The following is a 57,671-nucleotide window of genomic DNA, read 5'->3' as shown; positions in this document are numbered from 1 at the left end:
TCACTTATCTCAAAATAACACTTATCTCAAAGCATCACTTATCTCAAAGCATCACTTATCTCAAAAGCATCACTTATCTCAAAAGTATCACTTATCTCAAAATAACCTTATCTTAAAGTCCTTATCTTAAAGTCCTTATCTTAACGTTATCTCTCTCCATCACCATCTTCATTCTTTCCCCTTCTCCTCATCACGCTTCAAGGTATCAACATACGACCCGGTAGAGGGGCTGTCGAATTCGCCAAGCGGAGCATGAATCCAGCGGTGGAAATAGCCTTGGTCGTACAGCGCCTTGAGTAGGATCATCAGAATCGGAGATAAAATGACGCCGGCAACGCCGAAAAGCGATAGCGAAATGATCATGAAGGCAAGCATCGTGAAAGCAGATACACCTAAGGAATCGCCAGTAATCTTTGGTTCAAGAATTTGACGGGTAAGCACGACGAAAAGAAACAGGGCGGATAACCAGATCGCTAATGTGATTTTGCCGACGATGATCAAATAAATAATCCATGGTATGAAGATCGTGCCAACGCCGAGCAGCGGCAGGATGTCGAAGATGGCAGATACGACGGCTATGACGAAAGCATTTTCTACTCTTAGCAAAATAAGCGCGATCAGGATGACGATAAAGGTGATGCTGATCATTTTTGCCTGCGCTTTAATGTAGAGCGCAATGCCTTTGAATACATTGTTGCGAAGGAAGAAGAAGGCTGTTTTAAACGTATTTGGCGTTTTGTCCTCCGCGGTTTGCTTCCATGTCGTAATTTCGATGCTTAAGAAATAAGCTAGTATAATACCGACTATAAAATTAAAGACAAAGGTGGAGATAGACGAGACGTAGACGATTAGGTTTTTAAATACGTTTTGTCCAAATTTCGCAAAAGTGGATGAAGCCCCCTCGATTAAATCTTTGGAGCGCTGCACCAAATCAAGATCATCGGGTATCGTGCCTAGTCGTTTCTGTGCTTCTTCGGTAATATTGGCAATTTGAGTAACGAGAATTTCTTGATATTTCGGGATGTTCGAATACAGTTCCTGACCTTGCTTCGTGATCAGATAAGCGGCACCTGAGAAGGCACCCAGTATAACGAGCGTAAACAGCAAAATGGAAATGCCGGATGCGATTGATTTTTTCATGCCAAGCTTGTTTAATCGCCTTGCCAGCGGCTCGATACATAAAAAGATAAGAAAAGAAAAAAATATTGGAGTTGCGATGCGGTACAAGTAACTGAAGGAATACATTATTAAATAGACGGTTAAAGCAATGAGTGCGATGTCGAAAGCGGTTCGCCAATACTTTTTGTAAAAGGGCAGCATAATAATACTCCTTCTTTTTCCATATTCATATTTCCATAAAGATTGTACTATAGTTTTTAAAAAGCTGCCTATTTTTTATTGCGATATGCTACAATTAAAGCTACTGTTGTTGTTTTGTACCGCTATCCATTCGTCGACTAAATCATGTAACGGTGGGGAAAACAAAATGGAAAATTTGCTGTTATGGGGATTATACGTCGCAACCTTCTATGCGTTTCTTCCAGGACTTATTAGCCGTACATTTGGCTTTCGCGTTTTTAAGAAGGGCTGTGTAGAAAAGGAAATTTCCCTTACGTTTGATGATGGGCCAGATCCGGTTTATACGCCGAAGCTGCTCGATCTTCTCGCCCGCTATGATGCGAAGGCGACCTTCTTTATTGTTGGTTCGCATGCTGAAGGACAGGAAGATTTGCTGCGCCGGATGAAGGAAGAGGGCCATAACCTAGGCATTCATAATTACGTTCATAAATCGAATTGGCTGATGCGGCCTCGAACGGTCAAACGTCAAATCGAGCGTACCATTGACCTCATTGAAGATGCAACGGGTGTGCGTTCGGCTTATTATCGGCCGCCTTGGGGAATCGTAAACGTATTTGATTATGCGAATTTAGGTTATTTGCAAATTATTTTATGGTCGGCTATGTTCGGTGATTGGCGGATTCGGCTTGGTTCGGATAAGCTGAAGAAGCGGATGCTGAAGAAGCTAAGACCCGGTGAAGTTATGCTCCTGCATGATTGCGGCATGACGCTTGGAGCAGATAAAGATGCTCCCCAAAATATGCTTATCGCCCTTGAAGCCTATTTAGAGGAAGGCACAAGGCGCGGCTATCGATTTGTAGGAATAGAGGAAATGATGAAGCTGACTGACGAAGCGAGAACGGTAAGCTCCTCCATTTGGAAAAAAGCGCTGATATCGCTTTGGCTGCTGTGGGAGAGGGCGTTTCACGTTATTTTCCGTCTCAAAACGGTGGGCGATGTTAAGGATGCCGCTTTTCATTATCGCGTGACAACTTACCATGGTGAAAACATTGAGCTGGCAGAAGGCGGACGCGTGGAGAAGGGCGACCGCATTGCCGAATTGCATTTTGACAACAAAAAGCTTTCTTCAATCGCAGCGACCTCCAAATCGCCGGTAGCTACAGGTATCCGGATGCTTCGCGAAGTGGAGCAGGCGCTTCCGCTGCTTGCCAATCAGCTGGCGGAAGATCACGAGGCGAATGACATTAAAGCAGTCTATGGCGTGACGATGATCCATCGCGGGGCTGATCGGCTCGGTTTTGAAATATTCCAGCTTCCAGAGGGCTGGTTCGCCAAATCAACACGCATTTATTTGCGCATTCTGATTAGAGTGCTTACGAATACGGAGAAATCAGCAAAGGGCAAGAAAAGAAGAGAAACGATTTCACCTCGCATGCTGCTGATGCCGGTCAATACGATCAGGCGTTATACGACGGTACAGTTGAACAAGATGCAAGAGGAAGCAGAGCGACTAAGCGATGCTGTAGAGAGAAGAATAAGCGCGGCAGCCGACGAAGCTGCGCAGCTAGGTACGAAAACAACAGCTATCTAAATTAGTGATGAAAAAAACAGCCATTCAAGGGATTATCCTTGAATGGCTGTTCTGCTATATGGAGGTTAATAGCCGTAATTACATTTTCATTACGCCGCCAGTGCTGGCGGAAGTAACGAGGTGAGCGTAGCGCGCTAGGTAGCCGCGTTTGATCTTAAGCTCGAAACCTTTCCATTCGGAACGGCGTTTCGCGAACTCTTCGTCGCTGATTAGAAGATCCATCGTACGGTTGTTCATATCGATCTCGATGATGTCGCCGTCTTGTACGAATGCGATAGGTCCGCCTTCAGCTGCTTCTGGTGAAGCGTGGCCGATGCTTATGCCGCGAGATGCGCCAGAGAAGCGTCCGTCAGTTACAAGTGCAACCTTCGCGCCTAAACCCATACCTACGATTTGCGAGGTAGGAGCTAGCATTTCCGGCATGCCAGGGCCGCCGCGCGGTCCTTCGTAACGGATGACTACGACATGGCCTTCTTTGATTTTGCCATTCGCGATGCCGTGAAGCGCATCATCCTGTGAATCAAAGCAAATTGCCGGGCCTTTGTGATAGCCGCCAACCGATTTGTCGACTGCACCTGTCTTGATGATTGCGCCGTTAGGAGCAAGGTTGCCGAACAATACCGCAAGGCCGCCACGCTCTGTATGAGGGTTGTCGATCGTGCGAATAACATCTGTATCTTGAATTTCGCAGCCGATTACGTTCTCGCGAAGCGTCTTGCCCGTAACCGTCAAGCAGTCGCCATGCAAAGCGCCTTCCTTCTTGAAGAGCTCGTTAAGAACAGCGCTTACGCCGCCTGCATTGTGAACATCTTCAATGTGGTAATCCGATGCCGGAGCGATCTTAGCAAGATGCGGTACGCGCTCAGCCACTTCGTTGATGCGCTCGATCGGATACTCGATGCCAGCTTCATGCGCAATAGCCAGTGTGTGAAGCACGGTATTCGTCGATCCGCCCATCGCCATATCAAGCGCGAATGCGTTGTCGATCGTATCTTTTGTAACGATATCGCGCGGCTTGATGCCAAGCTCAATAATTTTCATCAATTGGCGAGCTGCGTCTTTAACGAACTCTTTACGCTCTGGGGCTACAGCTAGGATCGTGCCGTTACCAGGCAATGCAAGTCCAAGACCTTCCGCCAAGCAGTTCATGGAGTTAGCTGTAAACATACCCGAACATGAGCCGCAAGTAGGACAGCCAAATTGTTCAAGCTCCATCAATTGATCGTCGTTGATTTTGCCCGCTTGGTGAGCGCCAACGCCTTCAAATACGCTCGAGAGCGAGATGGAACGGCCATCGGAGGTTTTGCCCGCTTTCATAGGTCCGCCGCTTACAAGCATAGTCGGGATGTTGACGCGAAGCGCGCCCATGATCATGCCTGGCGTAATTTTGTCGCAGTTTGGAATACAGACCATACCGTCGAACCAGTGCGCATTTACGACAGTTTCGATCGAATCCGCAATGATCTCACGGCTGGCAAGGGAGTATCGCATGCCGATGTGACCCATAGCAATACCGTCATCCACGCCGATCGTATTAAATTCGAACGGAACGCCGCCAGCTTCGCGGATTGCTTCCTTAACCAGCTTGCCGAACTCCTGTAGATGAACGTGACCAGGAATAATATCAATATACGAGTTGCAAACCGCGATAAACGGCTTGTCGAAATCTTCTTCTTTAACGCCTGCGGCGCGAAGCAAGCTCCGGTGCGGTGCGCGGTCGAATCCTTTTTTGATCATGTCAGAACGCATTCTTTTGGCCGCCATGTAAGTGCCCCCTATATGCTTATTAAAATATCAATACTCTCGATTTTATCACAATGGACAAGCGTTGGCTATAACGGGAGCAGGCAAGGGCTTATCTGCCAAACGTTAAAAAAACATTAAGAAACACTTAAACATTGTGAATTTGCGCCAACCGTCGGGACATGTCGAAGGATATTCATGTATAGTAGGCTCATCGGACACAATGAGAATAACAGTATAGAGATCGAGGAGGACATCGATGATGGAAAGAAGAGTATTAATTGTAGATGACGAGCGGGAAATTGCTGATCTCATTGAAATATATTTAAAGAACGAGGGCTTTGCGACGGAGAAGGCATATGACGGTGAGCAGGCTCTGCTTGCATATGAGAAAAATCCGTTTGATTTGGTCATTTTGGACATTATGATGCCGAACATGGATGGGCTGGAGGCGACAAGGCGTTTGAGGCGGGACCAATCGGTTCCTATTCTGATGCTTAGTGCGAAAGCGGAGGATATGGATAAAATAATGGGACTGATGACTGGTGCTGACGATTACATGATCAAGCCCTTTAATCCGCTTGAGCTTATCGCACGTGTCCGCTCCTTGCTTCGCCGATCCTATCAGTATAGCGGTAAAGCGGAAGGCAGCGGCACTTCCCGTTCGGAAAAGGAGCTGCGTCTTGGACCGCTTCGCATCGATAAGCTGAGCCATACCGCTGAGGTTGAAGGAAGATCGCTTCATTTGACCTCCACTGAGTTTGGCATTTTGTTTTTGCTGGCGGGACAGCCGGGCAGAGTGTTTAGCGCGGAGGATATATTCCAGCAGGTATGGAAAGAAAAATATTTTGATTCCAATAATACGGTGATGGTTCATATCAGCAAGCTCAGGGATAAGCTCGAGAAGGAACTGGGCGATAAAATGATCGTTACGGTGTGGGGGGTAGGCTATAAAATTGAAGGATAATCTCGCTAGAAAAATAGTTGGACGCTCGCTGCTCCATTTGTTCGGAAGCGTATTGCTTTCGATTATTACGATTTACATCTTAATGAATATCAGTATGTGGCTTGCGGACAATGTAAGTCTAGTACGCGATATCGTTCGTATTGTTTTATCTATATTTGACAGCAGTTATGTTTTTATTGGAACAGGCTTTCTCTTGTTTTTTTTCTATTTCATTCTTTTACAGTGGAGCTTGTTTCAATATCTTAGCCAATTGAATAGGACGGTTAAACGGATTGCCGATGGGACGTTTGACTTGGATTATAAAATAGAAGTTCGCAAACGCAGCATTTTTGGTCCTATGGCAGCTAACGTAAACAGCTTAACTGATCGCCTTCATCATGCGCTTGAAGAGGAGCGAAAGGCCGAGCAGACAAAAAATGAATTAATAACGAATGTCTCTCATGACCTTCGCACGCCCCTTACGTCCGTGCTTGGTTATTTGGGGCTCATAGAACAGGATCGCTATAGAGATGAAGTAGAGCTGCGCCATTATGTTCAAATTGCTTATGATAAATCAAAGCGTTTGAATGTATTGATAAATGATTTGTTTGAATATACGAGAATGCGGTACGATTCGGCAGAGCTCAAGGTGAGAAATTTCAATTTAATCGAAATGCTGGGACAAATGCTGGTACAATTCCATTTGCCTCTTCAGGAAGCGGGTATGGCGAGCAAGCTGGATGCGAAGGAGACGTTCGTCATGGTCAAAGGGGACGCCGCAAAGCTTGTTCGCGTATTTGAAAATTTGATCGCTAATGCAATGAACTACGGCAAAGAAGGCAAACGTCTGTTAGTAACGGTTCATACGGAGGAAAAGGATGCTGTCGTTGAGGTTATCAATTACGGCGAACCGATTCCGACCTCCGATCTGCCGTATATTTTTGATCGTTTCTACCGGGTGGACAAATCGCGCACGCAGTGGTCTGGTGGATCGGGGCTTGGTCTTGCGATAGCAAAAAGCATCATTCAAAAGCATGGCGGCACAATCTCGGTAACGAGCGACATCGAACAAACTGCTTTTCGGGTAACCTTGCCTATCATTAAATAATATTTAAGGTTTTCTTATGATTCGGTTACGGTCTCCTTAAGCTCCAGCTTCTATACTTTGTCGTATGGAAGTGAAAGCGGAAGGGGATCGTTTGCGATGTACGAAAGATCATTTGGGAGAAAGTACAATTCGTGGTTTGACAAGCTTGATCGGTCATATCCAAAGCAAGTTAGGTATCCAGGCAGGATAATAGACGAACATGAATGGCAGGCTAATACTTAGAGCTTATCGAATTTAGTTGATTATTCCTACCCGTTTAATTGTGTAAACATGATGTTAAATCTAGGAGAAGCACAGGGCGCTTTTTCTGGATTTTTATATTTTATGTCATAATATATGACGTAAGAAGATTTACTTACTATTATTTGCTGTCTATAATGAAATGATTACGGGTAGAGAGGTGACAACATGCAGTTGACTGAACGTGAAAAAGAAAAGCTGCTCATTACAATCGCTGCGGATTTGGCGAGACGACGGATGAACCGCGGCGTGAAGCTTAATTATCCAGAAAGTGTTGCGCTCATCACCTCTGAAATTATGGAAGGCGCGCGCGACGGGATGACGGTTGCGCAATTAATGGAATTCGGAACGCAAATATTGAAGCCGGAGCAGGTCATGCCCGGCATTCCGGAAATGATACATGAGGTACAGGTAGAAGCGACTTTCCCAGATGGGACGAAGCTCGTCACCATCCATTACCCGATTTCGGGTTAAGATGACAAACGGCAATAAGGGCAGCATATCGATTAGGGTCCCATTCATGTTAGAGCGAGAACTTAGGAGAGAGGAGCGTTTGGCAGGATGATACCAGGACAATATCGCACAGCCGCTGGTGAAATTGAGTTAAACGCAGGACGCCTAACGAAGCAGTTAATTGTAGTCAATACAGGAGACAGACCTGTTCAAGTAGGCTCTCATTTTCATTTTTTTGAAGTCAACCGTGCGCTGAAGTTTGATCGCGAGGCAGCGTTTGGCATGCGGCTTCACATTGCCGCTGGTACAGCGGTGCGATTCGAGCCAGGCGAGGAGAAGCCTGTGACTGTTGTAGAGCTTGGCGGCGCGAAGCTATCCTATGGATTGAACGGCTTAAGCCAAGGGAAAGCCGAGTCAGGCGCTATGCCTGATGCAGTGCGAGTCCGACTCGCGGCTTGGGAGGGTGAAGGCGGATGACGAAGATGGATCGACGAAGCTATGCGGCTATGTTCGGACCTACTGCCGGAGATGCAATTCGCCTAGCCGATACGGAGCTATGGGCACAGATCGAGCATGACTATACCGTTTACGGTGACGAATGCAAGTTCGGCGGCGGCAAGGTCATTCGTGACGGCATGGGGCAATCAAGCGGTGCCATGCGTGATGAGGGCGTGCTGGATACGCTTATTACGAATGCGGTTATTATCGATCATTCCGGCATTGTGAAAGCGGATATCGGCATTAAAGATGGATTTATTGTCGGCATCGGGAAGGCGGGCAATCCAGACATTATGGATGGCGTTCATCCGAACATGATCGTTGGCGCGAGCACAGAGGTCATCGCAGGAGAAGGCAAAATCGTAACGGCAGGGGCCATTGATGCGCATATTCATTTTATTTGCCCACAGCAAATCGAGACGGCGCTATCCTCCGGTGTAACCACGATGATCGGCGGAGGTACCGGTCCTGCAACGGGTACGAATGCCACGACGGTTACACCGGGTGCATGGCATATGAGACGGATGCTGGAGGCGGCTGAGCATTTTCCGATGAATATCGGTTTTACAGGCAAAGGAAATGCTTCATTCACTGCTCCGCTCATCGAGCAAATCGAAGCGGGTGCGATTGGGCTGAAGCTGCATGAGGATTGGGGCACGACGCCAGCGGCCATCGATGCCTGCTTGCAGGCGGCGGATCAGTACGACATTCAGGTCGCGATCCATACCGATACGTTGAATGAAGCGGGCTTTGTAGAGGATACGCTCGCCGCGATCGGCGGGAGAACGATTCATACTTATCATACAGAAGGTGCGGGCGGCGGCCATGCGCCTGACATTATCATTGCGGCAGGCGAGCTTAACGTGCTACCTTCTTCGACGAACCCGACGCGTCCTTTTACGATCAACACGATCGAAGAGCATCTGGATATGCTGATGGTTTGCCATCATTTGGACAGCAGCATACCGGAGGATGTTGCATTCGCCGATTCGCGGATTAGGCCGGAGACGATTGCCGCAGAGGATATTTTGCATGATATGGGCGTGTTCAGCATGATCAGCTCCGATTCGCAGGCGATGGGCCGCGTCGGGGAGGTCATTATTCGGACATGGCAAACCGCTGATAAAATGAAAAAGCAACGGGGACCGTTAACGCCGGACAACGAGCAGCATGATAATTTCCGCATTAAGCGCTACATTGCAAAATATACGATTAATCCGGCGATCACTCATGGCATCTCCCATTTGGTCGGCTCGCTGGAAGCGGGCAAGTACGCTGATCTCGTCATTTGGAATCCGATGTTTTTTGGAGTTAAGCCGGATCTAGTCTTAAAGGGCGGCAGCATCGCGTTTGCCCAAATGGGCGACCCGAACGCCTCGATCCCGACGCCGCAGCCGGTATTTGGCCGTCCCATGTTCGCTTCCTTCGGGAAGCTGGTGTACAGCAGCTCGATTACGTTCGTCTCTCAGGCAGCGTATGACCGCGGCATCGCCAAGGAGCTGGGGCTTCAGAAACGGATTGAGCCGGTGAAGGGCTGCCGCACGGTAACGAAGAAGGATATGGTCCATAACGATGCAACGCCAAAACTAGAGGTAGATGCAGAAACGTATCATGTGCTTGTGGATGGCGAGCATGTAACCTGCGAGCCGGCAGAGGTGCTGCCGATGGCGCAGCGTTATTTCTTATTTTAGCGGATGATTAGTGCCTCAGAGGATGGGAGGGGCAAACGATAATGAAGGATCATGTTAGATGGCTCGCTTTGCAGCAGCTGCTCGATTCGGCTTTGCCGATCGGAGGCTTCTCGCATTCGTTTGGCCTCGAGACGATGGTGCAGGACGGCAGGATAAACAACTCCGGCCAGCTTTATGCTTATGCGTCCGCTATGCTTATGCAAAGCTGGGCAAGCGCCGATGCGATGATCATCAAGGCGGTTTACCGGGATGCGCCGCAAGCGAATTGGGAGCGTCTATGGTCGGTTGAACGGATGGTTCATTTGCAAAGAGTGGCATCGGAAACCCGCAGCGGCGTGGAGAAAATGGGGCGGCGGCTGCTGCAGCTTGCTTCAGCCATACATCCGCAGCTGGACTTTTCGCCACTGACGGAGGCGATGCGCGCCGGCAAATGCTTCGCCTCCCATCCGCTTGCGCATGGCTATGCCTGCTGGCAGCTGGGCGTATCGGAAGAACAGGCAATACAGGGCTACTTTTATACATGCATCGTAACCTGTATCAACAGCGCTCTGCGGCTAATGTCAATGGGACAGACAGAGGGGCAATCGTTAATTGCAAGGCTGACTCCCTTGACGGAGGAAGCGTTGGAGATTGCGAGGGAGCTTGCGCCGGAGGAGGCGTATTCCAATATGCCGATGGCGGAGCTCTCGATGATGCGTCATGAACGTTTGTATTCGCGATTATTTATGTCTTAACTATATAAATTGGAGGAATGACAAATGTGCCAAGGACAAGGACATACGCATCAGGAATGGGAAAGCAAAGCGATCGATAGCTCAAGACCGATTCGAATCGGTATTGGCGGACCGGTAGGCTCCGGAAAGACAGCGCTTGTTGAACGCCTCACGCGCGAGCTTCACACGAAATTCAGCGTGGCAGTTATTACGAACGATATTTATACGAAGGAAGATGCTCGTATTCTGTTCAACACAGGCGTTCTGCCTGAAGAGCGCATTATCGGCGTAGAGACGGGCGGCTGCCCGCATACGGCGATTCGCGAGGATGCTTCGATGAATTTTGAAGCTATTGAGGAGCTGGAGCAGCGGTTTGACCATTTGGATCTGATCTTTATCGAGAGCGGCGGCGATAACCTGGCGGCTGCCTTCAGCCCGGAGCTTGTTGATCGCTTTATCTATATCATCGACGTTGCCCAAGGGGAGAAAATTCCGCGCAAGGGCGGTCCCGGCATTATGCGCTCGGATTTGCTCGTTATTAATAAGATCGATCTGGCGCCTTACGTAGGCGCAAGCCTTGAAGTGATGGAGGCGGATACGCTGAAGATGCGCGGCGACCGTCCATTCGTATTCTCGAATCTGTTCGGCGGAGACGGCGTGGATGAGATCGTAAGCTGGCTGACCCATGAGATTGCACATGCGCGCGGTACAGAGCATTCGCATGTCATCCAGTTAACGAGCATTCCTGCTGAGCACCGTCACTCCGCGTCCTAATGGAACGGGCGCAAGCTGCCGAAACGACAAGGCTGCATGAGTGTTCTTCGGAGATTAGAACATCCGTGCTGCGCGCTTCCTTTGCAAGTTCGCGGGGGCAAACGATCATCGAGAAAAAATACCACACCGCGCCAATGAAAATAGCGAAAGCTTTTCCACTGGAAGGGCAGCTTGGCGTTATCGTCATGGACGTATCGCCCGGCCTGCTGGACGGCGACAGATATGAAATGGAATGGACGGCTAAGACTGCTGCCCATGTCATGATTACGAACCAATCGTATACGAAGGTACATCCGAGCACACCGAGCAGAGGCTCCTCCATGATGCAGACGTTTACCCTTGATGAGGGTGCAGTTGTTGAGCATATGCCTGAGCCGGTTATGCTGTATAAGGACGCTGCGTTTCGGAATGAGTCGATCGTTCGCTTGAAGGAGGGCTCGGTGTGGATGCAAGCCGATGTGCTTTGTCCCGGCCGAACTCTCCGCGGCGAGCGCTTCGATTATCGTTCATACCATAATTCGCTTACGCTACATTACGGAGGGGAGCTCATTTTCTCGCAGCGTCAGCGGATCGAGCCGGTAAGGCAAGCGATCTCGGCTCCTGGCTGCTGGGATGAGATGACCCACATGGCTACCTTCTATTTGTTCTCTGATCTTGTGAACAAAGCACATCTGGAGCAGCTGCAGGAGAAGCTGGATAGCTTCGAGGCACCAGTTGGCCGCAAGGTGCTTGCAGGAGCGTCGATGACGCATCGGTTCGGGGTAGCGGTATCCGCCGCATCTACGGCTGCTTGGCCGCTGCAGCAGCTTATGCAGGAGCTTTGGCAGACGGCTCGCAAAGGGCTGCTGGGCAAGCCTCCGCTTCGTTTTTTGCAGGGATAAGGAAGGGGACTTAGCAAAATTAGGTCTGTCAACTTCAGTTGGCGGGCTTTTTTTTATTGCTGCAAGCCATCAAAAACAAATATTTAGCAACAGTATTAGTTAATCTTATAATTGAACGTTATAATATAGAGAGCTGAGATATTAGAAATCGGAGACAGGTTGGTGATCGATTGGAAGCTTCAAGTGCGGAAAGGCTGGATTTAATGAGACGTCTGGACGAATCCTTTCGTCAGGTGCGTCGACAAATTAATGCAGAATGGAACACCTATAACGTACACGGGTTAGGCATGTCACATGGCAGGATGCTTACGATTTTATCGCAATCAGGCCCGCAAAAGGCATCGGCCTTGGCGGAGCAGCTGCTTATTACAAGCGGAGGCGTTACCGGGATTGCCGATCGGCTGATTGAGCTGGGCTATGTGAAGCGGGAGCGGGGCGAGAAGGATCGGCGCGTGGTCATGCTGGATATTACAGAATCTGGTCTGGAAATCGTCAAGCTTATTGAAACGGTTCGGCTCAAGATCATGCATAGGCTGTTTGATGGGATGTCGATAGCGAATATGGAGCAGGGTTTACATATCTTTGAACATATGAGCAAAAATATGGAATCTGATGTTGCGAATTCATGACTAATTACATAATTTGTTTTTTAATCCGTGTAAAATCTAGTGTAAAATAAACTAGAAATTTGTCGAATGGAAATAGGTTGACAAATTCCGATAAAACAACTAGGATTAGAGGGGAATAATACATTTACGTTTAGGGGAGATTTCGATGAAGAAGGCACTTGCTTTAGCGGTATCGTTATTTCTAATGGTTGCGATTGTGGCAGCTTGCGGATCTAATAAAAACGATGGAGGAAACGCAGCGAATAACAGCGCAGCGACAAATAATGCAGCTGGCGATAAAGCTGAAAAGAAAAAAATCGCGCTCGTGCTTCCAGAGAAAATTGGCGTTAACAAGTTTTTCGTATTGATGGATGAAGGCTTTAAAAAAGCAGGCGATGAATTCGGTGCTGAAGTAAAAACGATCGAATCTACTGACCCAGCCGCTTTTGAACAAAATCTTCGCGCAACGGTTGCTGAAGACTATGACCTTATCATCACGGCAACGTTCCAAGCAGAGGATGCTCTTAAAAAAGTAGCCGCTGAAAATCCGGACAAGCCTTTTGCAATCATTGATACAGTTGTTGATCTCCCGAACGTTCGCAGCGTTAACTTCCGCGAGCATGAAGCTTCCTACCTGATGGGAGCACTTGCTGGCCTTGCAACTAAAACAAACATCGTTGGCGCTGTTGTCGCAATGGACGCGCCACTGCTTAGCAAATATACTTCCGGCTTCGAGCAAGGCTTGAAAAGCACGAATCCTGATGCGCAATTCCTTGTCAACTATGTAGGCAGCTTCAATGATCCGGTTAAAGGCAAGGAGCTTGCATTGCTTCAACAATCCAAAGGCGCAGACTACATCGCAGGTATGGCGGCTGTCGGCGACAACGGCGTATTCGAAGCAGCGAAGGAGAAAGGATTCTTCACATCCGGCCAAGATACAGACCGTACCGATGAAGATCCAGAGCATATCGTTCTATCGCAATTGAAGGGTACCGACGCCGTAGCTTATGAAACGGTAAAAACGTTCGTAGAAGGAAACTTCGCATACGGCGTTGCCGATTACGGCTTGAAAGAAGACGGCGTAGGCCTTACATTCGTTACGAGAGAAAGCAAATCAGCTCTTAGCCCGTTCATCGGCCAAGAGAACGTTGATAAAGTAAAAGCTATCGCTGAAGATATTAAATCTGGTAAAATCGTAGTTGTAAATCCGCTAGCCCAATAGGTTGACATGCCGGCTGCCTATGCAGCCGGCTTGCTTGTTGATTGGAAGCTTCCTCCATTTTGGAGGAAGTGGTTTTTTTTGTTTATACGGCTATGAAAGGAGAGGGCGTTTGGATGTTGCTGCAAATGGAAAGCATAACCAAGTCATATGGTAGCGTAACCGCAAATAGCGGTGTGCAGTTTTCGCTGCAAAGAGGAGAAATTCATGCCTTGGTCGGTGAGAATGGTGCAGGAAAAACGACGCTGATGCGCATTTTATACGGCATGGAAAGCCCGACTAGCGGCGAGATTCGTCTGGATGGCAAGCCGGTTTCCTTTGCAAGCCCCGCTGATGCGATCAATCATAAAATTGGCATGGTACACCAGCATTTTATGTTGTTCCCGACGTTTACGATCGCAGAAAATATTGTGATCGGACGTGAACCCTCCAAGGGAGTCGGCTTCGATCGGAAAGCTGCAGCCGCGGAAACCGAAAGGCTTGGGAAGCTTTACGGAATGCCTGTCGATCCGTGGAGGAAGGTTGCGGATTGCTCCTTGGGCATGCAGCAGCGCGTTGAAATTTTAAAGGTGCTCTATCAGGGAGCAGAAGTTATTATATTGGACGAGCCGACAGGCGTTTTAACGCCGCTTGAGGTGAAAGAGCTGCTGATCGCGATCAAAGGTTTAGCCGCGCAAGGAAAGAGCTTCGTATTAATCAGCCATAAGCTGCAGGAAATTATGGAAGTTGCGGACCGGGTAACGGTGCTGCGAGACGGCAAGGTCACAGGGACGCTTGACGCCAAGGACACGAGTGCGGAAGATCTGTCGCGGCTTATGGTTGGCCGAGACTTAGTACATATATCGCGTAATGAGGCTGACAGCGGTAAGCCTGTGCTGGAAGTATCAAACGTGTCGATGAAGGGTACGAAGACGAAGCCGCTGCTGAGCGACGTCAGCCTTCATGTCAATGAAGGAGAAATCGTTGGCATCGCCGGCATCTCAGGCAACGGCCAATCGGAGCTTATACAAACGATTTCAGGTCTATTGAAGCCGGATGACGGAACGATCAAGCTGCTTGGACAAGACGTGACGGGTGCGCCGGTTGGGGCTATTCGCGAGCGCGGACTTGCCCATATTCCCGAGGACCGCTATCAATGGGGCGTTGCGAAGGATGCGACAGTTGCCGAGAACGGATTAATGGGACATACAGGCAGGCATCAGAAATATGGCGTCTTGAACGGTACGAGCATAAGGCAAATGATCAGCGAATGGGTGACAAGATTCGGAATCAAGACAGGCTCTCTGTCTACGAAGGCTCAGTTTTTGTCAGGCGGGAATCTGCAGAAGCTTATCGTTGCCCGTGAGCTTGCACAGAAAACTCCGTTTCTAATAGCGGCAGAACCGACGCGGGGCGTCGATGTTGGCGCGATGGAAATTATTCATGGCGAGCTTCTAAAGAAGCGGGATGAGCGAGGGGCGATATTGCTCATTTCCTCGGAGTTGACGGAAATACTGAAACTGTCGGATCGCATCTTGATCATGTTCGAGGGGAAAATCGTTGGCGAGCTGGATGCAGACACGGCAACAGAGGAGCAAATTAGTTTGTTAATGGCGGGAGGAAGAGCAGTTGGATAAGCTGTTACAATATGGACGTTCGCTGCTGCAGCCGCTGCTCGCTGTTATCGTTGGCCTTGCAGCAGGCGCGATCGCCATCGCAATCGTCGGAGGCTCCGTCATGGAGACGTATGCGGAAATGTGGAAGGGCGCCTTCGGTAGCTTTTACTTTTTTACGAATACGTTAAGCCGGGCTACGCCTATTATTTTGATCGGACTTGGCGTAGCCCTTGCCTTTCGTGCTGGATTTTTTAATATGGGCTCGGAAGGGCAGATGGTGCTTGGGGCGCTAAGTGCCGCTGTAACTGCTATTTATTTGCCTGGGCCTGGATGGTTTAAGCTTGTAGCTGCTATTATTGCCGGTATTATTTCCGGGGGAATATGGTCGGCCTTTGCTGGCTGGCTGGATGCGAGATTTCGCATGAATTTGCTTATCACAACATTATTGCTCAATTATATTGCTACGTTATTCGCGGGCTACATCGTATCGTATCCGCTCAAGGACCGGACTGGCTCTGCGGCAATGGCGCAAACGGTTATGCTTGACCAGAGCGTGTGGCTGCCAAAGCTGTTTAAAGGGATGAGCCTTCATGCGGGCTTTATTATTGCCGCAGCCTGTGCGGTGCTGCTCTTTCTGTTTATGCGTTACACGGTTAAGGGCTATGAAATTAGAATGCTGGGCGGCAATCCACTATTCGCAAGCTATGGGGGCGTGCAGCGCGGCAAAATGATGCTGCTGAGCATGTTCGTCAGCGGCGGCTTTGCCGGACTTGCCGGCTCTGTCGAAGTACTTGGCACGCAATATCGTTATTTAGATGGCGCATTAACATCACCGGGATACGCTTGGTCAGGCATCATGGCAACACTGCTTGCCGGGTCACATCCGCTTGGTACGGCGTTCGCGGCTATATTGCTTGCCGCGCTGCAAACAGGCGGCATGGGCATGGAGCGCAACACTGAAGTGCCGCTAGAGGTGTCCAGCATCATTCAAGCGGTGCTCATTTTGTTCGTATCGGCCAAAATCACTTATTCGTTCATTAAACGCAAGAAGGCGAGGTCATAGTATGGATTTTTTATTGGATGTCTCGCTATATGCCTCGACGCTTCGCATGGTCACGCCTATTCTTCTAGCAGCACTTGGCGGCGCTATATGCGCTCGAGTCGGATTGTTTAACGTTGGCTTAGAGGGCTTGGTGCTGATTGGAGCATTCTCTGCAATCGTGGGCAACCACTTTACGGGCAATGTTTTTGCCGCGGTGCTGTTTGCGATATTATGCTCGCTCGTATTTTCAATATTGTTTGGCTATATGAGCATCCATCTCAAGGCCAATGTCATCGTTGTCGGTATTGCGCTCAATTTTCTGGCGCTAGGACTGACGACCTTCTCGCTGCGTGCGATCTTTGATGTTAAAGGGGCATATTACAATAAGGATATGATAGGGCTTCCGAAATGGGATATTCCGGTGCTCAAGGATATTCCTTGGCTCGGAGATGTATTTTCTGGCCATTCGCCGCTCGTCTATTTATCTATTGTGCTCGTTATTGCGCTGCAGTGGTTTTTGTTCAAAACGGTCACTGGCTTCCGGTTGCTGGCAGCAGGCGAGAATCCGACTGCGGCAAAGAGCCTTGGTATTAAAGTATCTCGTCTCCAATATGGTGCAGTACTAATGTGCGGCGTGTTATGCGGACTTGCCGGAGCTCAGCTGTCGCTTGGCAATGTAACGATGTTTACTGAGGGGATGACCTCGGGAAGAGGCTTCATCGCTCTCGTTGCAACGATGCTCGGCCAGTCCAATCCGCTTGGCGTTGCGGCATCAAGCTTGTTGTTTGGCTTTATGGACGCGCTTAGCATTAGGCTGCAGGGCTTTGCCTTGCCGACTCATTTTACGATGATGCTGCCTTACATCGTGACGATTGCCGCTATGCTCTTCTTTAAAGATAAAGGCTATATGCAGGAAGCTCGCAAATCGAATGAAAGCTCACGCTAATTTGATATTGAATATGGAGGTAATCACGATGCACAAAAAAGCAGATCGTCTGAAAAAAGTAACTGCGATTAGACAAGCGGAGGTTGCTCCTGAGCTTGCCGATCGTGTACCGCCAGGCCAGACGCTAACGGAACGGTTTCCTATTTTGCATGAGGGGGACGTGCCTCGCTACGATATTAGCAAATGGTCGCTTCGGGTGTTTGGTGAAGTCGAGGAGGAGCGCTCATTCAGCTTCGAGGAGCTTCTCGCACTGCCTCAAACCAAAATCTCTTGCGACATTCACTGCGTTACGCGCTGGTCGAAGCTGGACACAGAGTGGGAAGGGATTAAGTTCAAGGACCTTTTGCCTCTGCTTGGCGCAAAGGCGGATGCGAAATATGTGATGATTCACGCGGACGAGGATTATGATACCAATCTGCCGCTTGAAGATTTGCTTCACGAGAACATATTGCTCGCGCATCGCTACGATGGGGAGCCATTGACCGACAAGCATGGCTGGCCGATGCGCCTGCTCGTTCCGCATTTATATTTCTGGAAGAGCGCGAAGTGGATTACGGGCATTGAATTTATGAAAGAGGATCGCGAAGGGTTCTGGGAGCGCAACGGCTTTCACAATTACGCGGATCCGTTTAAGGAACAGCGCTTCAGCAGCGACGAAAACTCGATGCCTGAGGACGAATGGATGAAGAAGGAGTTTGATTAATAAGATGCTGCCAATACTACAAGTCAATCCAGAAGATTTGCCGGCTATTGCAATCGTATGCGGCGATCCGCGCCGTGCGGAGACGATTTCACAGAAGCTTGCAAATGTAAAAGAGCTCGCATTCGCCCGTGAATACCGGACGTTCGTGGGCGAGTACGAAGGCGTGCAGCTTGCGGTAGTGAGCCACGGAGTAGGCTCGCCGGGAGCGGCTGTCTGCTTTGAGGAGCTCATTCGCGGCGGCGTGAAGACGCTCATTCGCGTAGGAACCGCTGGCTCTTATTCGGCAGATCATCCCGCGGGAAGCCTCGTCGTCAGTACAGCGGCTGTCCGTGCGGAAGGACTTACGCATCAGCTCGTTCCTGCCGGCTTCCCGGCCGTTGCGGACAGCGAGGTTACGGCGGCGCTGTACGAAGCGGCGCTTGAGAGCGAAGGCATCGTGAAGAAGGGCATTACGGTAACGCTTGATGTGTTCTTCAATGGTGTTGTGGAAATTCCACACCGTCAATATAAGCAAGCTGGCGTCCTTGCCGTAGAGATGGAAATTGCCGCATTGTATGTTATAGCTTCGCTGCGCGGAGCGCGTGCAGGCGCGATTTTGGCGCTCGATGGATATGCAGATTCCGATTTGGCGGGCGAGTACGATCCGCATACCGACGTAGTGGCGAAGGCCGTTGAGCGGGAAATCAATACGGCGCTGAAAGCTATTGTTAAGCTTGCATCTGTGTAACTATTATTTGTTGCTGAGCTAGGAGGGGAACTTCTCGTGGTCGGAACGCTGTTCAAAAGAGAGTGGTTGGATGGGGATTTGCATCCGCATGTGTTCGCTTATTATTTTAAGCAGTGGGCAGATTATTCTATGTCCTTTCACACGCATGATTCGATTGAAATTATGTATGTCATTTCCGGGTCTTGCGGCATCGAGGTTGAAGCGACGGAGGCTGCCGCTGCCTGCGAGATGACACTTAAAAAGGGCGAATTTATCATTCTAGATGCAAATGTTCCCCATCGCCTTATCGTTGACGAGCGCGGGCCGTGCCGGATGCTAAACGTCGAATTTGATTTTAGGGAGCGCCTGGCGGCGTTCCCTTCTATGCGTCAGCTTGCTTTGGAGGACGAATTTGTGGCCAAATTGATCACAGAGCCGTCCTCTTATTTGTTGCTGCGTGATCCAAGCGAGGTTTATCAGGTGCTTAAGAGCTTGGTACTCGAGCTTGACAGCCGCGGCAAAAACATTAATTTGAAGGCGGAGCTGTTGTTTGCGCAGCTGATCTTGGCGATTGCACGCTTGCACGGCGAGTCTGGAACACAGGGGATCAACACCGTAGAGCTCTATATGAAGCAAACCATTGCTTACATGCATCACAACTATGATAGAGACATTCAAGTAAAGGACATTGCAGCGGCAGTCAGCCTGCATCCAGGCTATTTGCACCTAATATTCAGCGCGCACTACGGCAAGACATTAACCGGCTATTTGACCGAGCTGCGGATGGAGAAGGCTAAAATGCTGCTGCGCGAGACGGATGTTGCGATTGCGGACATCTGTGATTATGTAGGCGTCGGGAGCCGACAATATTTTCACGCGATGTTCAAAAAATATTCGGGGATGACACCGATTGCTTACAGGAACGCGGTGGATACGCAAATTTTGGATAGCAGAGGTTTGAAGCCGGAATCATAAAAGTGACGATTTCTGACAGCAGGACCGGGATGCCGCGAACAAAAATGCTGGTGAATCGGACAAAGGGAAGGAGCGCGTCTAGCGCGCATATTTCAGCTCTGTCGCTTCGAGCCTTGTGCCGGGCGGGCTCCAAGCAGGCGGACCAAACTTTTTGAGATAACCCAGTGTATTTATGTAGCTGTCAACCGTTTGCTCATCGTTCATTTTTTTGAAAATTTCCCAGCAGGCAATCACGTCATTCAGCGCGCGGTGGCCGCCAATTAACGGAATGCCATAGCGATCCGACATGTCCTTGAGCGTATGCGGATAGACATGTCTGGTACGGCTAATCGTCAGCGTATCGATAAAGCTGTTCGAAAATGATCTGCCTGCTATTCGAAGCAAGGAATGGTGCAGGAAGCCGAGATCGAAGGCGGCGTTATGAGCAATCAAGATGTTGTCGCCCAGCATGCGGTTCAATATACGGAATGCGGTATCCTCGTCCATTCCGGTAGCAGTCATATCGTCGGTGATGCCGGTCAGCTCCGTTATTTTCGCGGAAAGCTTGCCGTCATATCGGACTAGCGTGCTGAACTCACTGGCGATTTCGCCATTGACGCAGCGAATAGCTGCCATTTCTATAACCCGGTCCTTCTTCGGATCGAGGCCGCTCGTTTCAAAATCAATAACAGTATAAGAATAATTAGTCATAGTAGATTCACCACTTTTTTTTGTAATAAGGTACTATAAGGTATTATCGTTTCAGAAATAATTCGACAAAAAAGATAAATAACCTTTTATTGCGCAAACGAAACAACCCATTACCAGAGCTTATTAAGCCGGTAATGGGTTGTTTGTGTTTTAGCGGGAACATCTGAACCTTTTAGTGGTTGTTGCCGGATCCGTTGCTTTTTTTATCAGAAGCTTTTGTAGTCGTGTTTTTGGTCGCGTGACCTTGCTGCTTCGCCATGGCAGGTTCCCCCCTCTCGAAGTAATGGATGTATTTTGTGACTAGAGGGGAGCTGTCTATTCAAGGATAGGCAAAATTTAAATCTTTTATTTGAAAGTGTTCGAAAGATCATATTTAAATAGAGGAGTTCGTATTTTAATATATAAAATTTAACAGAAACTTCCCCCTAAACATCAAAAAGTCCCCCTGTTCAATCATGTTACTTATCCCTCAAAATATTTAATATACCCATAAATGTAAACGCAATCATTGTAAATTCAACTCGGGGGTGAATGTTGATTTGCTGCTTCGGTTTTGTATGAGACTGCAGTATTTAAACGTTGAAGATGACGGAATGTTTTTCAAATTTGAGAGGAGAGATTGATGAATGAATAAGAAGAAAACGATGAAGAAAGCTTCTACACTTGTGATGCTGACGGCGATGCTTCTTTCGATGGCTGGCCTGCTTATGCCGGCTGTCTCGACGGTTGTTTCCGCAGCGGAAGGGGCGGCGAATAATTCGTATAAAGTAATCGGGTATTTTCCAGCATGGGGAGCTTATGGGCGCGGTTATAATGTGACGGATATCGATGCTTCCAAACTGACTCATATCAATTATGCTTTTGCCGATATTTGCTGGAATGGCTCTCATGGAAATTCTGATCCAACTAGTCCTAATCCGACTACTTGGGCTTGTCAGGATGAAGCGGGAGCGATCAATGTTCCGAATGGAACGATTGTACTTGGAGACCCATGGATCGATGCGCAAAAGGCTTTTGCAGGAGATACATGGGATAAGCCGGTAAAAGGAAATATAGGCCAGCTTATCAAGCTCAAGCAAGCGAACCCGCATCTAAGAACGATTATTTCCATCGGGGGCTGGTCATGGTCGAATCGTTTCTCGGACGTCGCCGCAAGCTCCGCAACTCGGGTAGTGTTTGCGAAGTCCGCCGTCGACTTTATTCGTCATTATCAATTCGATGGCGTTGATCTTGATTGGGAGTATCCGGTAGGAGGTGGCTTGGCTGGCAACAGCGCAAGGCCGCAAGACAAGAGCAACTATACGCTGCTCCTGCAGGAGGTCCGCAAGCAGCTGGATGCGGCTGAGCTCGTTGACGGCAAGACCTATGAACTAACGATCGCTTCAGGTGCATCGCCGTCTTATGTAAGCAATACAGAGCTTGCAAAAATAGCAGCTGCGGTCGATTGGATTAACATCATGACTTATGATTTCAATGGCGGCTGGAGCACCAAGAGCGCGCATAACGCGCCGCTATATACCGATTCTGCAGCTGTGCAAGCCGGCATTCCTAACGCGAGTACTTTTAATGCCGCGATGGGCGTGCAGGGACATTTGGATGCTGGCGTCCCAGCGAGCAAGCTTGTTATGGGCGTTCCTTTCTATGGACGCGGCTGGAGCGGCTGCGCGGCAGGTCCAAACGGCGATGGCCAATACCAGGCTTGCGCCGGTTCACCGCCAGCAGGAACATGGGAAGCTGGCGTTTTCGATTATGGTGATTTGGCGGCCAAATATATTAACAAAAACGGATTTGTGCGTTATTGGAATAACGTTGCGAAAGTGCCTTACTTATACAACGCTTCCTCCAAAGTTTTTATCAGCTATGATGACTATGAATCGTTAGGCTACAAAATCGATTATTTAAAAACAAAAGGTTTGGCGGGCGGCATGTTCTGGGAGCTTTCCTCCGATTGTCGCGTTAGCAGCAACTATAGCTGCAGCGGAAGTAAGCTGTTAGATAAACTTGTAGGAGATTTAAATAACGGAGGCACACCAGGCGGCGGAAATCCAAACGACCCTGCTGACACGTCTGCTCCTTCCACTCCTGCTAATTTGACATCGACTGCAAAAACGACAACAAGCGTGACGCTTAGCTGGTCGGCAGCTACGGACAATAAAGGCGTGACTGGGTATCAGGTGTATAACGGCACAACACTCGCTGCGACCGTTGCCGGCACATCAGCAACGATTAGCGGATTAACTGCTGGAACAGCCTATTCGTTTACCGTCAAAGCAAAGGATGCGGCAGGCAATTTGTCGACAGCGAGCTCGGTATTGACGGTCACGACAGAAGCGGCGCCTTCGAGCTCTTGTCCGGCTGCAGAGTGGGCGGCAGCTACCCCTTATAACGGTGGTAACCAAGTAAAGTATAACGGAGTGGTTTACGAGGCAAAATGGTGGACGCAAGGTGATCGTCCTGATCAATCAGGCGCATGGGGTGTTTGGAAAGTAATCGGGCCTTGCGGCGGTACAACTGTACCTGCCGATACGACAGCTCCGAGCAAGCCTGCTGGATTAGCGGTTTCTGGACAAACGTCCTCAACTGTATCGTTAAGCTGGAGCGCATCAACAGATAATATTGGCGTGATTGGCTATGAAATATTAAATGGAACGACACTTATCGCTCAGTCTACAACTTCGTCCGTTGTTATTAGCAGCCTAACGGCAGGAGCGACGTATAGCTTCACTGTAAAAGCAAAGGACGCAGCCGGCAATCGATCGGAAGCAAGCTCGCAAGTGTCGGTGACGCTAACCTCAGGCAGCGGGGGTGGCTCCGGAGGTACTGGCGCTTCAGCCTGGGGCGCGGGTGTTTCCTATAATGTCGGAGATTTGGTTAGCTATAACGGTGTGACGTATAAATGCTTGCAAGCACATAAAGCGCTAGTTGGCTGGGAACCATCTGCAGTACTAGCGCTATGGCAAGCGCAGGCTTAGTCGAGCTATGGCCAGCTCAAGCGCAGTAGATTAGCTTCCGGCTATCATAGATAAACGGTCACTCGTGGGAGTGGCATGCAGCGGGTGATTCTGAAAAAAAAACGTCTCCAAAACCACTATGCAAGTGTGGGGTTGGAGGCGTTTTTTTGTAGGATGATCTATGCCGTTAAGTAAGGTGATGTATCCTAAATGACTTTTGAGTTTTACAGTTCAGGTTTGGCGTATGAGCCACACGTATTTCGTCGATATGCACGTATTTGCTCTTACAGCTAACAAATCATGTGTTTTGATAAGCTGTAAGCGCATATATGTGCTTACAGTTCAGATTTGGCGTATGAGCCACCACATATTTTGTCGATAAGCACGTATTTGTTCTTAAAGCTAACAAATTATGTGTTTTGATGAGCTTTAAGCGCACATATGCGCTTATTGCTTGGATTTGGCGTATGAGCCACCACGTATTTCGTCGATAAGCACGTATTTGCTCTTACAGCTAACAAATCATGTGTTTTGATGAGCTTTAAGCGCACATATGCGCTTATTGCTCGAATTTGGCGTATGGGCCACGACAAATTACGTTCGTAAGTATAAAAAAGGGAGGTGTCCAATACGTGAAGTATCGACTAATGGGATAGCTGTCTCTTCGTTTATGCGATTCCATAATTATGATTTCAGCTGCGTTTTTAAGTATGCCTTCACTTCGTCCGAGCCGATCATTTTTTGATGCTTGCCTGTTACGGCATGTGCGAATAATAGCAGCTTGTCGTTTACATCGAAATAGTCCACGTTCAAATAGAAATCCTTTGTCCCCGAAATCGGCTGTTTACTATTTTTATCCTCGTTTGCTGCTAGCATGTTTCGCATCAATGGAATAGCCTTCATCCGCTCTTATATCATCCCGCGAAAAGCCTTCTTTATGGAGTAAAGCAGAAAAGCTGAATGAGGTAAAGACGATTGCAATAAATCCAGCAGCCAGCAATAATAGGACGATTAGCCCAATTTTTAATTTCATAAGCGCATCCGATAAATCTATCTATGTTTGAATATATGTTAATATTTGTTAGTCTAAATCCTTTTAACTGCTATGTCTACCATTTTCAAGTTGAGTCGGCAAGTCTAATCATGCGAACGATGGACAAAAACAATGAATAAGGTTACTAGGTCGCTCCATTTGCGAGGATAACGGTTATTTTGAAGGAGAGAGCGCTTTCTTGAGCCAAGGTTAATAGGTATCCATGTGATAAACTAATTAAAAAGCTAGGTTAATTAGTTGAGAATCAACGGGGGATGCAGCATATGCAGACGGAGTCCAGATTTTGGAGCAGATTTAATCGATTCAAAGGTTCGCCGATTCCGCCAGAAAGCAGGCTCGGCAAGGATGCTGTAACTGCTTTAACGATTCATTGCTGCTTTCAATTCGGCGCATCGATGTCAGGTTTGTTTCTCAACTTATATTTGTGGAGGCTAACACAGGATTTAACAGTAAACGGGATTTATAACATCGTCGTTTTCTTGCTGACGCCGCCTGCGTTCGCGCTTGGAGGCTGGATTGCCAAGAAGCGTGACCGAATGGTGACATACCGGCTGGGCATCGTCATGATCGCTATTTTTTACTTAATGGTCGTTATTTTACAGGAGTTAGTCGCTCAATATTACATATGGTTTGCTATCTTTAACGGCGTTGCTGCCGGTCTATATTGGACCGGATACTTAGTCATACAATATGATGTCTCGACGGAAGCGAACCGGATTCGGTTTCTGGCGATCAATATGATCTTCTTTAATGCGTCGGGGCTTGCAGGTCCAGCGCTTGCCGGTTTTATTATTCAGCGAAGCGAGGGGCTGCACGGTTATATAATTATTTTTACACTCGCCTTCATCATGTTCCTAATAGCTGCGTTCGTCAGCTTCCGCATTCCGATGGTACCGTCTCACCATAAAGCCTATTATTTAAAGTTTATGGGTCTTGTGATGAATAAAAACCGGCGCTGGCTCAAGGCGTTGTTCAGCTTCTTTGTGCTCGGGCTGTTCCAGGGCATCATGTTGTTTCTTCCCAATATTATGCTGTATCAAACGGTTGGCCGCGAGGATTGGGTAGGCTACATGGGCGTTTTCTTCTCATCGCTGACCGTTGCGACCGGATATGTCATTTCTCGGAAAGCGCAAAAGGAGCAAGTACGCAAATATGTGCTGCTATCAACGACAGGCGTTGCGATAGGCTCCGCATTACTGCTTTTCCAGGTTGCATTTTGGTCAGTCGCCCTATTTATGATATTGTTCTCGATCTGCAATCCGCTCGCGGTCAATACGCTTACCTCGTATTACTATCGTCTCATTGGAACGCTGCCGCTCAAAGGACAGCTTCGCGTTGAATCCGTTGTTATGAGGGAACTGTTCTTGAATGTAGGGAGGGTAGTTTCAATAAGCGTCCTTATATTACTTGCTTCGGATTTGGCTTCGATATGGATGCCGGTGGTGCTGTTCACTACAGCAGTGCTTCAGTACATTTCGGTGATGTTGATAAAAGAGAAGCAGTTGGCCGAGCAGTAATATAGGGTAGCATATCTCAATAACCATTTGAATGAGGGATTGTCCAGTCAGGTCTAAACGGATCTGGGCAGTCTCTTTTCTTTTTGGCTATGTTAAACCTTAATGTTGTTTTTAGCCCTAAAGAAAACCGCCCTTTGAAAAGGCGGTTAATTTAACTATCGTTCTACGTTAGAGCTTAATGACAACCAACTCCAAATTGGCGACCTGCTCTATGTTGATTATTCTGCTCTCGTTACCTGTTTATATATTATGCTTTTTCGTATTTGTCAGTTATTCTCCAGCTTCCATTTTTCAGTTTTACCTTTAATTGCATTGGAACTTTTGATGAACCATATTTGACTTCCATTGTGTTTTTGTCTAATCCTTTGTATGTATATTTAATCCAAATGGTACCTGAGTAGAAAAAGTGTAATCCAAATCCCATATTCGTTGAGTAAACTATTATATCATCTTGGCTTGATGTACTTGATGGGTATATTTCTTTTCTATGAAACTTATTTAATGCTGATTCAGTCACTTGTTTATGCACTATTTGATTGTCCTTCTCTGGATGAAGATATATTGTTCTCAATGTTGCTTTGACACTGGTTAGCATCCAAATATTGAATGCAAAATATATCACAATAAAGAAAAGACCTATCAGAGTCATCAATTTTTTATTTTTCATCATTTCCTCCACTAACAATATTGGTTATTGTATATACGCATATTTATTTTTTGTTTTGCGTCATCCTGTCCGTTAGTTCAGCAAGCAAGAAAAAGCCGTTCGTCGAAGATTATTGTTTGTCTCATTTACAGTAAACAGGCACGAAGCGACCAACATATTTTTCTTATTCGACGTTGTGTTCTCATATTCCTTGCTGTCTAGATAACGGAACCAAGCCAAATAATGTTGCAGATACTTCGTTGCAACGCCGTTAAAGCGGTCAATCCAGCGTTTCAGTCGGCTATGGTAGCTGTTCACGTTCTGAATGTGGTAAACGCCTTTCACACGCTGTTTCCCGTCGGACTTGAAGCGGTAGTGACTAACCCTTTCGAGTTGGCATAGGAACTAAATGCTCCCCAAGAATCAGTGCAGAGTACGTTCGAATCTGATAAATGACCGCCAATCGCTTCATCCAATTTCATAGTCCGAATACGACCACGTCCAAGAACGCCAGAGAAAGTCATCTTATGGCAAGTCGCGGGCGACCACGCATATTTGGTCGTTGCTGATACCTCGATATTTAGCTTTACCGCCGCGTTTACGAGCCTTGCGCTCGGAGATGTTTCTTTTCCCTTTCTCAGAGTACAAGAAATAGGTCTCGTCCATTTCGACGATACCATGAAATGATTCGGTTGGAATTTTTTTCAAAGCAGCAAGAATCTTATGCCTCCAATAAAACAGGGTTACATGCGTCACCTCATCATGCAACATCTCAGCACACTTTCTAAGTGAAAAACCCTCAATCATACATTCAATGAACCGAACCCAAAGATGAGGTTTTCTGGACCGTTGAATTGGGGTGTTTGTCAGGTCGTTGAAGGTTTGACGGCAGGCTTTACAGCGGTAATTAAAGCAAAAAAAAGGAATGGATTCGCTTCAAAGGTTGATTGTGGATGCATGATCGATTGGAGAAGCTATCACGACGGGTGATAGCTTCTTCCTGTCATGGAAGCGCAATTCCATTGTCTCGATACCTAACTAGGTATATAATTTAATTAATGTCAACAGGATATGGAAATCGCCTATCTACTATAGAGGTTTAAGGCCTGCACGTGGAAAGCGAGCGATGAATGGATAAAGGAATGGAAAGGAAGCGTGTTTGGATGAAATATGATGATGATGTAAAGAAACGACTGAAGCGTATCGAAGGACAAGCTCGAGGCGTTCTGAACATGATGGAAGAGGAGCAGCACTGCAAGGACGTGGTTAGTCAGCTATCCGCCATTCGAAGCGCGGCAGATAAAGCAATTGCCTATATCGTAGCGGTAAACTTGGAGAAATGTATTCTTGAGGAAATAGCAGCGGGCAAAGATACCGAAAAAGTCGTCAAAGAAGCGATGAAATTGCTGATAAAGAGCCGTTAAAATATAAGGTTTTGTTCAAATGCAGATGGATGGAGCGATGTTTGGATGAAAAAGAGAATAGTCGTAACCGGCGGCAGCGGGAAAGCAGGCAAATGGATCATTAAAGATTTGATTGAGCACGGATACGAGGTGCTGAATTTGGATTGGAAGCTGCCTGAAGAGCGTTTATGCCAGACGCTAATTGTAGATCTGAACGATTTGGGTCAGGTGCACAATGCTTTATCGCAATTTAGCATCAGGGACAGGCAGCCCGTTGAGGCAGTGATTCATTTTGCAGCGATACCGGAAGCATTTATTTATCCGAACGACGTCACCTTCCGCAATAATGTGATGAACACCTACAATATTTTGGAGGCTGCCGCTAATTTGAGCATCAGCAAGGTGGTGCTGGCATCCAGTGAGTCGTCCTACGGGATCGTATTCGCGAATCAGTTTTTTGCGCCGAACTATTTGCCAATCGATGAAAGCCATTCGCAATTGTCCGAGGATAGCTACGGTTTATCCAAAATGGTAAATGAAATGACGGGAGAAGCGTTCCATAGAAGAACAGGCATGCAGGTCATTTCATTCCGCCTTGGCAATATACTTGAACCGAAGGATTACCCGAGAGTGAGACAGACCTTTGAAACACCGGAAGAGCGCGTTCGCATACTTTGGAGCTATATCGATGTAAGGGACATGGCAGCAGCCTGCAGATTGGCGGTGGAGAAGGATGGTCTAGGCGCTCAGGCGATAATACTCGCTGCGGACGACACTTCGACCAATCTGCCAAGCGAAGAGCTGATTCATCAATTCATGCCTGAGCTTGCGAAGCATGCCGAGCAATTGCCTGGACGAACCAGCTTTCTGACGAACGCCAAGCTGAAAGAGTTGCTCGGCTGGCAGCAGCAGCATTTCTTCATGGAGCAATAAAGCGTTGCGACAGCTGTTATTTGCTTAAATGAGCCAACTCAGCCCAAGCGGGCTGCTTTAACCCGAAGATAGCGCTAGCCGCTGTCTTCGGGTTTTTTCTATTTTTGCTCCACTCTCCTTATGTTAAGGAAATCTTTAAGAATTCTTTAGTGTTATATTACGTTTGCTTTAGGCGTCTTCCTTATACTGAATACGATGTGGCGCCTATGAGCGCCTAGACAGAACATAAGGAGATGCAGTAATGACGACTAAAGCGCCAGTTATCGATATTAGGAAAATATCCAAAATATATGGAAGCAAGAAAGAGAATCAGGTGTATGCCTTGAACAATATTTCTTTCACGATGCAGGAAGGGGAATTTATTGGCATCATGGGCGCGTCCGGTTCAGGCAAAACGACGCTGCTGAACGTCATTTCAACGCTCGATAACCCGACGGAGGGGACGATCGCCATTGCCGGTACCGATATTACGCGTATGAAGGCCCATGAGCTGTCTGACTTTCGGGCGCAGCGGCTAGGATTTATTTTTCAAGATTTTAATCTGCTCGACAATTTGACGGTTTTCGAAAATATCGCGCTGCCCCTATCTTTGCAGAACATGCCTGCGAGCGAGATCCGCAGCCGGGTTCAGCACGTGATGGAAAGTCTCGGCATTATGGCTATAGCGGAGCAATATCCGGCGATGGTCTCCGGTGGACAAAGGCAGAGAACGGCGGCAGCGCGCGCGATCGTCCATGAACCAGCGCTGCTGCTCGGCGATGAGCCAACGGGAGCGCTCGATTTGAAAAATGCGGTCGGTTTGCTGGAGACGATGAAAAGGCTAAATGAGGAGCAGCAAATTTCGATTCTGATGGTGACGCATGATGCGTTCAGCGCGAGCTACTGCGGCAGAATTCTGTTCATACAGGATGGAGAGCTGGTGAAGGAGCTGTATCGCTCGGGCAGCAGGGAGTCCTTTTACAAGCAAATTCTTGATATGCTCGGCGATTATGGCGCGTCGGCTGCTGCAGCGGCAGCAGTGCAGTGGCATGGATCGGGAAGGCAGTGAGATGACATCATGTTAATGAAATTAGCATTATCCGGTATGAAAAGCAAATACAAGGATTATATCGTGCTGCTCGCAGGGCTCGTCATGTCGATCTCTATCTTTTATATGTTTCAGACAATGGCATGGAACCGCAGCTTCACTGAGGAGAACGCCATTATTAATTCGATACAGCTGGTCTATATTCTAGGCTCGGTGCTGCTCTCGTCGATTACGTTTTTTTACATTCTGTATGCGAACGGATTTTTGCTTTCGCTGCGCCAGCGTGAATTTGGACTTTATTTGGTGCTCGGAGCGAGAAAAAGCAAAATACGATTGCTTATGTTTATCGAGACAATCGCGCTTGGCCTTATCTCGCTCGTTGCCGGTCTTGCGCTTGGATTCGGGTTGTCCGCGCTCGTCGGACAGCTGATTGCAAGGCAGCTTAATGCGAACTTATCCGGCTATCACGCGGTGTACATGCCAGCTGTTTTGTTTACGGCATTGTTCTTCGTCATCCTGTTCGGCTTGTCTGCATTATGGAACCAGCTGAAGCTAGCCCGGTTGCAGGTGCTGCAGCTTGTGCACGGCAGTGTTCAAGCTGATCGGATGTGGCAGAGCAGTTGGTGGAAGGTACTGCTTGCTATTGTAGGACTCATCGCTTTAGGACTCGGCTATTTTTCTCTGACCTTCATGGAGCAGCTGCGGGAAATTGGTCTGTACACAGCGACGATCATGACGCCGCTCGGCACCTATCTGTTGTTCATGACATTGCTCCCGCCTCTAGTAGCAAAATGGAAAAAGAGCAACAACACGCGCGGAATAAAGGCATTTACTTACGGACAGCTATCCTTCCGAATCAACGGCCTAACGAAGCTGCTGGCTACAGTTGCGATGCTGATCGCGCTTGGCGCAGGTGCAATTTCCGGAGGAATGGCTTTCGTAAACGATGCCAAAATTAAAGGCGAGAGCTACAGCGTATATGACGCGATTGTGCATGATCCAACAGCTGAAATGGAGGCTGTACTTGCTAAAATTCCGTTCACGGAGCGGTTAGAATACCGTTATAAAATCGAGAATGAGCTAATCTATTTCGCCAAAGAAGATCTCGAAAGCCACCGTCCATTTGCAAATTTGACGAGCAATCAGAAATACGGTGATACTTTGAATCGGATTACAGATATTCTTCCGACAGGTACAGACGATAGGGCGACGCCTTACAGCCAGGAGTGGCAAGATTTTTTGTCGCGGATTACTCCGGACCAGTCTTTAAGCTACCGTATTGTCGATGAGCAATCCTTGCGGAAGCTTCAATCAATAGAAAAGGTTATCGTCATCGGAAAGACGAGCGATTTTTTGGCTAACCGCTCCTCATGGGAAGCGCTCGACCGGCTTAACATCGATAAAAACAAAGATGATTACATGTCATGGAGCAAGTACCAATATTACCAGTATGCTCTTGGCAATGCGACCGGCACCCTCTTCATGGGCTTCTTCCTAGGCATAGCTTTCCTCGCTATGATGGCAAGCTGCTTGATGTTTAAAATTTTGTCAGGCGCCGCCAAAGACGTGCAGCGTTACGAGATGTTGAGCAAGCTGGGAGTAAGGCGGGAGAAGCTGTCACGCTCGATTTATCATGAGCTGTTCCTCGTGTTTCTGTTCCCCGGGATCGCAGGTCTCTTGCATGTACTGGTCGGGATGAACCTATTCTCATTCATCTTGGCCGAGCCGTACTATCGCATCTGGATTCCAATCGCATTATTTGCTGCTATATATTCGGGTTACTATCTCTTAACAGTGAGGTTGTATCGGAATATTGTACTGCCGGGACGGAGCAAGACCGCAAGATCAGAATAAAAAATCAGCCTAGGCGTATAGCCTGGGCTGTTATTTTGCTTATGCTGCAGGCAAAGTGTTATTTTAAATTAATACCTTGCATTATAGAGTAATATATTTTAAAGTACAACTAGGAGGTGAAAACGATGGAATTGAATAAAGAGGTATTAAAGGGCCATATCGATACGTTAATCCTCTCGTTGTTACATAGCAAGGACCGGTATGGGTACGAATTGGCTAAGCTCGTTCGGGAAAAGAGCGAAAGTCAATTTGAGCTGAAAGAAGGCACGCTTTATTTGTCACTAAAGCGTTTGGAGAACAATAAATGGATTGCTTCTTATTGGGGCGAAGATCAAGGTCCCGGGGGAAGACGGAAATATTATAAGCTAACGCCGCTTGGTGAAGAGGGCTTTGAACAAAAACGTTCGGAGTGGCAATTTTTGAAAAAAATGATGGATTCGTTTATCGGAGGGAGAGAATAAGATGGGTCAAATTGAGCTGTTTGTAGACTCGGTCTATAAAAATGCAAGCGGGAACAAGAAAGAGATCCAAGAATTAAAGGCGGAAATGAAAAACCATTTGCTAGAGGCCGTCCATGAATTGAAAATAGAAGGAAAATCAGAGCAGGATGCGATAGCGATTGCGATCGAACGATTCGGCGGGGAAAAGGAAATGCGCGTGGTTGTCGGCCAATTGTTTAAAGCACAGAAAATTTTCGCTAAAAGGGTGCTGTATATTGCTTTTGCCTTTCTCCTTATTAGTCTGGTGGCGTCTGGTGTGATATGGAAGGTTGAAATGGATAATAGAGCTGAAAACGCAGCTATTTCTAGATCCTTGTATGATGTGCTTGACAAACAAGCAGTCATTTCAGAGCAGTCGGACAAGACCATTAAAGCTATAGTAAGAGATGCAAAACAAATTACTAACGTTCAAATCTATAAGACGAGCGAGGTCAAAACAGTAACAGCTGAGGGCAGCGTATCTTACTTCAATCATCAAGCAGATCCTATCTACCGGTACGTTAGAGAATTGCGGCCTTTTTCCGTAATGGATTTCTATTATGCGCAGAGCGATAAATGGTTTATCCATTTGGAGTCCAAAAATCTGGCTACGCTAGTCGGATACCTTCTCACAGCAGGCATTGTGATTTATGCGGTTTTATTTACGATTTGGGCTACGATCAATGCCTATCATCATCAACGATTGAACGTCGGATGGATCATCGGTTTTGCTTTATTCAATGTGCTGGGCTACCTGGCGTATTTTTTAGTAGGCATAAAGGCGAGGCGCGGTAATATCATAAGCTGAAATAAAACGCTTAGAAAGGAGAACCGCATATGTTTGCTGCTGATGAGATTTTAAGAGTATGGAGAAAATTCGATAGGTTTCCAATGGAGACCTTAACAAAAGCTTGGTTCTATAAACAGAATACCGCAAAAAAACAAAGAGAAGTAGCTCTCATGAAGGAGCATTACGTAAAAGGATGACCCTCGGGGGTCATCTTTTTAAATTCCAGGTGACGACCGACGGATTTTACAAAATCGGCGTTCGTTATTATCAGATCGAGGTGAAGGACTCTTTTTTTAAAAGACAGCTTGTACGTCAGTTGACAGCTAGAAATAAATGACTTATTCTGTTGTTGACTGAACGAGTCAATCTAAAAATATCTTTTAAATTCATGCACTTTTCTATGTACAATTCCATGCACTATTTTATGAACTGACTTACGCACTGATCCATGCTGCTTTCATTGAAATGGTTTCGTTTGGCTTGTTATTGACTGAATGAATCAATCAAAAATTAAAAGGAGCGATAAACATGACCAGTATTCAGAAGAGAGAAAAGGCAATTGTAATAGGAGGAAGCATAGCTGGCTTAATGACGGCAAGAGTGCTCTCTCAATATTTCGAGGACGTGCTCATCATCGACAAGGATGAATTTCCTGAGCATCCCGTGGATCGCGCGGGTGTACCGCATGGGTTTCATCCCCATCGCTTCACAGCTCGTGGTAAGATGATCACAGAGCAGCTTTTTCCCGACTATGAGGAGGATTTAAGAAAGCTTGGATCTCCCTCTTCCCTGAATAAGACTGCTCATATTATGACTCAATATGGAACGGTAGCCGGGCCTTACGATAGAGATGATATCAAATTTAGCCGGGCAGCGCTCGAGTGGGTCATTCACAGACGTGTAAAAGCAATCTCCAATGTGCGGTTTCTGCCAAAGCATGATGTGCTTAGGCTCATTACAACTACGGATCAAGCTGCCGTTATTGGAGTAGAGATCCGAAATCGCGGAGAAGCCGCTGGAAACGGGAATGAAATTCTTGCGGATCTCGTGGTGGATGCAAGCGGCCGAGCTTCAAAGCTGACGCAATGGCTGGAGGAGCTAGGCTACGAGGTGCCTGCAGCTGACATCATGAAAGCTTCTATTGGCTATAGCACAAGGCGTTACAAGTTGCCTGCCCATAGGGCTCATTTGTCCGAGGAATGGGATGTCATTAACATCATGGGTCAACCGTCTAATGGGACGTTTACAGGCGTTTTTTCCTTTATCGAAAATGAAGTGGCTGAAATCGTGCTATATCGTCCAGGCGGACAATATCCGCCAACGATGGCAGAACAATTCGACGAGGCGGTTGCTGCGCTTCCATCTCCATTAATCGGAGAGATCTTGCAAGAGCTTGAGCCGATTACGCCGCTGCGCGGCTTTCACGTCAATGAGCTGTATCGCCGACATTACGAGCAAATGGAAAAATGGCCTTCTGGATTGTTAGTGATAGGCGATGCCTATTGTATTTATGATCCCATCTTTGGCCAAGGAATGACGGTTGTGGCGATCGAAGCGGATTTACTGGACGCCCATCTGCAAGAGCAATTGATTAACCCAAAAGCCCATTTCGAGCAAAGGCTGCTCAGGAAGATGCAAGAAACGGTGATTACACCTACATGGTGGTTAAATTGCTCGGCTGTATTGGAGTGGGAAGGTGTTGTATATGAGGCTGCTTCCGAGCCGCTTAAAGGGATTGCTTTTGGCAGGAGGTTTATGGATCTAGTGCTGAAAGAGGGAACAGGGAATCAAAATTATCAGCTCTTCGGCATGTACTGGGCAGTGAATACGCTATCGGTATCGCTGCGAGAGCTGTATAATTTGGATATGGTCAGCACGGTGCTTCATGCTTCAGACGAAGGTCGGCAATTACTCGCAGAGCTTTTGGAAGAGCATGGTTTGCCGCTTGAGGAAGTGCTCGATAAGATTATACCTCAGTAAGGAGTGAAGGATGAATTGGCGCCTTTAAACGATGAACAGCTTCATCATATTCGTGATGAGCGTAAGGAGCAGATAATGGGCGCAGCCCTAAAGGTCTTTTCCCGGAGGGGCATTATTGGTACGAAGATGAGCATGATCGCAGCGGAAGCAGGCATTAGCCATGGCTTGCTTTACCATTACTTTAAGTCAAAAGAAGAGCTCTTCATTACGCTTGTCGAACATGCCATGATCGCGGCACAGGATGCGATGCGGAATGTGTACGATTATTCGGGCTCGCCGATCGACAAGATCAAGTCTTTAACCGAAGATATGCTTGATGAAAGCGGCACGGATTATTTTATGCTGATTCATCAGGCGAGAACGTCAGAGGGTGTACCAGAGAAGGTAAAGCAGCTTATCGAAGACTATTCAATGAAGGCGGCTGTTAATCAATTGCTGCCATTGTTCCAAGAGGGACAGGCGGGTGGTCAGATTATCGCGGGCGATCTCGAGGAAATGATTTCTTCTTACCTGTCAGTTGTCAATGGACTAATGGTACTTAATGTACAAGAGATCGGCGGCTATCAGATCCCGAAGGTTCATATACTGCTCAGAATGATTTCACCGAATTAATCGATTAGGCCAAAAGAAGAGGATCGCTAATCCGCCTTACAGCGAAGAAGCGATCCTCTTTTCTTTCGTGGATGCTATGTTATTGTGCGGCCTTTACTTATTCTTAACTTAAGGCCGGCTGAAAGATTGATGAATGCGCCGTTTGCGAGGTTTTTGATAAGATAGATTGAGGATCAACTAAAGATGAAAGAGGGGACAAGTCTTGAAAATACGCAAGGATTTGCTGGTCGTGCTCGTATGTTGCGCGCTGCTTCTTGCAGGCGCAGCCGCAGCGGACTGGCTGAAGGTCGAAAGATCCCAAAAGCCGGCCGCCATCGTCACTACGTTCAGGGGCGATCCGGTGACCAGCCGCGCTTTTACTTGGCATAGCTCGAATCGGCAGGCTGCTTCGGTCGTTCAGTTAATGAAGAAGAATGCCTCTATGGACTGGAATGACGAGCGGGTAATGACCTTTACAGGCAAGACTTCAACGATTGATACAGGAGGCGGAATCGAACAAGCCGTCCATCATGATCGGATAATATTGACAAATAGTTAAAATTATATCAATACAGTTGAAAGTCTCTCTTTGCCATGATAGCATTGAAAATCTTTCTACATTAGATAGAGATATATCACCTACACTATTGTGTCCTAGGTTTCTTCCTACTCCATTTTCAACTTCCCAATACTCCTTCAAAAACCCTTATGCAAAAAGCAATAGTCGTAACAGTTTCCTCCTCCCTGTTAGGTCATTTTGAAATGCACCCTCTTGAAATTATGATTAAAATAAGACAATCGTTCCCCCATAAACGAAGAAACGATTGTCTTATTTTCTTACTCTGAGATTTCAAGAGAGAACTCAGGCTCCTCTTTGAAATATACTTGTACCTGTATTTCCTCTTTTCCTAAGGTGCTTGTTAGATATTCTTGATCTGATGAATTCAAATGGCTGGCAAATTGGACAATAGGTACAAATATCTTTAGACTAGTGTGTTCTTCCTCGATTATAGAAAAACCCTTCACTGACCCCGTACCACTTTGTCCATAAAGTTCTTTTGTTTTACCCTTATACAAAATACTAAATCCGATTTGGTCAATGGATTCTTTTGGAACATTTATTAACGTCGCCACAACACCATACTCTACACCAATATATCTTCTCGAATCTTCTTCCATAATAACTGATCTCATGTTGACATCTATTAAATTGATATTGGATTGTTCTAGTTGAAAGTTAGTAATCTGCGAAATATCAGAAGATCGATTATTACAACCTACAATTATAATGGATAGGAAGACAATAGATACAAAGGAAAGAATACGCAAAGTCATAACAACTCCTTATTAATAGTTAACATCAACACTCCATTTAATAGCCTTTGGTACTTTAACACCATCCACATATACGTTTACTGGTGTGTCATAAACATACCCTCTGTTATTACCTTGCGCATCGAACGCTTGGTACTCTTTAGTAATATTAACATATGCTCTTAAACTATCAAACTGGATTCCACCATAATAGTTTCTTGAATTAAAATTGCCCGTGGGACCAGTAAAAGTTATAGTTGTTCCCCATGTTTTTGATATGGTTCCCGTCACTGATCCGGTGAATTTCAAACTAATTACTTTAGCTATCGGTGATTGAATACCAGCTTCTCCTGCAATCGTCATACTTCCAGAAACTGTTGTGGAACTTGTTTTAGTTTGTGTTTTACCTTTTGCAACACTTATCAAGAAAGTTTCATTACTACGGGGCCCAACATCCATAACAAAATTGCTTTGACCAGTATATTCAAAATCTTCACGTATTTGATAATATGTCCAGCCTGGATTTGTTACAAGCCTTGAAGAGAATTCATTATTATTAATTTGAGTCTTAAGTTGAGAAGCTACTTCTGGACTAGATTTTAACACATCATTTAAATTACCTTTTAGTTCCTCATTTATTTGGACAGAATAAACGGGGTTTTCTTCCTGAATAAAATACTGTACACTTTCAATTCTTTCATTAGACCTCTGTTTTACATTTCCGTCTGCAAAGACAGAACTTGTTAAACCCAAGAATTCCGACAGTACCAACAATAAGGACACACTCGCTTTTACCTTCAAAATAATCTCCTCCTAAATTTTATAAATATAATAACAGATTTACTAATCTACCTTATTTTCACTAATGAGTATATAGCTCTTAATAACCATATTTAGTAATTAATGGATAGACTAAGCGGAGGCAGACGGACTCGAGCCGGGAACGGCCTATCGTTACCGGGTGGGAAGCGGGGAAGCGAAGGGCTGGAGCGATGCAGCCGTATTTGAGACGGAGCCGAAGGAGCCGGGTACGTTCTGCTTCATTAATGTGACGGACTCGCAAGGCGTGACCGAGCAGGATTTTGAGCTGTGGGGAAATACGTTGGACAAGGCTTTTGCGACATTTCCGAGCGCAGCATTCATCGTCCATAACGGCGATCTGACGGAGGAGCCGGAGGATGAGCAGGCGTGGACCCATTTATTCGGAAAAGCAAGCAGGTGGGTAACGCAGATCCCCTTTATGCCGGCTGCCGGCAATCATGATGAGATGGATGGACAAGCTGAACGCTTCGTGTCCCATTTTCATTTGCCGGACAATGGCGCGGAGGGTTCCATTCCAGGCACCAGCTACTCCTTTGATTACGGCCTAGTCCATTTTGTCTTTTTGAATTCCGAATCGAACATCAAAGAGCAGACGAAGTGGCTGAGCAGCGATCTCAAGAGCACGAATAAGCCTTGGAAAATCGTTGCGGTGCACCAAGGTCACTATGGCGGCAATACGTATAAGAAAGTGAAGGATTGGACGAAGCTGTTCGATGAATTTAAGGTTGATTTGGTGCTGCAGGGCCATAATCATGAATATTCGAGGTCTTATCCGCTGCGCAATGGACAAATTGTCGGCGACGGCGAAGCTGCGGTTCAAAATCGCGAGGGAACGGTCTATGTCGTGACCAATACGTCAGGGCAGAAGTTTAACGAGAAGAAAGAGGACCAATTCTATCACAAGGTCCATTTTCAAAATGGGAAGCAAATGTTTGCGGGTATTTCCATTAGCGGGGAATCGTTAACCTATCAGGCGTACGATGTGGATGGTAAAAAGCTGGACGAGTTTGTGCTGCAGCACTGAAACAGGCCTAATAGGTGTAATAAAAAGCAGGCGTTAATCGTCCCATGATAGGGACGGTTAACGTCTGCTTTCATTAAAGATGATTACAGCGACAGGTCTGTCGGTATCATAACGCGAAAGGTTGTCCCTTCGTTTGGCTGACTAGTTGCCTCAATCATTCCCCGATGGGCATCGACGATTGACTTAGTTATAGCAAGACCAAGCCCGGCACCGCCATTTTTGCGCGTTCTGGACGACTCGCTGCGATAAAATCGCTCAAACAAATGCGGTAGATGCTCAGCTTGAATGCCAATGCCATTATCGGCAACGGTTATTTCGGCTTGATTGTTATGCTGTGTAAGCGAGATGCTGATCTTGCCCGATTTCGAATCGGTATGCTGCACCGCATTAAGAAATAAATTGAGCACCACTTGCTTGAGCTTATCGGCATGGAAGCGGCCGCTCACATGAGGCGTGAGTTCGAGCCTTACTTCGCGGCTGCCGGCAATCAATTGCAATTGCGGCTCCATTTCAAGGAGCAGCTCATCCAGTTGCGTATCGGCAAGCTGAAGCTGCGGGTCTTGATCGAGCTTCGCAAGCGCGAGCAGATCCTCGACGAGCTTATTAATGCGCTTTGATTCGAGCTGCATGCTGGTTAGCGCGCGATGAAGCTGCTCCGGATTTGCTGCAGCCCCGCGGAGCAGCACCTCAAGAAATCCGTGAATGGACGTCAGCGGCGTCCGAAGCTCATGCGAGGCGTCGGCAATGAAGCGGCGCATTTTTTCCGTTGTTTTCCGCTGGGTTTCAAAGGAGATATCCAATCGCTCGAGCATGCCGTTGAACGCTTCCGACAACCGGTCAATCTCCTCCTGTCCATGGCTTGCAGGTATGCGCTTCGTCAAGCTTCCCGCATCGGTATGCTGGGCGGCGAGCACGACACGGGACAATGGCCTAAGCGTGCGGCGAAGCAGCGGCAAATAGAGAGCAAGCCCGGCAGCAAGCGCTAGAGCTGACAATCCCGTGAATATAGCGAGCTGGGTCATGAGCAGCTGCTTCAGTGACTCCGTTTCCATGCTTACTTGAATGATGCCTTCAGCTTTGCCGGGAGGACCAGCATGGCGAAAGACGACAATCTGCTCCTTCCCCTGCGCATTGTCGACGATTTGGTAGTCGACCTGCTTACGAGCCTGAAGCTGATTTGAAATTTGTTCGTATTGTTCCTCGGATAGAAGCGGCGCGCTGACGGTCGTATCCTTCGACACATCGGTGATCGTGCCGTCTTGTCTGAACAGTACGATGGATAAGCCGGGCTGATAAAACATCGGCGAGTCCCGGTGGTTTCTTTGCGGGCGATCGGAAAGGCCGTTATCTGCCGGAGCATTGCCTTGTTCAGGGCGCTCGCTGTCCATTCCTTCATTAGGAGCGGCTCCATCCCTAAACCAATCCATCGGCATCGCCATCACTTGAGCGTTTAAGGATTCGGCTTTATTATTGAAAACAAAGTCCTTCATGATGACATATTGGAGTACGCCGATAAGCAGCAGCAAGACAGCGAGTATAAGCAGGGAACGATTTAAAAGCTGGTAACGGAGCGACCCAGGAGCGAAAAGACGAGCGATTGCGCTTGTTCTCAGCCTGTTCATGGCAAGTCCATCCGATAGCCTGCGCCCCGAAGCGTTCGAATGAGCCGATGCTCCTTATCGTTCAATTTGTCGCGTAGCGAGCGAATGTACACCTCAACGATGTTCTCTTCCCCGCCGAATTGATAGCCCCATACCTTGTCCAAAATAAGCGATTTGCTAAGCACGACGCCATTGTTCAAAAGGATGAACCGCAGCAGCTCGTATTCGGTAGGCGACAGCTCAAGCACCTGCTCCAAGTAAACAAGCTCCTTGCGCCTGTCATCAAGACGAAACGGCCCATAGACGGCTTCGCCAAGCAGATTGGGAAACTGGTTGCGAAGCCTTGCCCCGATGCGCGCGAGCAGCTCGCTGAAGCTGAACGGCTTCACGAGATAATCGTCTGCGCCGAGCGTCAAGCCTTTGACGCGATCCTCGACCTCATCCTTTGCCGTCAGCATGATGACGGCGATATTGTCGCCAGCCGCCCGAAGCGCATGACAAACCTCAAACCCGTTCATACCTGGCATCATGATGTCTAAGATGACGACATGAGGCTTGAAAGCGGCAGCCTCCTGTAACGCGGTTTCTCCGTCGTAGGCAACTCGAATGTCAAAGCCTTCATTCACAAGTCCAAGCTCCAGAAACTGCACGATGTTCGGTTCGTCATCCACAAGCAATATTTTAATCCCTTCAAAGGATGTCATGTCCAATTCCCCTTTCACGGTACACCACTCTATTATCGTCCTTTTGAGCAAAAGATGCACCTGTTTGCACGGCCCTTCAGTAAACTTTCAGCCCTGTCGCCTAAACAGCTTTTTATATAGAAAGCATCGAGTGTAACACCAGTTGATCAAAATTGATTTTGAAAAAAAAATAACGGCATGTACACTAGTAAAGCGGCCTATTCCTAGTGCGTTACTTAAAGTAACATATTATTAACGAAAATCATTGACTATTAGGTGTTCATTTGATATTTTATTGACTAATAGAAACCAATTATTGAATGATGATAAAAAGGAGTGTTGGATATGGATAAGATTTTGGCGGCAAGAGGCGGGGAGCTTCGGTGCAAGGGCTGGAGGCAGGAAGCGCTGCTGCGCATGCTCGAGAATGTTCTCGAAAATGGCGAGAATCAAAAGGAGCTAACTGTGTATGCTGCGCTTGGGAAAGCGGCCCGCAATTGGGATTCCTATCATGCCATAGTCAGCACGCTCAAATCGCTGGAGGAAGAAGAGACGCTTGTCATTCAATCGGGGAAGCCGATTGGCATCATGCGTACGCATAAATATGCGCCGATCGTTGTCATGGCGAATTGCAATATGGTGGGCAAATGGGCAACAAGCGAAAATTTCTATAAATATCAGGAGCAAGGCTTGATCATTTGGGGCGGATTGACTGCAGCCGCGTGGCAATATATCGGCTCCCAAGGGGTTATTCAAGGGACTTATGAAATTTTTCAATCAATCGCTAGAATGCATTACGGCGGCAGTCTTGCCGGCAAATTCATATTGACTGCGGGCCTCGGCGGAATGGGCGGGGCGCAGCCGCTTGCGGGAACGATGGCTGGCGCGGTTATTTTATGCGTGGAAGTGTCCGAGGCTAGAATCGATAAACGGATCGAAGTCGGTTATTTGCAAAGGAAAACCGAAAGTCTGGATGAGGCGCTTGAGTGGATTGAGGAGGCTTGCAGGGCGAAAGTGAGCTTATCCGTCGGTCTGCTTGGAAACGCAGCCGATATTTATCCGGAATTGATCCGCAGAGGAATCCGGCCGGATGTTGTGACTGACCAAACCTCGGCGCATGATCTGATGTACGGCTATATACCGTCTGGCTATAGCTTGGAGAAGGCTGCTGAGCTGCGCAAGACGGCACCGGATAAGCTTCAAGCGGACGCAGGCGCGTCAATTGCTGCCGAAGTGGAAGCGATGCTGGAGTTTCAGCGCAGAGGAGCAGTCGTTTTTGACAATGGCAACAATATTCGCTCGCAAGCGCAGCAGTACGGAGTAAAGGATGCATTCGATATCGCTGTGTTTACGGAAGCCTTCCTAAGGCCGCTGTTCGCACGGGCGATCGGACCGTTCCGCTGGGTCGCGCTAAGCGGCGATGCCAACGATATTAGAAAGATCGATCAATATATATTGGAGCAGTTTAGCGACAACGAGGTGGTCGTGAACTGGATTCGCTTAGCGAACGAGTACGTCCCTGTCGAAGGACTGCCAGCACGTATCGGCTGGTTCGGCCATGGAGACCGAACGAAGCTGGCATTAGCAGTAAATGCGATGGTGAAGGCGGGCGAGCTTAGCGGACCAATTGCTTTCTCTCGCGACCATTTGGACGCAGGTGCGATGACGCATCCGAATATTATGACCGAAAATATGAAGGACGGCAGCGATGCGATATCCGATTGGCCGCTGCTGAATGCGATGATTAACTGTTCTTCCATGGCCGATCTTGTCGCGATCCATTCGGGCGGCGGCGGCTACAGCGGCTATATGACCAGCGCAGGCGTAACGCTCGTTGCGGATGGTACAGCCGATGCGGAGCTCAGACTGAAGACGACGCTCGACAATGACACGGGGCTTGGCGTTTTGCGATATGCCGATGCAGGCTATGAGGAATCATTGGATGAAGTGAGCAAAAAAGGCATACGCAGAATCGAAACGAAACGAGAGGGGAATTCATCTTGCGGGAATTAACGATAGAGGATGTAAGAGCGGCAGTAAGAGGGGGAGCGGTATTTGCAGCAGGCGGCGGCGGCTGGGTCGACCATGGACTTGAGATCGGCGGTGCGGCGGTTGGGATCGCGAAGCCTAAGCTAGTTTCCGTTGACGAGCTTCCAGACGATGCGATTATTGTAACGGCGACTGCGATTGGGGCGCCTGCCGGCAATGAGTGGGAAATGTGGGGCATTGATTATATCAAGGCGGTTAAGCTGCTGATGGACAATTACGATGGCAAGGTTGTAGGGGTAATGACTCCGCAAAACGGCATGTCGAGTACGATTAACGGCTGGCTGCCGGCTGCAGCGCTCGGTCTCGTCGTCGTTGATGCGACTGGCGATATTCGCGCGCATCCAACCGGCAAGATGGGCTCGATGGGGCTTGCTTCGCGCACCGACTATGAGACGATTCAGGTTGTCGTCGGCGGCAGAAGGGATACGGGCTCTTATCTCGAGCTGGTCGTCAAAGGCACGCCTGCCAAAACGTCTAACATTTTGCGGACGGCATCCGATATGTCAGGCGGCTTCATTGCCTCGGCGCGCCACCCGATTCCGGCATCTTATGTGAAGGAGCACGCCGCGATCGGCGGCATCTCGATAGCGCTTGAGCTTGGGTACGCAATGATTGAGGCAGAGGCCATTGGAGCTGAAGCGATAATGGAAACGGTGTGCCAAAAAACAAACGGCCGAATGATCGGCAGAGGTATCGTGCTGAAGAAGGACGTACATTATTCAGGCGCTTTCGATATTGGCACGATTACGATGGAGGACGGTGCAGGCGGTCAGCTTACGCTGCATGTTATGAACGAATATATGGCGGTAGATGATGCGGAAGGCAATCGCTTGACGACTTATCCGGATGTCATTACGACATTTGAAACGGCTACCGGACTGCCGATCAGCGTGGGCGGCGTGAAGGAAGGCATGGAGGTGTCGCTGCTTGCAATCGACAAGCAGCATGTTCCGCTTAGCTCCAGCGTGAAGGACCCGACTGTATACCCAGAGGTAGAGAAGGCGCTTGGCATACCGCTTGCCGAGTACGGCTTGAAGGGCATTTTGTAATTCGTACATTCCTAATTGATTACGACTATAAGAAGGTGTCTTTCATGAATGACAAAATAGATGATGCTGGACTATATAGGCAGCAGATACCGAACGAACGAGTAGTTACGCTCGATGGACATTCCCTCTCTCTTCATGAGCTTGAGCAAATAGCGGTTGACGGTTATCGGGTTGAGCTATCGGAGGAAGCCATGAAGCGGGTAGAGGACGCGCATCGATTGATTCAAGAGCTTGCCGCTGAAGGCGTTCCCATCTACGGGCTTAACCGCGGGGTCGGGCAGAACAAGGATCGCGAAATTACAGCCGAGATGTATGAGGCCTTTAACCGAAATCTCATCTATTCGCATTCCGCTGCTGTGGAGCCTACTGCCTCCGAGCAGCAGGTAAGGGCGGTGCTAGTCGCCCGTCTGAATACGCTGCTTATGGGCTGCACGGGCGTACAGCCGGCGATTGTGCTCATGTATCGGGATTTGCTCAATGCGAGCATTCATCCGATCTTGCCGCTCCGCGGTTCAATAGGCGCTGGTGACATTACGGTGTTGTCCCATATCGGCTTAGCTATTATCGGCGAAGGAAGTGTCACATACGAAGGGCAAGTCGTAGCTGCTAAGACAGCATTGCAGGCTGCGGGATTCGTTCCGGTGAAGCTAGGGCCAAAGGATGCGCTGGCGATAGTAAGCTCCAATGCGTTGTCCGCAGGAACAGGAGCTTTAACGGCTGCCGCGGCTTTAAGGCTGCTGGAGACAGCCGACGCCGTGTTTGCTTTATCGCTCGAAGCGCTGCAAGGCTGCACAAGTCCGTTTGATGAGGCTTTGTTCGCAGTAAGGCCATTCGAGGGGAGCGCTGAAAGCGCTGCTAATGTCAGAAGCTGCTTGCGCGGCGGAGCGCTTGTGAGCATGGATCAAAGCGATAAGATTCAAGATCCGCTTAGCTTTCGCAGTGCTTGCCAAGTGCATGGCGCGGCCCGTGATGCGCTTGATCATGCCTTGAAGCTGCTGAAGATTCAATTGAACAGCTCTGATGATAATCCATGTGTCCTTATTGAGGAGAGAAGAGTCGTTCCTTCCTCTAACTTCGACGTGACCACATGGACAGTAGCGTTTGAGATGGTTGGCATTGCATTAAGCTATTTATCGAAAATATCATGCTACCGCTCGATTAAGCTCGGCACGCCTTCTTTCACTGGTCTGGAGCGGTTTCTTGCCCCGAATTCAGAGACAATCGCCTTCGGTACGCTTCAGAAAACCTATACGTCGCTTGACGCGGAAATTCGTTTGTTGACTAATCCGGTATCAGTCGATTATTTCTCGCTTTCCGGCGATATGGAGGATCATGCGAACAATACGCCGCTCGTTATACGCAAGACGGCGGACATTATCGACCGTTTAACCTACATACTCGGGATAGAAGCGCTGCACGCTGCCCAAGCGATAGACTTGCGCGGATCTCAAGCCGAATTAGGCCGAGGCTCGGCTGCTGTTTATGCGCAAATTCGCGGTATAGTCCCTGCTTTGACAGCGGATCGGCCGCTCACCCCAGACATTAGCGCCGTATATGAGCTCATCCGCAGAGGGATTCGAATAGAAGGAGGGGTGCTATGAGCAAGTTCTATGATCTTGTTGTAATCGGAAACATCGTGCTTCCGGAGGGTGTAAGATATGATTCGGCAATCGGTATTAAGGACGGCCGAATCGTTACCATAGGCCAGATAGAGGAAGCCGATCAGTCAGGCGCAAAAGTCGTTCACGCAGAAGGCAGCTTCGTGCTGCCAGGTGCAGTCGACGCTCACGTCCATTGCTACAGCTCATTGGATGAGGGGTTCCATACAGCCAGCAAGTCTGCAGCAGCGGGCGGCGTAACGACCATTATAGAAATGCCTTACGATGCGACGGGGATGATCTGTACGCTGGAAGCGTTCGAGCAAAAAAAGCAGCAGCTTGAGCAGCAATCCATTGTCGATATGGCGATGCTCGTTACGCTCCATAAGGAAGAAGGCTATGAACATATCCGCCAGCTTGCGCAAGCGGGTGCCTGCGGATTCAAGGTGTCGATGTTCAATACCGACTCCTTTCGGTTTCCGCGCATCGATGACGGCCAGCTGCTCGACTCGTTTGCAGTCATTGCTGAAACGGGCTGTCCGGTAGGTGTACATGCGGAAAACGATGAAATTGTGCATAGGTATATCGACAAATACCGCTCAGAGGGACTCGATCCACGTGCGCATGGCTGGAGCAGGCCGAAGGTAAGCGAATCGGTGGCCGCTTTGACGGCAATGGAGCTTGCTTATGAAACAGGCGTTAAATTGCATTTATATCATTGCACTTATCCGCGAATTTTTCAGCTGGCTGACTATTTCCGCTCGCTTGGAGCTAAGATCACCGCTGAAACATGCACGCATTATTTGACGCTAAGCGAGGATGACATGCCCCGTCTGAAGGCGAAGGGGAAGATCAATCCGCCGCTGCGCACGAAGCAGGATAAGGACGGCTTATGGGATTTAGCGAAAAAAGGAGCAATCGATATGATCACATCCGATCACGCCCCGTGGCTTATCGCCCGCAAATCCGATGCTGATATTTTCAATAACGCTTCCGGCGCGCCCGGAGTGGAGCATCTTCTTCCTATCATATATAGCGAAGGGGTTGCCAAGGGCAAGCTTGCGTTGACGGACTTGGTTAGGCTTCTGTGCCAAAGGCCTGCTGACGTCTTTGGGCTAGGCCATCGCAAAGGAAGGCTGTCGGAGGGCTATGACGCTGATCTTGTCATTATCGATCCAGCCGTTTCTTGGACGCTGGATGAACGAGAGCTGCATTCCAGCGCAGGCTGGAGCGCTTATAACGGCATGGAGCTGCAAGGGAAAGTGTCGCACACCATCGTTAGAGGAACGGTTGTATATGAAGACGGAGCTGTGGTCGGCGAAGCGGGTCATGGGAGATTCGCAAGAGCCGAGCATGCCGTTTAAGCCATTAATTAAGAAAGGAGAGGACAAGGATGAAGAGCCATATTCATCAACTGGTACCGAGTGCGGCTCGGCTTCAGGCTAATGTCGAACAGCTGTCTTCATATCGCGACATGTTCAAGCCAGGCTGGACAAGGCCCCCGTTTACTTCGCATTATGATGACGGAAGGCGATGGCTTTCCGAGCTCATGAAGGAAGCAGGGCTGGCAGTCTCTATTGACGCAGCTTCCAACTTGATTGGAAGCTTGCCTGGAAGCGACCTCACGCTGCCCCCTATTATGATTGGTTCCCATACCGATACCGTTACGGGCGGCGGCCGCTTTGACGGGACGATCGGCGTGCTTGCCGGCATCGAAATTGCGCGTCTGCTGCAGGAATCAGGCACGCAGCTTCGCCACTCGCTCCAAATCGTGGACTTCACGGCAGAGGAGCCGAGCGAGTTCGGCATCTCGACGGCAGGCAGCCGGGGGATGGTCGGCAATTTGACGGAGGCAATGCTGGAGCTTCAAGATGACAGCGGCCTCAAGCTTGGCGATGCGATTAACAGGCAGGGCGGAGATGTTGGCCAGCTGGCCAAGCAATCGAGAAAGCCAGGTGATGTTGCGCTTTATTTGGAGCTGCATATCGAGCAAGGGCCCGTACTAGAGCAATCGGGGCATCGCCTTGGCGCTGTGCTTGGCATTGTAGGCATTCAACGTTACCGTGTCACGATAACAGGTGCGCCGAACCATGCGGGTACGACGCCAATGTCGCTTCGGAGCGACGCGTTGGCAGGCTTTTGTGAAATCGGGGCTGCCTTTGAACGTCATTGCCTGAGCTATGCGAAGGATGCGGTAGGTACGATCGGCAAAGTGACGAATGAGCCCAACGCTTCAAATGTCGTGCCGGGACTTGTTCGATTTGACCTTGAAATTCGTTCGCTTGACCGAACGATATCGGACGCGTTATATGCCGCCTTTGCAGTGGAAGCATCTGAAATTGCAGCCAGGCGCGGACTGCGCTTGTCGCTTGAGACGTTGTCGAAATCAAATGCGGTCATCGTTAAGGAACAAGTGCTGAAACTGGTGCTTCAAGCATGCGCTTCGGCAGCACCGGCGATCACTTTGGCAAGCGGAGCGGGACATGATGCCAATCAGCTCGCTGCCATTGCGCCGATTGGGATGATTTTTGTTCCGAGCAAAGGCGGCCGAAGCCATTGTCCGGAGGAATGGACCGATTATGAGGATGTTGCGGCAGGTACGCAGGCTTTGGCCGCGGCTTTGCTGCTGGCTGATGCTGCAGATTTAAGCAGGTGGCGGAATGGTTGAGCCTGGAAGTGCGTATATCAACGGCGGACGGCTGTGGGAAACGATTCAGGAGCTTGGCAAAATCGGAGCAGACCCAAATGGCTGTGTGACGCGGCTCTCGCTCAGCAACGCGGAATTAATAGCGAGACAATTTATAATTCGATTGATGGAGGAAGCGGGACTCGCCGTCAGACAAGACGAAGCGGGCAATCTTATCGGACGGTTGGAGGGCGAGCGGCAAGGCGCAGGAGCGATTGCGACCGGCTCGCACATTGACACGGTCATTCATGCTGGCTTATTCGACGGTGCGCTGGGCGTGCTTGGCGGCATTGAGGTGCTTCGATCCATCAAGGAGCAAGGCGTGAAACATGATAGGCCTTTAGAGGTTATTTGCTTTACGGACGAAGAGGGGGTTCGCTTTGGCGCCGGCTATATGGGCAGCCGGGCGATGGCAGGCGCTTGGAACGAGAATTGGCTGGAGCTGGCCGATTCTGCCGGCACTACGCTTCGAGAAGCGATGGAATACGCTGATCTGAATCCGGATCATGCAGCCCATGCCAGCCGCAGCCGGGATGCAGTCAAAGCGTATGTTGAGCTGCATATTGAGCAAGGCCGCGTGCTTGAGGAGCTGGGTGAAGCCGTAGGGATAGCGACGGCTATTTATGGCCATAGCTGGCTTGAGGTAAGCATGCGCGGACGGGCTGATCATGCGGGAACAACGCCTATGAAGCTGCGCCAAGACCCGCTCATCGCAGCAGCCGAGGCGCTGCTTGCGATTGAGCAAATTGCGATTAAGCGGGGCGGGGTCGCAACGGCAGGTACGTTGAAGCTTGCTCCTGGAGCTGTTAACGTCATACCAGGCGAGGTCATCTTCACCGTCGATATGCGGCATGAAGCATTGGAATCCCTTAGGCAAATGGAGCTTGCGATTGCGTCTGCACTTGAACGCTCAGCCGAAGCGAGAGGCTTAACCGTATCCATCCGTACGATTGACGGCGCCCAGCCTGTACAATCTTCGAAGCGCATTGTGGAAGCCATTGCAAATAGCTGCACGAATGTAGGTTTGACTGAAACTTATATGGTTTGCGGCGCGGGCCATGATGCGGTGGCCATGAATGAGCTGACAGATATCGGCCTTATTCTGGTTCGTTCCCGAGATGGGATCAGCCATCATCCGCTTGAATGGAGCAGCCCGGATGATTGCGAAGCAGGCGCAAATGTGCTGCTGAACACGCTAATTCTGCTTGCAAACGATATAAATAAATAAATCCGATTGACATAATAGGATATATCGAATAATAATAATGGTAACGTATTATTAGTATATGATAATTCAATTGGGAAGGAGGAGGGAAAACAGATGGTGGATGCTTTCCTCGGTGCCTACGAATATGTGATAACCAATAGCGACAGGTTTCTGGAAGCAGTCAAGGTTCATTTGACCATCAGCCTCTACGCTCTCCTTATCGCGATCGTCATATGCGTTCCGCTTGGCATACTGTGCGCGAAGAAAGAGTGGTTGACCGGGCCGATTATGGGTCTGTTCAACTCCTTGCGAGTCATTCCCAGCCTGGCTGTACTTATCATTATCTTGCCGATAATGGGGACAGGGTTCGCACCTGCGCTTATTGCGTTAACGCTGCTCGCTTGCCCGCCGATTCTGATCAATACCTACATGGGCTTTAGAGGGATTGAGCCGGCTATCATTGAAGCCGCATCAGGCCTTGGAATGGGCGAGCGGATGATTTTACGCAAAATCGAGCTGCCGCTGGCGGTTCCCCTGCTGCTGTCTGGAATTAAGACTGCAGCGGTAGAAGTAATCGCGAGTGCGACATTGGCAGCATTTATCGGAGGCGGCGGGCTTGGAACATTCATCATTAACGGCCTCGGCATGTACAACTTCTCTTTGCTGCTTGTCGGAGCGGTGCCTGTGGCGCTGCTGGCGATTTTATCGGAAATTAGCTTTGCAGGAATTGAAAGAGCGGCAACCAAATACCAGCGTTTATAATGGAAGGGGTTTATTCAAATGAAAAAGAGATTAGTAGCTTTGGCAGGGTTGATCCTTAGTTCGGTGCTCGTTATTAGCGCATGCTCATCGAGCGGCGGTTCAGGCAAGACAGAAGTGAAGGTAGGCTCCAAAAACTTTACGGAATCATTGATTTTAGGTGAAATGTACGCATTGGCGCTCGAAAATGAAGGCTATAAAGTGGATCGCAAGCTTAATCTCGGCGGTACGCTTGTTGCGCATGAGGCGCTCAAGAAGGGCGATATCGACTTTTATCCGGAATATACAGGTACTGGCCTGATCAACGTGTTGGAATTGCCGCCTAATTCCGATGCGAAGACGGTATACGATGAAGTAGCCAAAGGCTACAAAGAGAAATTTGATCTGATCTGGCTTGAGCCAACGGATACAAATGACTCGCAAGGTCTTGTAACAACGAAGAAAATTGCTGATAAATATAATCTCTACAAAATTTCCGATCTTGTAAAGCTTGCTCCTGAGCTCAACCTGGCTGCTGTACCGGAATTTGAGGAGCGCGAGGACGGCTTGAAGGGCCTGAACGCATTCTATGGCAAAATGGATTTCAAAAGCATCAAGCTGTTTGACTACGGCATCAAATACCGCGTAACGCTGGATGGCGAAGCGGATGTAACGGTTGGCTTTACGACGGACGGCGACTTGACGAACCCTGATCTTGTGCTTCTGGAAGATGACAAGAAGTTCTGGCCCCCATACTTCGTAGCTCCTGTCATTCGCGGCGAGCTTAACGAGAAAGACCCGGAAATCGCGAAGGTTCTGAACAACGTGTCCGCTAAGCTCGATAACGCGACGGTACAAAAGCTGAACGCGCAAGTCGATATCGACAAAAAAGAATACGCAGATGTTGCGAAAGCATTTTTGGAAGAGCAGGGCTTGATTAAAAAATAATTCAAATTTTGAAGCAGTGGGGTTTCTCCATATCAGGGGAAACCCCCTTCCTACAGGAGTTGATAAGCATGAGCAAAGAAGCAATCGTATTCAAGCAGGTGTCCAAAACTTTCCCAAAGGCAGCGAAGCCTTCTGTAAATGAGACAAGCCTCGTTATTCCGCAAGGCTCCTTTGTCACGATACTAGGTGCATCGGGCTGCGGAAAAACGACTTTGCTGAAAATGGTCAACCGCATTATTGAGCCAACCGCAGGCACCATCTCGGTATTCGGCAGCGATATTAGGAGCTTGCCCGTAACGGAGCTGCGGCAAAGCATCGGTTATGTGATCCAGCAGGTAGGGCTATTCCCGCATCTGACGATTGAGCAGAATATTGCGACCGTCCCTAACATATTAGGCTGGGAGCGCCAGAGGACTGCTGAGCGAATCGACTATCTAATGGAGCTCGTGCATCTGCCTGAAAATTATAAAAAGCGGTATCCGCGCCAGCTCTCCGGCGGTCAGCAGCAGCGTGTCGGCATTGCAAGGGCGATGGCAGGCGATCCAGCCATACTGCTAATGGATGAGCCGTTTGGTGCGATTGATGCGATTACGCGGACGAAGCTACAGGATGATTTTAAACAAATTCAACGCGATCTTGGCAAAACGGTGCTGTTTGTGACACATGACGTGGACGAGGCGATGAAGCTTGGAGATCGTATGATTGTTATGAATGAAGGTACGATTCAGCAGTATGATACCCCGCTTGCAATCATGTCCAATCCTAGCAATTCATTCGTGTCGCGCTTGATTCAATCCGACAATTTATTTCAGCAGCTGCATCTTATGCGAGCGGAGGAGCGGATGATCGAGCTTGCGGATCGTGTTGTAGGCGACGAAATCCCCCGCGTTCAACGGAATGAGAGCTTAAAAACGGTGCTTCAAATTCTTCTGCAGCAAAATGTGCCGTATGTGGCTGTGGAAAACAGCGAGCATGAGCTGGTAGGCCGGATCACGCTTGAGCAGTTAAAGCTGCAGAATGGCAGGTGACGCTAGATGCTGGACTATTTTAGCCGCCATTATGATGATTTGTTGACCTCATTGCTTGAGCATATTTATCTCACTTTTATTTCTCTGCTCATCGCGCTGCTGATCGCGCTTCCGCTTGGCTATTGGCTCGCAAGGCATCGTCGGATTTCCGTTCCTGTATTGTCCGTACTAGGCATTATTTATGCTATTCCAAGCCTTGGCATGTTCGCTTTGCTCATTCCGCTCGTTGGGCTAGGAAGCAAGCCGGCTATTATCGCATTAGTCGTGTATAGTCAGCTCATCCTGGTGCGGAACGTCATTTCAGGTTTTCAATCCATCGAGCCGTCTATTATCGAGGCAGCCAAAGGCATGGGGTTTGGCGCTTGGAGGATGTTCATCAAGATCGAGCTGCCGCTTGCGCTGCCGGTTATTATTGGCGGAGTCCGCATCGCTTCGGTATCCGTTATTGGCATAGCAACGATTGCGGCTTGGATCAATGCCGGCGGATTAGGCGGTATTTTATTCGAAGGCTTATATCAAAATTCTGTTCCGAAAATGGTATGGGGGACGCTGCTCGTTTCGCTGCTGGCTCTATCCACGAATACATTTCTGCTTAGGCTCGAAAAAACAACAATGCGAAGAGCACGCGGAGAACAGCGGGTGTGATATACTGTATCTCATACGTGCAACTATTATTGCTTATATTTCGAGGTGTAAACATGAATGGGACTCAAACATTAGGACGTGCTATCGATATATTGTTTGTACTAGCTGAGTCGGGTGCTACTCTTACAGTCAGCGAGATTGCTGAGAAGGTGGGTATCCCGGACAGCACGGCATATCGTTTTATTCAAACGCTTATAAAGAACGGCTTCGTTGAGCGCAAGGGCAGAGGACAAATTGGGTTAGGACTGCGAATATTCGATTTGGCTAGAAGCTTATCGCAGCAAATTGAGAAAGAGCTTCTTACGATAGCTAGGCCGGTGATGGAGGAGCTTACCGCTCTCACGAACGAAACGACGGTGCTATTCGTGCGTTCAGGCTCCAAAGCGATTTGCATTGAAAATGTGACGAGCAAAAGGCTGATCAGGCTCTCTATCGAAAATGGCCGAGTATTGCCGCTTAACTCCGGCGCATCTGGAAAAACGCTGCTCGCTTTTGAAAATGACAAAATCATTGAAGAGATGTGCAAGCATTTTGCGGAAGATGACAGCAAGCCTACGCTGCTGCAGGAGCTGCAGAGCATAAGGAAAGCAGGCTATAGCTTTACTTTAGGAGAGGTCGATACGGATGCTTTTGCGATTGCGGCTCCGATATTTGATCCACAGCAGCGCATCGTAGCAAGCTTATCGGCAGCGGGACCTATACATAGGCTCAACGAGAAGGAGATTCCGATTGTGATTCAGAACGTAAAAGCGGCTGCATCACAAATATCGTGCAAGCTAGGCGGATTAGCGTAATCATTTTCCAATAGGACGTTTTAAAAGAGCAGCGGAGCGCAATAGGCGATCCGTTTTTTTGTTGTTAAACAATTTGGAATAAAAATAAAAAGATGGGGATAGTAAGGTGGTGCTTTTAAAAATGAAAAGGATGGTGTATTTTGTATGCAACAAAATGAGAAAACGGCATCAGGTGCAAAAAGAAATACGATCGTGGGGCTTGCAGCAAGATACATAGGCGCTGTATTGCTAGCCGTGACATTGATGTTCAGCATGCCTCAAACTGGGCATGCAATTGGCAAAAATGCGAAGGGACCGGATGTTTACGTCATCCAAGGCATGCTGAAATCACTAGGCAGTTATTCTGGCCCCATCGATGGCTATTATGGCGCATCTACTGTACGCGGCGTAAAATATTTTCAGAAAAAGCATGGGCTGAAGGCGACTGGCTCTGTGGATGTTAAAACACTAAAATCAATCACTTACTCATATTCAGAATTGAAGGCTTCGATGAAGGCTCGCAGTAAAGCGAAGTCGAACATGAAAGCAAGATCAATTGGCAATGGAGCAGGAGCTGGTGGCGGCGCAGGTGGTGGAGTTGGTGGTGGCGCAGGCGGCGGAGCTGGTGGTGGCGCAGGCGGTGGCGCAGGCGGCGGAGCTGGTGGCGGCGCAGGTGGCGGAGCTGGTGGTGGCGCAGGCGGCGGAGCTGGTGGCGGCGCAGGTGGCGGAGCTGGTGGTGGCGCAGGCGGCGGAGCTGGTGGTGGCGCAGGCGGTGGAGCTGGTGGTGGTGCAGGCGGCGGAGCTGGTGGCGGCACAGGCGGCGGAGCTGGTGGTGGCGTAGGCGAGAACCAAGGCAAAAGCGGCGGAATTGGCGGCGGCGCAGGCGAGAACCAAGGCAAAGGCGGCGGAATTGGCGGCGGAGCAGGCGAGAACCAAGGCAAAGGCGGCGGAATTGGCGGCGGAGCAGGCGAGAACCAAGGCAAAGGCGGCGGAATTGGCGGCGGTGCAGGCGAGAACCAAGGCAAAGGCGGCGGGTTTGGCGGCGGCGCAGGCGAGAACCAAGGCAAAAGCGGCGGAATTGGCGGCGGAGCAAGCGAGAACCAAGGCAAAAGCGGCGGAATTAGCGGCGGCGCAGGCGAGAACCAAGGCAAAGGCGGCGGGTTTGGCGGCGGCGCAGGCGAGAACCAAGGCAAAGGCGGCAACATGGGTGGAGGCCATGGCGGGAATCACAACCATGGCGGCAATGGCAGTCTAGGCGGCGGTAACAACCAAGCTCCTGGAGGTGGACAATCGGGCAACCAAAGAAAAGGCGGCAGTCAATCCGAGAACCAAGCGCCTAACAGCAGTCAGCAATAAGCGAATAACACATTGGATGTATAGACGAAGAGGACCGCTAAGAAAGAGGTCCTTTTTGTTTTGCCGCTTTCGTTAATTTGGCTGACCGTTGCTCAAAATGCAATGTAGCAAAGAGCAGAGCAGAGAGCGTGGCTTACGTTGCACAAAGTACAACAGAAACCTGACATGACACCTCTAATCAGCAGCTACGTTGTAGAAAGTACAGCAGAAACAGCTTCTGAAGTAGAAAATAGGGTGGGGATCGGTGATTCTGCTGCACTAAATACAACGTAGCTCCGAGCGTGTGGCTTTTTAGCGATTGTCACATTAGAGTGTTCCATATGTTGGGTTTATTAGACTTTTGGTGGAAAATGTTATATGATTCTATCGACTAAATTGATAGAGTAATAGCTTTACTCTAATAGGGAGAGGGATGTATTGAAGTTACGGGGAAAAACGACGATGCTTATTGGAATTCTGGTGCTGTTCATGATCGGAACGTCTTTGCAGGCGTTTGCTTATGATGCGCAATTGAAACTATATCGCGATGTGCCGGAGAAGGATTGGGCAGCGGAATCGATTTACCGTTTAGTCGCTCTTGGCGTCGTATCCGGTTATGAGGACGGTACTTACCGGCCTAATGCAGAGCTAACGAGAGAGGCATTCGTTAAGCTGCTGGTAGAATCGATTAATCCGGCAATAGAGAATGAGAAGACTGTGCTACTTTCGGATGTGGCGAAGGAGCGTTGGTCGTACGGATCGATTAAGCTTGCTTATGACGCGGGATGGCTGGACTTGCTTGTCAAAGACGGCAAATTTAATCCAAGTCAAAGCATCAAGCGGGAGGAAGTAGCGGCATTAACCGCCTTCGCGCTGCTGCAGGGCAAAACCGCAGAGGAGAAAAAGCAATGGCTCGAAGTAGACTGGCTTCCGGCACGCGAGCAAGCTGCCTTTGGCGATGTGGGGCAAATTGACCAAAAGCTCGCTCCTTATGTGCTGAGAACATACTCCGACGCTATTATGAAAGGCGACGATAAAGGCTTGTTCCTTCCGAAAAAGTCGTTAACGCGCCGCGAGGCAGCGTCGATTATCGATCGGATGATCGGCTTTCAGACTGCCAGCCATCAGCTTGACGTATCCGCCTTTTATGCGACATCTGGACCATACAAGAAGCATGAGCGTTTCGCTTCCGCGGATGAAATCATCTTCGACTGGGCGAAGCTGGACTATCAAGGCGCAGGCAAGGCATCGGTAGCCCTAACTCCGCCAGCCGATTGGGAGCAGGCCATTACTGCGGCAGAGAGCAGTAAGTCTACAAAAACACTAATGATTTTTGCAAATACAACGTTTCAAAAGCTTGGTGATTTTGTGATGGATGCTGAAGCTCGCCAAGCATTTGCTGTTTCTGTCGGGGAGGCCGTCGCCAATTCTTCGTACGGATTTGAGCGAGTTGCTATCGACTTTGAGGGCCTTGTTCCAGCTGCCTATAAAGAGCCGCTTAATGAGCTGCTTCGCGCAATCAAGGCCGAGCTTGGAGATGCTGAGCTAACGGTTGTCGTGCCGCCATCTTATTATTATGCGGGCTATGACTACAAGCAGATCGGCGAGCTTGCCGACCAGGTCGTCCTGATGGCTTATGAATTTACGCATGAACAAAGCGGACTGCCGTCTGCTCCGCTTACGCTGGTAGGCGACGCTGCGCGGGATGCGCTTAAGTATATTCCGGCGGATAAGCTGATGCTTGGCATATCGAAGCAGGCAAACCAATGGACCACGGGCACGGATGGCAAAGTAGAATTTTTTCGGTCGCCGGCCATTACCGCAGTCGAAAGCCGGATCGCGGCACCGGACACAACTTCGGTCATGCAACTGCCATACTTTTTGAACAAGGTGACTTTTACAGATACGAGAGGGTCGCACCTGATGTGGTACGAGAACGTACAGAGCATTGGGGCCAAAATGCGTTTAGCGAAGGAGCTAGGACTGCGCGGGGTTGCCCTGTGGCAGATCAACCAGTTGACGGATGAAGATTGGGCGATGATTTCTACGTTTAATAAATAGAATAAGGCTGTCCCAAAAGTAGTAAGCTCGCTGGAGAGATAGCTCGCTTTGAATGGAATGTTGGAAGACATGGAAAAATAGCGGTACAGGGGGCTATTCCTGTACCGCTATTTTTCTATTCAGGTCTATGGTTGTTTGGCTTCATGAGATTGAGGGCAAGTGAAAGTCTCCCCAAGCCACGAAGCACGAAGCAGGAAGCAGGAAGCGGCGGAATCCCCGGAATCCCCGGTTCTTCTGAAGTCTCGGGTTCAATCTTTCATGGGGCTGAGCCCTCTTGAGTCAGCATGAACGGGAAAAACTCAGACTGTTGAGAAAGTCATAATATATCGTCAAATTAACGCGTTAATTTGATATAATAAAGTAACACTATTTATTCTGGAAAGGCGTGAGTTCTTTGCTCAATCGTAAGTCACCTCATCCCAAAGCGAATCAAGTTGAACTAACTAGTATTGAAATGTTGGTGC

Annotated in this window: 52 protein-coding genes and 1 pseudogene; 43 read left to right on the top strand and 10 right to left on the bottom strand. The window is 48.6% G+C overall.

The features are described from left to right. Window positions 1-168: 168 nt before the first annotated feature. Complete coding sequence (ytvI, locus tag AC2TDN_RS09480; RefSeq protein WP_482066497.1) at window positions 169-1,320, bottom strand: sporulation integral membrane protein YtvI; 1,152 nt, start codon at window positions 1,318-1,320, stop codon at window positions 169-171. 166 nt (window positions 1,321-1,486) lie between these two features. Here ytvI and AC2TDN_RS09475 point away from each other — a divergent pair, with 166 nt between their 5' ends. Further along, window positions 1,487-2,890 carry a polysaccharide deacetylase family protein gene (locus AC2TDN_RS09475; RefSeq protein WP_484687783.1) on the top strand — a complete coding sequence of 468 codons (1,404 nt, stop codon included), beginning with the start codon at window positions 1,487-1,489 and terminating at the stop codon, window positions 2,888-2,890. 78 nt (window positions 2,891-2,968) lie between these two features. On the opposite strand, the gene ilvD is transcribed toward AC2TDN_RS09475, so the two are convergent. Next, complete coding sequence (gene ilvD / locus AC2TDN_RS09470) at window positions 2,969-4,654, bottom strand: dihydroxy-acid dehydratase (RefSeq protein ID WP_482066499.1); 1,686 nt, start codon at window positions 4,652-4,654, stop codon at window positions 2,969-2,971. A 241-nt stretch (window positions 4,655-4,895) separates the two neighbouring features. Here ilvD and AC2TDN_RS09465 point away from each other — a divergent pair, with 241 nt between their 5' ends. The 16 genes from AC2TDN_RS09465 to AC2TDN_RS09390 all read left to right on the top strand — a co-directional run bounded on the left by AC2TDN_RS09465 (window position 4,896) and on the right by AC2TDN_RS09390 (window position 19,731). Beyond that, entirely contained in the window at window positions 4,896-5,600 is a 705-nt protein-coding gene (locus AC2TDN_RS09465) for a response regulator transcription factor (protein WP_484687905.1), read from the top strand. After that, window positions 5,590-6,687 carry a sensor histidine kinase gene (locus AC2TDN_RS09460; RefSeq protein WP_484687782.1) on the top strand — a complete coding sequence of 366 codons (1,098 nt, stop codon included), beginning with the start codon at window positions 5,590-5,592 and terminating at the stop codon, window positions 6,685-6,687. The genes AC2TDN_RS09465 and AC2TDN_RS09460 overlap by 11 nt, the downstream gene beginning before the upstream one ends. 408 nt (window positions 6,688-7,095) lie before the next feature. Then, a complete protein-coding gene (locus AC2TDN_RS09455) occupies window positions 7,096-7,401 on the top strand; it encodes an urease subunit gamma (protein WP_482066501.1) in 306 nt (101 codons plus the stop codon). A gap of 87 nt (window positions 7,402-7,488) precedes the next feature. Next, window positions 7,489-7,857 (top strand): urease subunit beta, encoded by a 369-nt coding sequence (locus AC2TDN_RS09450; RefSeq protein ID WP_482066502.1) that lies wholly within the window; start codon window positions 7,489-7,491, stop codon window positions 7,855-7,857. Continuing rightward, entirely contained in the window at window positions 7,854-9,569 is a 1,716-nt protein-coding gene (gene ureC, locus AC2TDN_RS09445; RefSeq protein WP_482066503.1) for an urease subunit alpha, read from the top strand. The genes AC2TDN_RS09450 and ureC overlap by 4 nt, the downstream gene beginning before the upstream one ends. A gap of 41 nt (window positions 9,570-9,610) precedes the next feature. Next, a complete protein-coding gene (locus AC2TDN_RS09440; RefSeq protein WP_484687781.1) occupies window positions 9,611-10,303 on the top strand; it encodes an urease accessory protein UreF in 693 nt (230 codons plus the stop codon). A gap of 24 nt (window positions 10,304-10,327) precedes the next feature. Further along, window positions 10,328-11,056, top strand: a complete 729-nt coding sequence (gene ureG, locus AC2TDN_RS09435; protein WP_484687780.1) for an urease accessory protein UreG — start codon at window positions 10,328-10,330, stop codon at window positions 11,054-11,056. Further along, on the top strand, window positions 11,056-11,937 hold the full coding sequence (locus tag AC2TDN_RS09430; RefSeq protein WP_484687779.1) for an urease accessory protein UreD: 882 nt from the start codon (window positions 11,056-11,058) through the stop codon (window positions 11,935-11,937). The genes ureG and AC2TDN_RS09430 overlap by 1 nt, the downstream gene beginning before the upstream one ends. 170 nt (window positions 11,938-12,107) lie before the next feature. Continuing rightward, on the top strand, window positions 12,108-12,566 hold the full coding sequence (locus tag AC2TDN_RS09425; protein ID WP_482066507.1) for a MarR family winged helix-turn-helix transcriptional regulator: 459 nt from the start codon (window positions 12,108-12,110) through the stop codon (window positions 12,564-12,566). 145 nt (window positions 12,567-12,711) lie between these two features. Next, the gene (locus AC2TDN_RS09420; RefSeq protein WP_484687778.1) at window positions 12,712-13,767 is read left to right on the top strand and encodes a BMP family lipoprotein; all 1,056 of its coding nucleotides are present in this window, start codon (window positions 12,712-12,714) and stop codon (window positions 13,765-13,767) included. A 113-nt stretch (window positions 13,768-13,880) separates the two neighbouring features. Beyond that, window positions 13,881-15,380 (top strand): ABC transporter ATP-binding protein, encoded by a 1,500-nt coding sequence (locus tag AC2TDN_RS09415; protein WP_484687777.1) that lies wholly within the window; start codon window positions 13,881-13,883, stop codon window positions 15,378-15,380. Continuing rightward, complete coding sequence (locus AC2TDN_RS09410) at window positions 15,373-16,422, top strand: ABC transporter permease (protein ID WP_484687776.1); 1,050 nt, start codon at window positions 15,373-15,375, stop codon at window positions 16,420-16,422. The genes AC2TDN_RS09415 and AC2TDN_RS09410 overlap by 8 nt, the downstream gene beginning before the upstream one ends. A 1-nt stretch (window position 16,423) precedes the next feature. Continuing rightward, window positions 16,424-17,347 (top strand): ABC transporter permease, encoded by a 924-nt coding sequence (locus tag AC2TDN_RS09405; RefSeq protein WP_482066511.1) that lies wholly within the window; start codon window positions 16,424-16,426, stop codon window positions 17,345-17,347. A gap of 28 nt (window positions 17,348-17,375) precedes the next feature. Continuing rightward, entirely contained in the window at window positions 17,376-18,050 is a 675-nt protein-coding gene (locus tag AC2TDN_RS09400) for a sulfite oxidase-like oxidoreductase (RefSeq protein ID WP_484687775.1), read from the top strand. A gap of 4 nt (window positions 18,051-18,054) precedes the next feature. Then, window positions 18,055-18,777 (top strand): nucleoside phosphorylase, encoded by a 723-nt coding sequence (locus AC2TDN_RS09395; protein ID WP_484687774.1) that lies wholly within the window; start codon window positions 18,055-18,057, stop codon window positions 18,775-18,777. A 36-nt stretch (window positions 18,778-18,813) separates the two neighbouring features. Then, entirely contained in the window at window positions 18,814-19,731 is a 918-nt protein-coding gene (locus AC2TDN_RS09390) for an AraC family transcriptional regulator (RefSeq protein WP_484687773.1), read from the top strand. Window positions 19,732-19,809: 78 nt separating this feature from the next. Here the strand turns inward: AC2TDN_RS09390 and AC2TDN_RS09385 are convergent, their stop codons facing one another. Further along, window positions 19,810-20,421: a 3'-5' exonuclease gene (locus AC2TDN_RS09385; protein WP_482066515.1), complete on the bottom strand. Its 612-nt coding sequence runs from the start codon at window positions 20,419-20,421 to the stop codon at window positions 19,810-19,812. A gap of 626 nt (window positions 20,422-21,047) precedes the next feature. Here AC2TDN_RS09385 and AC2TDN_RS09380 point away from each other — a divergent pair. Next, window positions 21,048-23,393, top strand: a complete 2,346-nt coding sequence (locus AC2TDN_RS09380) for a glycosyl hydrolase family 18 protein (protein WP_484687772.1) — start codon at window positions 21,048-21,050, stop codon at window positions 23,391-23,393. Between the two features lie 663 nt (window positions 23,394-24,056). Here AC2TDN_RS09380 and AC2TDN_RS09375 read toward each other — a convergent pair. After that, window positions 24,057-24,275 (bottom strand): hypothetical protein, encoded by a 219-nt coding sequence (locus AC2TDN_RS09375; RefSeq protein ID WP_484687771.1) that lies wholly within the window; start codon window positions 24,273-24,275, stop codon window positions 24,057-24,059. Window positions 24,276-24,689: 414 nt separating this feature from the next. Here AC2TDN_RS09375 and AC2TDN_RS09370 point away from each other — a divergent pair, with 414 nt between their 5' ends. After that, a complete protein-coding gene (locus AC2TDN_RS09370) occupies window positions 24,690-25,943 on the top strand; it encodes an MFS transporter (protein ID WP_484687770.1) in 1,254 nt (417 codons plus the stop codon). 247 nt (window positions 25,944-26,190) lie between these two features. Here the strand turns inward: AC2TDN_RS09370 and AC2TDN_RS09365 are convergent, their stop codons facing one another. Beyond that, entirely contained in the window at window positions 26,191-26,613 is a 423-nt protein-coding gene (locus AC2TDN_RS09365; RefSeq protein ID WP_484687769.1) for a hypothetical protein, read from the bottom strand. Window positions 26,614-26,682: 69 nt separating this feature from the next. Continuing rightward, a pseudogene (locus tag AC2TDN_RS09360) lies at window positions 26,683-27,495 on the bottom strand (IS1595 family transposase); the annotation flags it as partial. A 257-nt stretch (window positions 27,496-27,752) separates the two neighbouring features. Between AC2TDN_RS09360 and AC2TDN_RS09355 the strand changes: the two are divergent. The 10 genes from AC2TDN_RS09355 to AC2TDN_RS09310 all read left to right on the top strand — a co-directional run bounded on the left by AC2TDN_RS09355 (window position 27,753) and on the right by AC2TDN_RS09310 (window position 36,205). Beyond that, window positions 27,753-28,013, top strand: coding sequence for a metal-sensitive transcriptional regulator (locus AC2TDN_RS09355; protein WP_482066593.1), 261 nt, complete (start codon window positions 27,753-27,755; stop codon window positions 28,011-28,013). A 45-nt stretch (window positions 28,014-28,058) separates the two neighbouring features. Continuing rightward, entirely contained in the window at window positions 28,059-28,925 is an 867-nt protein-coding gene (locus AC2TDN_RS09350; RefSeq protein WP_484687768.1) for an NAD-dependent epimerase/dehydratase family protein, read from the top strand. 241 nt (window positions 28,926-29,166) lie between these two features. Next, on the top strand, window positions 29,167-29,973 hold the full coding sequence (locus AC2TDN_RS09345; RefSeq protein ID WP_484687767.1) for an ABC transporter ATP-binding protein: 807 nt from the start codon (window positions 29,167-29,169) through the stop codon (window positions 29,971-29,973). Between the two features lie 9 nt (window positions 29,974-29,982). Then, window positions 29,983-31,806, top strand: coding sequence for an FtsX-like permease family protein (locus tag AC2TDN_RS09340; RefSeq protein ID WP_484687766.1), 1,824 nt, complete (start codon window positions 29,983-29,985; stop codon window positions 31,804-31,806). A gap of 125 nt (window positions 31,807-31,931) precedes the next feature. Then, complete coding sequence (locus tag AC2TDN_RS09335; protein ID WP_484687765.1) at window positions 31,932-32,267, top strand: PadR family transcriptional regulator; 336 nt, start codon at window positions 31,932-31,934, stop codon at window positions 32,265-32,267. A gap of 1 nt (window position 32,268) precedes the next feature. Further along, window positions 32,269-33,093, top strand: a complete 825-nt coding sequence (locus tag AC2TDN_RS09330; RefSeq protein ID WP_484687764.1) for a permease prefix domain 1-containing protein — start codon at window positions 32,269-32,271, stop codon at window positions 33,091-33,093. Between the two features lie 29 nt (window positions 33,094-33,122). Next, window positions 33,123-33,272, top strand: coding sequence for a hypothetical protein (locus AC2TDN_RS09325; RefSeq protein WP_484687763.1), 150 nt, complete (start codon window positions 33,123-33,125; stop codon window positions 33,270-33,272). Between the two features lie 331 nt (window positions 33,273-33,603). Continuing rightward, a complete protein-coding gene (locus AC2TDN_RS09320) occupies window positions 33,604-35,055 on the top strand; it encodes an NAD(P)/FAD-dependent oxidoreductase (RefSeq protein ID WP_484687762.1) in 1,452 nt (483 codons plus the stop codon). A gap of 15 nt (window positions 35,056-35,070) precedes the next feature. Further along, a complete protein-coding gene (locus tag AC2TDN_RS09315) occupies window positions 35,071-35,667 on the top strand; it encodes a TetR/AcrR family transcriptional regulator (protein WP_482066598.1) in 597 nt (198 codons plus the stop codon). Between the two features lie 202 nt (window positions 35,668-35,869). Further along, window positions 35,870-36,205, top strand: coding sequence for a hypothetical protein (locus AC2TDN_RS09310; protein WP_484687761.1), 336 nt, complete (start codon window positions 35,870-35,872; stop codon window positions 36,203-36,205). Between the two features lie 278 nt (window positions 36,206-36,483). Here the strand turns inward: AC2TDN_RS09310 and AC2TDN_RS09305 are convergent, their stop codons facing one another. Both AC2TDN_RS09305 and AC2TDN_RS09300 read right to left on the bottom strand, forming a co-directional pair. Further along, complete coding sequence (locus AC2TDN_RS09305; RefSeq protein WP_484687760.1) at window positions 36,484-36,825, bottom strand: hypothetical protein; 342 nt, start codon at window positions 36,823-36,825, stop codon at window positions 36,484-36,486. 168 nt (window positions 36,826-36,993) lie between these two features. Beyond that, window positions 36,994-37,761, bottom strand: coding sequence for a hypothetical protein (locus AC2TDN_RS09300; protein WP_484687759.1), 768 nt, complete (start codon window positions 37,759-37,761; stop codon window positions 36,994-36,996). Between the two features lie 160 nt (window positions 37,762-37,921). Between AC2TDN_RS09300 and AC2TDN_RS09295 the strand changes: the two genes are divergently transcribed. Continuing rightward, window positions 37,922-38,806 (top strand): metallophosphoesterase, encoded by an 885-nt coding sequence (locus tag AC2TDN_RS09295; RefSeq protein ID WP_484687758.1) that lies wholly within the window; start codon window positions 37,922-37,924, stop codon window positions 38,804-38,806. 83 nt (window positions 38,807-38,889) lie between these two features. On the opposite strand, the gene AC2TDN_RS09290 is transcribed toward AC2TDN_RS09295, so the two are convergent. Both AC2TDN_RS09290 and AC2TDN_RS09285 read right to left on the bottom strand, forming a co-directional pair. Further along, window positions 38,890-40,428 (bottom strand): sensor histidine kinase, encoded by a 1,539-nt coding sequence (locus AC2TDN_RS09290; protein ID WP_484687757.1) that lies wholly within the window; start codon window positions 40,426-40,428, stop codon window positions 38,890-38,892. Continuing rightward, a complete protein-coding gene (locus AC2TDN_RS09285) occupies window positions 40,425-41,111 on the bottom strand; it encodes a response regulator transcription factor (protein ID WP_484687756.1) in 687 nt (228 codons plus the stop codon). The genes AC2TDN_RS09290 and AC2TDN_RS09285 overlap by 4 nt, the downstream gene beginning before the upstream one ends. Window positions 41,112-41,435: 324 nt before the next feature. Here AC2TDN_RS09285 and AC2TDN_RS09280 point away from each other — a divergent pair, with 324 nt between their 5' ends. From AC2TDN_RS09280 to AC2TDN_RS09220, 13 genes are all read left to right on the top strand, one after another. Beyond that, on the top strand, window positions 41,436-43,103 hold the full coding sequence (locus AC2TDN_RS09280) for a thiourocanate hydratase (RefSeq protein WP_482066605.1): 1,668 nt from the start codon (window positions 41,436-41,438) through the stop codon (window positions 43,101-43,103). Then, complete coding sequence (locus tag AC2TDN_RS09275) at window positions 43,091-44,188, top strand: S-methyl thiohydantoin desulfurase family protein (protein WP_484687755.1); 1,098 nt, start codon at window positions 43,091-43,093, stop codon at window positions 44,186-44,188. The genes AC2TDN_RS09280 and AC2TDN_RS09275 overlap by 13 nt, the downstream gene beginning before the upstream one ends. Window positions 44,189-44,232: 44 nt before the next feature. Further along, window positions 44,233-45,789: an HAL/PAL/TAL family ammonia-lyase gene (locus AC2TDN_RS09270; protein WP_484687754.1), complete on the top strand. Its 1,557-nt coding sequence runs from the start codon at window positions 44,233-44,235 to the stop codon at window positions 45,787-45,789. Then, window positions 45,786-47,150: a dihydroorotase gene (locus AC2TDN_RS09265; RefSeq protein ID WP_484687753.1), complete on the top strand. Its 1,365-nt coding sequence runs from the start codon at window positions 45,786-45,788 to the stop codon at window positions 47,148-47,150. The genes AC2TDN_RS09270 and AC2TDN_RS09265 overlap by 4 nt, the downstream gene beginning before the upstream one ends. A 29-nt stretch (window positions 47,151-47,179) precedes the next feature. Next, on the top strand, window positions 47,180-48,454 hold the full coding sequence (locus tag AC2TDN_RS09260) for an allantoate amidohydrolase (RefSeq protein WP_484687752.1): 1,275 nt from the start codon (window positions 47,180-47,182) through the stop codon (window positions 48,452-48,454). After that, window positions 48,447-49,700, top strand: coding sequence for an allantoate amidohydrolase (locus tag AC2TDN_RS09255; protein WP_484687751.1), 1,254 nt, complete (start codon window positions 48,447-48,449; stop codon window positions 49,698-49,700). The genes AC2TDN_RS09260 and AC2TDN_RS09255 overlap by 8 nt, the downstream gene beginning before the upstream one ends. A 93-nt stretch (window positions 49,701-49,793) precedes the next feature. Then, on the top strand, window positions 49,794-50,441 hold the full coding sequence (locus AC2TDN_RS09250) for an ABC transporter permease (protein WP_484687750.1): 648 nt from the start codon (window positions 49,794-49,796) through the stop codon (window positions 50,439-50,441). A gap of 18 nt (window positions 50,442-50,459) precedes the next feature. Next, window positions 50,460-51,365: a glycine betaine ABC transporter substrate-binding protein gene (locus AC2TDN_RS09245; RefSeq protein WP_484687749.1), complete on the top strand. Its 906-nt coding sequence runs from the start codon at window positions 50,460-50,462 to the stop codon at window positions 51,363-51,365. Between the two features lie 68 nt (window positions 51,366-51,433). Continuing rightward, window positions 51,434-52,393 (top strand): ABC transporter ATP-binding protein, encoded by a 960-nt coding sequence (locus AC2TDN_RS09240; RefSeq protein WP_482066613.1) that lies wholly within the window; start codon window positions 51,434-51,436, stop codon window positions 52,391-52,393. Window positions 52,394-52,399: 6 nt separating this feature from the next. Beyond that, the gene (locus AC2TDN_RS09235) at window positions 52,400-53,038 is read left to right on the top strand and encodes an ABC transporter permease (protein ID WP_482066614.1); all 639 of its coding nucleotides are present in this window, start codon (window positions 52,400-52,402) and stop codon (window positions 53,036-53,038) included. 53 nt (window positions 53,039-53,091) lie between these two features. Continuing rightward, complete coding sequence (locus tag AC2TDN_RS09230; RefSeq protein ID WP_482066615.1) at window positions 53,092-53,832, top strand: IclR family transcriptional regulator; 741 nt, start codon at window positions 53,092-53,094, stop codon at window positions 53,830-53,832. A gap of 144 nt (window positions 53,833-53,976) precedes the next feature. Continuing rightward, window positions 53,977-55,167: a peptidoglycan-binding domain-containing protein gene (locus AC2TDN_RS09225; protein ID WP_484687748.1), complete on the top strand. Its 1,191-nt coding sequence runs from the start codon at window positions 53,977-53,979 to the stop codon at window positions 55,165-55,167. A gap of 417 nt (window positions 55,168-55,584) precedes the next feature. After that, on the top strand, window positions 55,585-57,207 hold the full coding sequence (locus tag AC2TDN_RS09220; protein ID WP_484687747.1) for an S-layer homology domain-containing protein: 1,623 nt from the start codon (window positions 55,585-55,587) through the stop codon (window positions 57,205-57,207). Window positions 57,208-57,671 lie beyond the last annotated feature (464 nt).

The sequence above is a fragment of the Paenibacillus sp. Y660 genome, from assembly GCF_057221575.1.
This window is presented reverse-complemented; position numbering and strand designations above follow the sequence as displayed.

What these genes read in the sequence shown, in the direction of transcription:
- AC2TDN_RS09285 (WP_484687756.1), bottom strand. Translation starts at nt 41,111, where the DNA reads ATGACATCCTTTGAAGGGATTAAAATATTGCTTGTGGATGACGAACCG.
- AC2TDN_RS09475 (WP_484687783.1), top strand. Translation starts at nt 1,487, where the DNA reads ATGGAAAATTTGCTGTTATGGGGATTATACGTCGCAACCTTCTATGCG.
- AC2TDN_RS09365 (WP_484687769.1), bottom strand. Translation starts at nt 26,613, where the DNA reads ATGATGAAAAATAAAAAATTGATGACTCTGATAGGTCTTTTCTTTATT.
- AC2TDN_RS09320 (WP_484687762.1), top strand. Translation starts at nt 33,604, where the DNA reads ATGACCAGTATTCAGAAGAGAGAAAAGGCAATTGTAATAGGAGGAAGC.
- AC2TDN_RS09400 (WP_484687775.1), top strand. Translation starts at nt 17,376, where the DNA reads ATGCACAAAAAAGCAGATCGTCTGAAAAAAGTAACTGCGATTAGACAA.
- AC2TDN_RS09250 (WP_484687750.1), top strand. Translation starts at nt 49,794, where the DNA reads ATGGTGGATGCTTTCCTCGGTGCCTACGAATATGTGATAACCAATAGC.
- ytvI (WP_482066497.1), bottom strand. Translation starts at nt 1,320, where the DNA reads ATGCTGCCCTTTTACAAAAAGTATTGGCGAACCGCTTTCGACATCGCA.
- AC2TDN_RS09225 (WP_484687748.1), top strand. Translation starts at nt 53,977, where the DNA reads ATGCAACAAAATGAGAAAACGGCATCAGGTGCAAAAAGAAATACGATC.
- AC2TDN_RS09405 (WP_482066511.1), top strand. Translation starts at nt 16,424, where the DNA reads ATGGATTTTTTATTGGATGTCTCGCTATATGCCTCGACGCTTCGCATG.
- AC2TDN_RS09245 (WP_484687749.1), top strand. Translation starts at nt 50,460, where the DNA reads ATGAAAAAGAGATTAGTAGCTTTGGCAGGGTTGATCCTTAGTTCGGTG.
- AC2TDN_RS09380 (WP_484687772.1), top strand. Translation starts at nt 21,048, where the DNA reads ATGAATAAGAAGAAAACGATGAAGAAAGCTTCTACACTTGTGATGCTG.
- AC2TDN_RS09440 (WP_484687781.1), top strand. Translation starts at nt 9,611, where the DNA reads ATGAAGGATCATGTTAGATGGCTCGCTTTGCAGCAGCTGCTCGATTCG.
- AC2TDN_RS09395 (WP_484687774.1), top strand. Translation starts at nt 18,055, where the DNA reads ATGCTGCCAATACTACAAGTCAATCCAGAAGATTTGCCGGCTATTGCA.
- AC2TDN_RS09375 (WP_484687771.1), bottom strand. Translation starts at nt 24,275, where the DNA reads ATGAAGGCTATTCCATTGATGCGAAACATGCTAGCAGCAAACGAGGAT.
- AC2TDN_RS09370 (WP_484687770.1), top strand. Translation starts at nt 24,690, where the DNA reads ATGCAGACGGAGTCCAGATTTTGGAGCAGATTTAATCGATTCAAAGGT.
- AC2TDN_RS09230 (WP_482066615.1), top strand. Translation starts at nt 53,092, where the DNA reads ATGAATGGGACTCAAACATTAGGACGTGCTATCGATATATTGTTTGTA.
- AC2TDN_RS09430 (WP_484687779.1), top strand. Translation starts at nt 11,056, where the DNA reads ATGGAACGGGCGCAAGCTGCCGAAACGACAAGGCTGCATGAGTGTTCT.
- AC2TDN_RS09465 (WP_484687905.1), top strand. Translation starts at nt 4,896, where the DNA reads ATGGAAAGAAGAGTATTAATTGTAGATGACGAGCGGGAAATTGCTGAT.
- AC2TDN_RS09345 (WP_484687767.1), top strand. Translation starts at nt 29,167, where the DNA reads ATGACGACTAAAGCGCCAGTTATCGATATTAGGAAAATATCCAAAATA.
- AC2TDN_RS09415 (WP_484687777.1), top strand. Translation starts at nt 13,881, where the DNA reads ATGTTGCTGCAAATGGAAAGCATAACCAAGTCATATGGTAGCGTAACC.
- AC2TDN_RS09455 (WP_482066501.1), top strand. Translation starts at nt 7,096, where the DNA reads ATGCAGTTGACTGAACGTGAAAAAGAAAAGCTGCTCATTACAATCGCT.
- AC2TDN_RS09450 (WP_482066502.1), top strand. Translation starts at nt 7,489, where the DNA reads ATGATACCAGGACAATATCGCACAGCCGCTGGTGAAATTGAGTTAAAC.
- AC2TDN_RS09355 (WP_482066593.1), top strand. Translation starts at nt 27,753, where the DNA reads ATGAAATATGATGATGATGTAAAGAAACGACTGAAGCGTATCGAAGGA.
- AC2TDN_RS09265 (WP_484687753.1), top strand. Translation starts at nt 45,786, where the DNA reads ATGAGCAAGTTCTATGATCTTGTTGTAATCGGAAACATCGTGCTTCCG.
- AC2TDN_RS09255 (WP_484687751.1), top strand. Translation starts at nt 48,447, where the DNA reads ATGGTTGAGCCTGGAAGTGCGTATATCAACGGCGGACGGCTGTGGGAA.
- AC2TDN_RS09280 (WP_482066605.1), top strand. Translation starts at nt 41,436, where the DNA reads ATGGATAAGATTTTGGCGGCAAGAGGCGGGGAGCTTCGGTGCAAGGGC.
- AC2TDN_RS09330 (WP_484687764.1), top strand. Translation starts at nt 32,269, where the DNA reads ATGGGTCAAATTGAGCTGTTTGTAGACTCGGTCTATAAAAATGCAAGC.
- AC2TDN_RS09260 (WP_484687752.1), top strand. Translation starts at nt 47,180, where the DNA reads ATGAAGAGCCATATTCATCAACTGGTACCGAGTGCGGCTCGGCTTCAG.
- AC2TDN_RS09270 (WP_484687754.1), top strand. Translation starts at nt 44,233, where the DNA reads ATGAATGACAAAATAGATGATGCTGGACTATATAGGCAGCAGATACCG.
- AC2TDN_RS09325 (WP_484687763.1), top strand. Translation starts at nt 33,123, where the DNA reads ATGTTTGCTGCTGATGAGATTTTAAGAGTATGGAGAAAATTCGATAGG.
- AC2TDN_RS09240 (WP_482066613.1), top strand. Translation starts at nt 51,434, where the DNA reads ATGAGCAAAGAAGCAATCGTATTCAAGCAGGTGTCCAAAACTTTCCCA.
- AC2TDN_RS09340 (WP_484687766.1), top strand. Translation starts at nt 29,983, where the DNA reads ATGTTAATGAAATTAGCATTATCCGGTATGAAAAGCAAATACAAGGAT.
- AC2TDN_RS09305 (WP_484687760.1), bottom strand. Translation starts at nt 36,825, where the DNA reads ATGGAAGAAGATTCGAGAAGATATATTGGTGTAGAGTATGGTGTTGTG.
- AC2TDN_RS09335 (WP_484687765.1), top strand. Translation starts at nt 31,932, where the DNA reads ATGGAATTGAATAAAGAGGTATTAAAGGGCCATATCGATACGTTAATC.
- AC2TDN_RS09420 (WP_484687778.1), top strand. Translation starts at nt 12,712, where the DNA reads ATGAAGAAGGCACTTGCTTTAGCGGTATCGTTATTTCTAATGGTTGCG.
- ureC (WP_482066503.1), top strand. Translation starts at nt 7,854, where the DNA reads ATGACGAAGATGGATCGACGAAGCTATGCGGCTATGTTCGGACCTACT.
- AC2TDN_RS09385 (WP_482066515.1), bottom strand. Translation starts at nt 20,421, where the DNA reads ATGACTAATTATTCTTATACTGTTATTGATTTTGAAACGAGCGGCCTC.
- ureG (WP_484687780.1), top strand. Translation starts at nt 10,328, where the DNA reads ATGTGCCAAGGACAAGGACATACGCATCAGGAATGGGAAAGCAAAGCG.
- ilvD (WP_482066499.1), bottom strand. Translation starts at nt 4,654, where the DNA reads ATGGCGGCCAAAAGAATGCGTTCTGACATGATCAAAAAAGGATTCGAC.
- AC2TDN_RS09290 (WP_484687757.1), bottom strand. Translation starts at nt 40,428, where the DNA reads ATGAACAGGCTGAGAACAAGCGCAATCGCTCGTCTTTTCGCTCCTGGG.
- AC2TDN_RS09235 (WP_482066614.1), top strand. Translation starts at nt 52,400, where the DNA reads ATGCTGGACTATTTTAGCCGCCATTATGATGATTTGTTGACCTCATTG.
- AC2TDN_RS09350 (WP_484687768.1), top strand. Translation starts at nt 28,059, where the DNA reads ATGAAAAAGAGAATAGTCGTAACCGGCGGCAGCGGGAAAGCAGGCAAA.